Annotated in this window: 51 protein-coding genes, 1 tRNA gene and 1 rRNA gene (1 of these 53 running past the window's edge); 28 read left to right on the top strand and 25 right to left on the bottom strand. The window is 53.9% G+C overall.

Going from position 1 to position 57671, the window contains the following annotated elements:
* A protein-coding gene (gene rapZ / locus O3S68_RS13130; RefSeq protein ID WP_020455446.1) for an RNase adapter RapZ crosses the window boundary here: on the top strand, positions 1-158 show its 3' end. 697 nt of this gene lie to the left of the window's left edge; 158 of the gene's 855 nt are visible here — the last part of the coding sequence; the start codon falls outside the window, past its left edge; its stop codon occupies positions 156-158.
* Positions 155-427: a PTS phosphocarrier protein NPr gene (npr, locus tag O3S68_RS13125; RefSeq protein ID WP_007369893.1), complete on the top strand. Its 273-nt coding sequence runs from the start codon at positions 155-157 to the stop codon at positions 425-427. Before rapZ ends, npr begins: the two co-directional genes overlap by 4 nt.
* 1 nt (position 428) lies before the next feature.
* On the opposite strand, the gene mtgA is transcribed toward npr, so the two are convergent.
* From mtgA to O3S68_RS13105, 4 genes are all read right to left on the bottom strand, one after another.
* Positions 429-1160, bottom strand: coding sequence for a monofunctional biosynthetic peptidoglycan transglycosylase (gene mtgA, locus O3S68_RS13120; RefSeq protein WP_269231705.1), 732 nt, complete (start codon positions 1158-1160; stop codon positions 429-431).
* Positions 1157-1810, bottom strand: coding sequence for an isoprenoid biosynthesis glyoxalase ElbB (gene elbB / locus O3S68_RS13115; protein ID WP_269231704.1), 654 nt, complete (start codon positions 1808-1810; stop codon positions 1157-1159). The genes mtgA and elbB overlap by 4 nt, the downstream gene beginning before the upstream one ends.
* Before the next feature lie 230 nt (positions 1811-2040).
* On the bottom strand, positions 2041-4377 hold the full coding sequence (gene arcB, locus O3S68_RS13110; RefSeq protein ID WP_269231703.1) for an aerobic respiration two-component sensor histidine kinase ArcB: 2337 nt from the start codon (positions 4375-4377) through the stop codon (positions 2041-2043).
* Positions 4378-4478: 101 nt separating this feature from the next.
* A complete protein-coding gene (locus O3S68_RS13105) occupies positions 4479-5405 on the bottom strand; it encodes a TIGR01212 family radical SAM protein (RefSeq protein ID WP_269231702.1) in 927 nt (308 codons plus the stop codon).
* A 670-nt stretch (positions 5406-6075) separates the two neighbouring features.
* On the opposite strand from O3S68_RS13105, the gene gltB reads away from it, so the two are divergent.
* Entirely contained in the window at positions 6076-10536 is a 4461-nt protein-coding gene (gene gltB / locus O3S68_RS13100) for a glutamate synthase large subunit (protein ID WP_072051656.1), read from the top strand.
* Between the two features lie 9 nt (positions 10537-10545).
* Positions 10546-11964: a glutamate synthase small subunit gene (locus O3S68_RS13095; RefSeq protein WP_269231701.1), complete on the top strand. Its 1419-nt coding sequence runs from the start codon at positions 10546-10548 to the stop codon at positions 11962-11964.
* Between the two features lie 96 nt (positions 11965-12060).
* On the opposite strand, the gene sspB is transcribed toward O3S68_RS13095, so the two are convergent.
* The 5 genes from sspB to zapE all read right to left on the bottom strand — a co-directional run bounded on the left by sspB (position 12061) and on the right by zapE (position 15740).
* Positions 12061-12564, bottom strand: coding sequence for a ClpXP protease specificity-enhancing factor (gene sspB, locus O3S68_RS13090; protein ID WP_020455453.1), 504 nt, complete (start codon positions 12562-12564; stop codon positions 12061-12063).
* 4 nt (positions 12565-12568) lie between these two features.
* Positions 12569-13207, bottom strand: coding sequence for a stringent starvation protein SspA (sspA, locus tag O3S68_RS13085; RefSeq protein ID WP_017457310.1), 639 nt, complete (start codon positions 13205-13207; stop codon positions 12569-12571).
* Positions 13208-13520: 313 nt separating this feature from the next.
* The gene (rpsI, locus tag O3S68_RS13080) at positions 13521-13913 is read right to left on the bottom strand and encodes a 30S ribosomal protein S9 (RefSeq protein ID WP_000829818.1); all 393 of its coding nucleotides are present in this window, start codon (positions 13911-13913) and stop codon (positions 13521-13523) included.
* Between the two features lie 15 nt (positions 13914-13928).
* Entirely contained in the window at positions 13929-14357 is a 429-nt protein-coding gene (rplM, locus tag O3S68_RS13075; RefSeq protein ID WP_004868222.1) for a 50S ribosomal protein L13, read from the bottom strand.
* Between the two features lie 255 nt (positions 14358-14612).
* Positions 14613-15740 (bottom strand): cell division protein ZapE, encoded by a 1128-nt coding sequence (zapE, locus tag O3S68_RS13070; protein WP_269231700.1) that lies wholly within the window; start codon positions 15738-15740, stop codon positions 14613-14615.
* 189 nt (positions 15741-15929) lie between these two features.
* Between zapE and zapG the strand changes: the two genes are divergently transcribed.
* From zapG to degS, 3 genes are all read left to right on the top strand, one after another.
* On the top strand, positions 15930-16328 hold the full coding sequence (zapG, locus tag O3S68_RS13065; RefSeq protein ID WP_017457307.1) for a Z-ring associated protein ZapG: 399 nt from the start codon (positions 15930-15932) through the stop codon (positions 16326-16328).
* 169 nt (positions 16329-16497) lie between these two features.
* Positions 16498-17874, top strand: coding sequence for a serine endoprotease DegQ (degQ, locus tag O3S68_RS13060; protein ID WP_097405969.1), 1377 nt, complete (start codon positions 16498-16500; stop codon positions 17872-17874).
* 92 nt (positions 17875-17966) lie between these two features.
* Positions 17967-19034: an outer membrane-stress sensor serine endopeptidase DegS gene (degS, locus tag O3S68_RS13055; protein WP_020455456.1), complete on the top strand. Its 1068-nt coding sequence runs from the start codon at positions 17967-17969 to the stop codon at positions 19032-19034.
* A 66-nt stretch (positions 19035-19100) separates the two neighbouring features.
* On the opposite strand, the gene mdh is transcribed toward degS, so the two are convergent.
* A complete protein-coding gene (gene mdh, locus O3S68_RS13050; RefSeq protein ID WP_020455457.1) occupies positions 19101-20039 on the bottom strand; it encodes a malate dehydrogenase in 939 nt (312 codons plus the stop codon).
* Between the two features lie 409 nt (positions 20040-20448).
* Between mdh and argR the strand changes: the two genes are divergently transcribed.
* The 3 genes from argR to yhcN (O3S68_RS13035) all read left to right on the top strand — a co-directional run bounded on the left by argR (position 20449) and on the right by yhcN (O3S68_RS13035) (position 21929).
* Positions 20449-20919, top strand: coding sequence for a transcriptional regulator ArgR (argR, locus tag O3S68_RS13045; RefSeq protein WP_017457303.1), 471 nt, complete (start codon positions 20449-20451; stop codon positions 20917-20919).
* A gap of 381 nt (positions 20920-21300) precedes the next feature.
* Positions 21301-21564 carry a peroxide/acid stress response protein YhcN gene (yhcN, locus tag O3S68_RS13040; protein ID WP_017457302.1) on the top strand — a complete coding sequence of 88 codons (264 nt, stop codon included), beginning with the start codon at positions 21301-21303 and terminating at the stop codon, positions 21562-21564.
* A gap of 101 nt (positions 21565-21665) precedes the next feature.
* Positions 21666-21929, top strand: a complete 264-nt coding sequence (gene yhcN, locus O3S68_RS13035; protein WP_017457301.1) for a peroxide/acid stress response protein YhcN — start codon at positions 21666-21668, stop codon at positions 21927-21929.
* Positions 21930-21989: 60 nt separating this feature from the next.
* Here yhcN (O3S68_RS13035) and O3S68_RS13030 read toward each other — a convergent pair whose 3' ends face one another.
* The 5 genes from O3S68_RS13030 to aaeX form a co-directional block, all read right to left on the bottom strand.
* On the bottom strand, positions 21990-22259 hold the full coding sequence (locus O3S68_RS13030) for a barstar family protein (protein ID WP_017457300.1): 270 nt from the start codon (positions 22257-22259) through the stop codon (positions 21990-21992).
* Between the two features lie 44 nt (positions 22260-22303).
* Complete coding sequence (locus O3S68_RS13025; RefSeq protein WP_020455458.1) at positions 22304-23758, bottom strand: NAD-dependent succinate-semialdehyde dehydrogenase; 1455 nt, start codon at positions 23756-23758, stop codon at positions 22304-22306.
* 82 nt (positions 23759-23840) lie between these two features.
* On the bottom strand, positions 23841-25808 hold the full coding sequence (gene aaeB, locus O3S68_RS13020; RefSeq protein ID WP_020455459.1) for a p-hydroxybenzoic acid efflux pump subunit AaeB: 1968 nt from the start codon (positions 25806-25808) through the stop codon (positions 23841-23843).
* A gap of 5 nt (positions 25809-25813) precedes the next feature.
* A complete protein-coding gene (gene aaeA, locus O3S68_RS13015; protein WP_045512708.1) occupies positions 25814-26746 on the bottom strand; it encodes a p-hydroxybenzoic acid efflux pump subunit AaeA in 933 nt (310 codons plus the stop codon).
* 7 nt (positions 26747-26753) lie between these two features.
* Complete coding sequence (gene aaeX, locus O3S68_RS13010; RefSeq protein ID WP_020455461.1) at positions 26754-26957, bottom strand: p-hydroxybenzoic acid efflux pump operon protein AaeX; 204 nt, start codon at positions 26955-26957, stop codon at positions 26754-26756.
* A 178-nt stretch (positions 26958-27135) separates the two neighbouring features.
* Between aaeX and aaeR the strand changes: the two genes are divergently transcribed.
* A complete protein-coding gene (gene aaeR / locus O3S68_RS13005) occupies positions 27136-28059 on the top strand; it encodes an HTH-type transcriptional activator AaeR (protein ID WP_044489502.1) in 924 nt (307 codons plus the stop codon).
* 39 nt (positions 28060-28098) lie between these two features.
* Here the strand turns inward: aaeR and tldD are convergent, their stop codons facing one another.
* The 8 genes from tldD to csrD all read right to left on the bottom strand — a co-directional run bounded on the left by tldD (position 28099) and on the right by csrD (position 40390).
* The gene (tldD, locus tag O3S68_RS13000) at positions 28099-29544 is read right to left on the bottom strand and encodes a metalloprotease TldD (protein ID WP_044489503.1); all 1446 of its coding nucleotides are present in this window, start codon (positions 29542-29544) and stop codon (positions 28099-28101) included.
* Positions 29545-29627: 83 nt separating this feature from the next.
* Positions 29628-33437 (bottom strand): AsmA2 domain-containing protein YhdP, encoded by a 3810-nt coding sequence (gene yhdP / locus O3S68_RS12995; RefSeq protein WP_269231699.1) that lies wholly within the window; start codon positions 33435-33437, stop codon positions 29628-29630.
* Between the two features lie 55 nt (positions 33438-33492).
* On the bottom strand, positions 33493-34962 hold the full coding sequence (gene rng, locus O3S68_RS12990; RefSeq protein WP_017457292.1) for a ribonuclease G: 1470 nt from the start codon (positions 34960-34962) through the stop codon (positions 33493-33495).
* Complete coding sequence (locus O3S68_RS12985; RefSeq protein WP_020455465.1) at positions 34952-35545, bottom strand: Maf family protein; 594 nt, start codon at positions 35543-35545, stop codon at positions 34952-34954. Before O3S68_RS12985 ends, rng begins: the two co-directional genes overlap by 11 nt.
* A gap of 7 nt (positions 35546-35552) precedes the next feature.
* Positions 35553-36041, bottom strand: a complete 489-nt coding sequence (gene mreD, locus O3S68_RS12980) for a rod shape-determining protein MreD (protein ID WP_020455466.1) — start codon at positions 36039-36041, stop codon at positions 35553-35555.
* Positions 36041-37039 (bottom strand): rod shape-determining protein MreC, encoded by a 999-nt coding sequence (gene mreC / locus O3S68_RS12975; protein WP_017457289.1) that lies wholly within the window; start codon positions 37037-37039, stop codon positions 36041-36043. Before mreC ends, mreD begins: the two co-directional genes overlap by 1 nt.
* Before the next feature lie 64 nt (positions 37040-37103).
* Entirely contained in the window at positions 37104-38147 is a 1044-nt protein-coding gene (mreB, locus tag O3S68_RS12970) for a rod shape-determining protein MreB (RefSeq protein WP_006818047.1), read from the bottom strand.
* 305 nt (positions 38148-38452) lie between these two features.
* Positions 38453-40390 (bottom strand): RNase E specificity factor CsrD, encoded by a 1938-nt coding sequence (csrD, locus tag O3S68_RS12965; protein ID WP_020455468.1) that lies wholly within the window; start codon positions 40388-40390, stop codon positions 38453-38455.
* Between the two features lie 289 nt (positions 40391-40679).
* On the opposite strand from csrD, the gene msrP reads away from it, so the two are divergent.
* The 17 genes from msrP (at position 40680) to O3S68_RS12880 (ending at position 56943) form a co-directional block, all read left to right on the top strand.
* Positions 40680-41681: a protein-methionine-sulfoxide reductase catalytic subunit MsrP gene (gene msrP / locus O3S68_RS12960; protein WP_269231698.1), complete on the top strand. Its 1002-nt coding sequence runs from the start codon at positions 40680-40682 to the stop codon at positions 41679-41681.
* Positions 41682-42281, top strand: a complete 600-nt coding sequence (msrQ, locus tag O3S68_RS12955) for a protein-methionine-sulfoxide reductase heme-binding subunit MsrQ (RefSeq protein ID WP_020455470.1) — start codon at positions 41682-41684, stop codon at positions 42279-42281.
* Positions 42282-42516: 235 nt separating this feature from the next.
* Complete coding sequence (aroQ, locus tag O3S68_RS12950) at positions 42517-42969, top strand: type II 3-dehydroquinate dehydratase (RefSeq protein ID WP_020455471.1); 453 nt, start codon at positions 42517-42519, stop codon at positions 42967-42969.
* Positions 42970-42990: 21 nt separating this feature from the next.
* Positions 42991-43461 carry an acetyl-CoA carboxylase biotin carboxyl carrier protein gene (accB, locus tag O3S68_RS12945; RefSeq protein ID WP_020455472.1) on the top strand — a complete coding sequence of 157 codons (471 nt, stop codon included), beginning with the start codon at positions 42991-42993 and terminating at the stop codon, positions 43459-43461.
* Positions 43462-43472: 11 nt separating this feature from the next.
* Positions 43473-44822 (top strand): acetyl-CoA carboxylase biotin carboxylase subunit, encoded by a 1350-nt coding sequence (gene accC / locus O3S68_RS12940; RefSeq protein ID WP_017457283.1) that lies wholly within the window; start codon positions 43473-43475, stop codon positions 44820-44822.
* A 108-nt stretch (positions 44823-44930) separates the two neighbouring features.
* Entirely contained in the window at positions 44931-45173 is a 243-nt protein-coding gene (locus tag O3S68_RS12935) for a YhdT family protein (protein ID WP_017457282.1), read from the top strand.
* Positions 45163-46614, top strand: a complete 1452-nt coding sequence (panF, locus tag O3S68_RS12930) for a sodium/pantothenate symporter (RefSeq protein ID WP_269231697.1) — start codon at positions 45163-45165, stop codon at positions 46612-46614. Before O3S68_RS12935 ends, panF begins: the two co-directional genes overlap by 11 nt.
* A gap of 11 nt (positions 46615-46625) precedes the next feature.
* Entirely contained in the window at positions 46626-47507 is an 882-nt protein-coding gene (prmA, locus tag O3S68_RS12925; protein WP_020455474.1) for a 50S ribosomal protein L11 methyltransferase, read from the top strand.
* A gap of 369 nt (positions 47508-47876) precedes the next feature.
* Positions 47877-48842 carry a tRNA dihydrouridine synthase DusB gene (gene dusB, locus O3S68_RS12920; RefSeq protein ID WP_044489505.1) on the top strand — a complete coding sequence of 322 codons (966 nt, stop codon included), beginning with the start codon at positions 47877-47879 and terminating at the stop codon, positions 48840-48842.
* A 25-nt stretch (positions 48843-48867) separates the two neighbouring features.
* A complete protein-coding gene (gene fis / locus O3S68_RS12915) occupies positions 48868-49164 on the top strand; it encodes a DNA-binding transcriptional regulator Fis (RefSeq protein ID WP_000462905.1) in 297 nt (98 codons plus the stop codon).
* A gap of 162 nt (positions 49165-49326) precedes the next feature.
* Complete coding sequence (locus tag O3S68_RS12910; RefSeq protein ID WP_020455476.1) at positions 49327-49488, top strand: DUF2556 family protein; 162 nt, start codon at positions 49327-49329, stop codon at positions 49486-49488.
* Between the two features lie 165 nt (positions 49489-49653).
* Positions 49654-51732, top strand: a complete 2079-nt coding sequence (locus tag O3S68_RS12905; RefSeq protein ID WP_269231696.1) for a putative bifunctional diguanylate cyclase/phosphodiesterase — start codon at positions 49654-49656, stop codon at positions 51730-51732.
* 329 nt (positions 51733-52061) lie between these two features.
* Positions 52062-52283 (top strand): lipoprotein, encoded by a 222-nt coding sequence (locus O3S68_RS12900; RefSeq protein WP_017457276.1) that lies wholly within the window; start codon positions 52062-52064, stop codon positions 52281-52283.
* A 500-nt stretch (positions 52284-52783) separates the two neighbouring features.
* A complete protein-coding gene (locus O3S68_RS12895) occupies positions 52784-53809 on the top strand; it encodes an amino acid ABC transporter substrate-binding protein (RefSeq protein WP_020455478.1) in 1026 nt (341 codons plus the stop codon).
* Between the two features lie 72 nt (positions 53810-53881).
* Positions 53882-55063 (top strand): amino acid ABC transporter permease, encoded by a 1182-nt coding sequence (locus O3S68_RS12890; protein WP_045512732.1) that lies wholly within the window; start codon positions 53882-53884, stop codon positions 55061-55063.
* A gap of 9 nt (positions 55064-55072) precedes the next feature.
* Positions 55073-56176 (top strand): amino acid ABC transporter permease, encoded by a 1104-nt coding sequence (locus O3S68_RS12885; RefSeq protein WP_269231695.1) that lies wholly within the window; start codon positions 55073-55075, stop codon positions 56174-56176.
* Between the two features lie 8 nt (positions 56177-56184).
* A complete protein-coding gene (locus O3S68_RS12880) occupies positions 56185-56943 on the top strand; it encodes an amino acid ABC transporter ATP-binding protein (RefSeq protein WP_044489506.1) in 759 nt (252 codons plus the stop codon).
* Positions 56944-57432: 489 nt separating this feature from the next.
* Here O3S68_RS12880 and rrf read toward each other — a convergent pair.
* Positions 57433-57548: ribosomal RNA gene (gene rrf, locus O3S68_RS12875) — 5S ribosomal RNA — on the bottom strand.
* A 39-nt stretch (positions 57549-57587) separates the two neighbouring features.
* A tRNA-Thr gene (locus O3S68_RS12870) sits at positions 57588-57663 on the bottom strand.
* Between the last annotated feature and the right edge of the window lie 8 nt (positions 57664-57671).

Genomic DNA, 57671 nt, shown 5'->3' with positions numbered 1-57671 from the left:
TGGAGACCAACAACCGTAGTTATCTGACCGTGGCCATCGGTTGTACCGGTGGTAAACACCGCTCCGTCTATGTCGCCGAACAACTGGCGGATTATTTCCGCTCGCGCGGTAAGAACGTTCAATCCCGTCACCGTACGCTGGAAAAACGCAAAACATGACCGTAAAACAAACCGTTGAGATCACCAATAAGCTGGGAATGCATGCGCGCCCGGCCATGAAACTGTTTGAACTGGTACAGGGCTTCGATGCGGAAGTGCTGCTGCGCAATGATGAAGGCACCGAAGCAGAAGCCAGCAGCGTGATTGCGCTGCTGATGCTGGATTCTGCGAAAGGCCGGCAAATTGAAGTGGAGGCCAGCGGCCCGCAGGAAGAAGAAGCGCTGGCGGCGGTGATTGCGCTGTTTAACGCCGGGTTTGATGAAGATTAATTCAGTACAGCTTATTGCGCTCCAGGAACGCTTCCCCGCCTAACTGCCGCATCTGGCGTAGGATCCATGCCTGACGACTGCGTACATAGCCAGATGGCGCGGCGGCCTGAAAACGGATCGGGTTTGGCAATACGGCGGCCAGTAGCGCCGCTTCTGACATACTTAAGCGGCTCGCCGGTTTATGGAAATAGCGCTGTGATGCTTCCTCGACGCCAAATACGCCGTCCCCGAACTCAGCGATATTAAGGTAAACGGTCAGGATCCGCCGTTTGGTCCACACCGCTTCCATCCCAAGCGTCAGGCCTGCTTCCAGCCCTTTACGCACCCAGCTTTTTCCATCCCATAGCAGCAGATTTTTTACCGTCTGCTGTGAAATCGTCGAGGCACCACGAATACGGTTCTCATGGCGCTCGTTATGCGAGAGCGCTTTCTCAATGGCGCTAAAATCCAGCCCCCAGTGTTCTGGAAAACGCTGATCTTCAGCGGCCACCACCGCCAGCGCCATCCACGGCGAAATATCATCCATACCGACCCAGTCGGAATGCGCGACATAGCCAAAGTCGCCGCTAAACCACGCGCCCAGCTGGCGTTCCACCATCACGGCGGAAAAAGGTACCGGCAGGAAACTGAACAGCACAATGCCGCCACCCCAGAAGAGTGCCAGTACGCATAAAACCCGCAGAGCAATGCGCTTTAAGGTGGCTTTCAACGGGCCGCGAAACCACTTCCTCATTCGGCCAGTACCAGTACGCGCGCCACCAGCTTTTCGATACCGGAAGCGGCCTGCGCGATGTCCTCTGCCAGCATATACGCCGGCGTCGTCACCACTTTGTTCTCTTCATCCACGACAATATCGTCGACCGGGCAAGGCACATGCTCGGCCCCCATCTCTTCCAGCACTTCTGCGGTATCAATATCCGTACCGATCGTCAGACGTAGGGGAAAATCGAAGATTTTCGGCAACATTGCCGGTGCGATGCACATAAAACCGAGCGGTTTACCTGCTTCGTGCATCTCCAGCGCCAGCGTTTTAAGGCTGCTGTCAACGGTGCATTCATTGCCGAGGCTGGCAAAATTACTGAGGTTTTTCGCTGCGCCAAAACCACCCGGTACAATCAGCGCATCCAGATCATTTGCAGATGCCTGCGATAACGGCTGGACATTGCCACGGGCGATACGGGCGGATTCAATCAGTACATTACGGCGCTCAGCCAGCGTCTCACCAGTGAGATGGTTTACCACATCGCTTTGCCATTTATCGGGAGCGAAACAGACTGCCTGCGCACCATGACGGGCAATGGCTAACAGCGTAATCACCGCCTCATGAATCTCAGAACCGTCATACACACCTGCGCCGCTGAGAATCACGCCGATTTTTTTCATTTTGCTCATCCTTTATGCAACGTACTGACGATAATTAAAAATTTTGATAAGGGAGCCTTGCTTCACACATTTCACTGATTGATGTAACAAATCATTTAAGATTTGCTATCTTATGTGCGTGTGGTCGAATTTTTTCAGGCTACGCCCTTGCAAAAAATATAATTTATTACGGCGCAGCCACGATTTCCCTGGTGTTGGCGCAGTATTCGCGCACCCCGGTTAATCCGGGGTCATTTTTTTCCAGCGTCCGCCACCCAGGCTTTTAACACCGCCACATCATTGCGCCACTCCTGCTTCATCTCTTCCACCCAGTCGCCAACATTGTCCCACCAGGCAGGAAGATCGGGAGACTGAATCTGCTGGCCAAGCTGTTGCAGATGGCGCAGCCCAACAGAACCTGCGGCGCCTTTAATTTTATGGCCCTCTTCCACAATCCCTTTTTGGTCGCGCGCGGTCAGGTTTGACTCGAGCACGCTCAAATAACCCGGCATCATTTTTTCAAACACATCCAGCCCGTCGGTAATCAATTTCGGCCCGACCAGCTCGATATACTGCTCAAGCATGGCGGTATCAAGCAGCGTTTGTACTTTACTGTTGTCCATGGTTGTCACAGGTTCCTCCTCACTTTCACTCGCATCCCAGAACTTTTTAATCATGGCAGTTAATGCCGGGACTGCCAGCGGTTTGCTTAATACATCATCCATGCCCGCATCAAGGTATTCCTGTTTGTCTTTCAGCACGTTGGCGGTAAGCGCCACCAGCGGCGGTAAATCCTCACGCGCGTAACGGCGGGTCAACTCTCGCGAAATATCCAGCCCGGTCATATCCGGCAACTGAATGTCCAGCAACACCAAATCGTATTCACCCGGCGTGAACATCTCCAGCGCGGCAGTACCGGTCATGGCGACATCCACGCTGCTGCCCAGTTTTTCCAGCACCGAGCGTGCGACAATCACGTTCAGCTCGATATCTTCTACCAGCAGCACATGTAACGCCGGAAGCGGCATATCGTCATCTTCAAACGCGTCTTCAACTTCTTCCGCTACCGCCGGAGCGTGAATGGTCAAGGTAAATATCGAACCCGCCCCTGGCTCACTGCTGACGGTTATGTCGCCGCCCATGTTCTTCGCCAGACGGCGCGAAACGGCCAGACCTATACCGGTTCCCGTCGCCGGTTTACCGCCGTGGCTGTCTTTCACCTGGTAATACATGGCGAAAATTTTATCCTGCTCATCGCGGGGAATACCGATCCCGGAATCCTGCACTTCAAAGTGCAGCATATCGCCTTCGTCATAACGCACACGCACCACGACCTGCCCTTCACGGGTAAATTTAACGGCGTTGCTGATAAGGTTCCAAAGGATCTGGCGCAAACGCGTACCGTCCGTAACCACCTGATGTGGCAGCGGTAACGTTGGATCAAGAACAAAGCGCAACCCTTTCTGGTGCGCCTGCAGAGCCGAGAGGTTTTCCAGATCTGCCAGAAAGCTGGTGAAATCAAGCGGTTGGTTATCCAGCTGGACTTTACGCCGCTCCATCTTATCCATGTCGATAATATCGTTGAAAATATTGCCGAGCGTTACGGCGGAAACATGGATCGTCTTCAGGTATTTTTCCTGCTCTTGCGTTAAATCGGTATCCAGCAGAATACGGCTTAACCCAACAATGCCATTCAGCGGCGTACGCAACTCGTGGCTGATGGTGGAAATAAAGGTGGTCTTATCCCGGCTGGCGCGCTCAAGCGCGTCCTGGTAGCGTTTACGCTCAGTGATATCGCGACCAAAGCCCATCAGCCCGTGGCGTTTACCGACGCGATCGTAATAAGGGACTTTGCGGATCTCGAAACAGGCTTTGCGGCCGTCCGGGTAATCCAGCCACTGTTCGTAGGTTAAAGAGACGTTGTGACGGAAAACTTTTTCATCGGTCTCAATCACTTTTTCCGCTGCTTCCGGTGAATAGACATCCTGCGGCTTGAGGTGAATAAGCTGCTTCTCGCTCTTACCGGTCAGCAACTCCATCGCCCGGTTACAGCCGGAGAACTCTTTATCTTCGTTGCGATAGAACACCAGATCCGGCGAAGCGTCGAGGAAGGAACGCAGAAAAGAGGATTGCTGCTCAAGCTGGATTTGCGTCTGCTCGCGCTCCTGCATCTCTATTTTTAGCTGTTCAAAGGTTTCCTGGCGCTCGGCTTCCGCTTTCTCGCGGTCGCTGATCTCCTGGTTAAGCTTGGCAATATTGTCTTTCAACTGCACATTGAGTTTCAGGTCGCGCTCGCGCATCTCTTCCAGTTTTTCGACCAGCCGCGATAACCGCTGGCGCGACTCTTCGAGCTGCTCAACCACCACCGACAGGAAATAAACCGCCCATGGCGTGATCAGCAAGCCAAAAAAGATGGAGCGGATAACATCAATGCTTTCCACTTTCCCCTGCAACACCATGGTAACGGCCATCTGCACCACGATTGCCAGCACCACTAGCGCCAAAGCAAGCAGCATGGAAAAACGCACCAGACCCAGCTTCATCATCAGGTCGACGTAATATTGCGCCAGTAAACGGATTTGCTTCATAGAGATTTCCTCGAACAATTCCGCTCAATAATACTCAATTCTGAGCAAGGCGTTGAAGCTTGTGCAAAAAATGCAGGGGTGATTAGCGTTTCGTGATGAGATCAGACGGGTAATTGCCAGCAACGCCCCAGCGCAGAACCTTGCCCGCCCTGCTCTTTCAGGTAGCGATCCAGCTCGACCATTCCCGTCCAGCGGTTTTCACACCACAGCGGGGCAAGCAGCGTCGGGCGGCGTGCGCTGGCGGAGACACGGTGAAAAATCACCTCCGGCGGCGTATGGCGAATCATTTCGCCAGCGGTGACGGTGTACTCTTCCAGCCCGATTCCATTCAGGCGCCCCGCTTCCCAGGCCTTCGCCATAGTGCTGCCTTTCACGATATGTAAAGGATGTAACTTGATGCCGTCGACACCGGTCTCTACAACGCGCTGTATCGTCTCCAGGCACTCTACGTGGCGCTCGCCGGGTAATCCGACGATAAGATGAGCGCAGACTTTCAGGCCGCGCTCACGGGCTTGCTGCGTCGTGTGTTGATAACAGGCGAAGTCGTGCCCGCGATTGATACGATGCAGCGTTTTATCATGCGCGGTCTGCAAACCCAGCTCCAGCCACACTTCATAACCCTGCTCACGGTATTCACACAGCAAATCCAGCACAGCCTCCGGTACGCAATCCGGGCGTGTTCCCACACACAAGCCAACAATATTCGCCTGACTGACTGCTTGCTTGTACATCGAGCGCAGCACCTGCACTTCTGCCCAGGTACTGGTGTACGCCTGGAAATAGGCGAGATAGCGCCGGGCGCGATTCACCAACTGTGCCTGGTGAGCAAGTTGTGCGGCAATGGATTGATGCTGCTGCGCTTCGTCAGCAAAAGAGGCGACATTACAGAAAGTGCAACCGCCGCGACCAATGGTGCCATCACGGTTAGGGCAGCTAAATCCGCCATGCAATGTCAGTTTATGGACTTTTTCGCCATAGCGGCGGGCAAGATCCCCGCCAAACATATTGACTAATTTCTGTAACTGCATAATCTGAAAGGCCGCCCAAATAAAAGGGCGTAGCCTGCCACTTTTAGCTTTCGTCGGCGATGACCTGGATCAATCGCCCTGGAAGGCTTTTATTCATTGCATAATCAGTCAATATAATCGCAATTTCATGCACCCTAAAGACGATTACTTTTCCTTATGTCGCTGCGTTATTTTGCAGAAATACTATCACGCGTGAAAAACAGTGTGTTCATGCGACTCTGACGCACATAGCAGAATAAAAATCTGCCATTAAAACCCCACTCAGAATAGAACATCAGAAACAGCGCTTTTAGATAGTGAGTCAGATCACACTATGCTGCCGCCTGGTAACGCGTTCATTGAATGTAAAAATCCTTAAATAAACTTATACATCAATAACATAAACATCTTTTAGCACATTTTTGTATAAATAAGCTCGGCATTTGACCTGTGTACGGATTCCCGATAACTTGGGAATCCGCTGGAAGCTTTCTGGATGAGCAGTCTGCTCATCATATTTATGCAGTAATTGAGATTCCCTCTTAAGCAAGTCCTCAACACTTGTGTATCGATGCGAAAAGGAAATTAAAGAGGGCGACATGCGAGGCAATTGCCCCGTCGCCATGCTCTTTTTGTGCCTGTGCGTAACGTTCTGGAGGGGCTCTCGTAGAGCCTGGGGAGGTTCACTGATATGTTGTACGATAAATCTCTTGAGAGAGATAACTGTGGTTTCGGCCTGATCGCCCACATAGAAGGCGAACCTAGCCACAAGGTAGTGCGTACCGCTATTCACGCACTGGCCCGAATGCAGCACCGCGGCGCGATTCTCGCCGATGGCAAAACCGGTGACGGTTGCGGCCTGCTGCTGCAAAAACCCGATCGTTTTTTCCGCATCGTTGCGGAAGAACGCGGCTGGCGCTTAGCTAAAAACTACGCCGTTGGTATGCTGTTCCTGAATCAGGATGCCGAAAAAGCCAACGCGTCGCGCCGTATTGTAGAAGAAGAACTTCAACGCGAAACCCTGTCGATTGTCGGCTGGCGCGATGTGCCAACCAACGAAGGGGTGCTCGGTGAAATCGCCCTCTCCTCGCTGCCTCGTATTGAGCAAATTTTTGTTAACGCCCCTGCGGGCTGGCGTCCGCGCGATATGGAGCGCCGCCTGTTTATCGCCCGTCGCCGCATCGAAAAGCGCCTGCAGGAAGATAAAGAGTTCTACGTATGTAGCCTCTCGAATCTGGTGAACATCTATAAAGGTCTATGTATGCCGGCGGATCTGCCGCGCTTCTACCTGGACCTGGCGGATCTGCGTCTGGAATCGGCCATTTGCCTGTTCCACCAACGCTTCTCCACCAACACCGTACCGCGCTGGCCGCTGGCGCAGCCGTTCCGCTACCTGGCGCACAACGGTGAAATCAACACCATTACCGGTAACCGCCAGTGGGCGCGTGCGCGTACTTACAAATTCCAGACGCCGCTGATCCCGGATCTGCATGACGCCGCGCCATTCGTCAACGAAACCGGCTCCGACTCCAGTTCCATGGATAACATGCTTGAACTGCTGCTGGCGGGCGGGATGGATATTGTGCGCGCCATGCGTTTGCTGGTGCCGCCAGCATGGCAGAACAACCCGGAGATGGATCCGGATCTGCGCAGCTTCTTTGACTTTAACTCCATGCATATGGAGCCGTGGGACGGCCCGGCGGGCATCGTGATGTCCGATGGTCGTTTCGCCGCGTGTAACCTCGACCGTAACGGCCTGCGCCCGGCGCGCTACGTCATCACCAAAGACAAGCTGATCACCTGCGCCTCTGAAGTGGGGATTTGGGATTACCAGCCGGACGAAGTGGTCGAAAAAGGCCGCGTTGGCCCTGGCGAGCTGATGGTTATCGATACCCGCGGCGGACGCATTCTGCACTCCGCTGAAACCGATGACGATCTGAAAAGCCGCCACCCGTACAAAGAGTGGATGGAGAAAAACGTCCGCCGTCTGGTGCCGTTCGAAGATCTGCCGGATGAAGAAGTCGGCATGCGCGAAATGGACGATGACCTGCTGACAAGCTACCAGAAACAGTTTAATTACAGCTTCGAAGAGCTCGACTCAGTGATTCGTGTGCTGGGCGAAAACGGCCAGGAAGCGGTCGGTTCAATGGGTGATGACACGCCATTTGCCGTGCTTTCCAGCCAGCCGCGCATCATTTATGACTACTTCCGCCAGCAGTTCGCGCAGGTCACCAACCCGCCTATCGATCCGCTGCGTGAAGCGCACGTGATGTCGCTGGCGACCAGCATTGGCCGCGAGATGAACGTCTTCTGCGAAGCGGAAGGCCAGGCACACCGTTTGAGCTTTAAATCGCCGATCCTGCTGTTCTCTGATTTCAAACAGCTGACGACGATGAAAGAGGAACACTATCGCGCTGATACGCTCGATATCACCTTCGACGTCACCGAAACCACGCTGGAAGAGACCATTAAAGCGCTGTGCGATAAAGCTGAGCAGATGGTGCGTAACGGCACGGTTCTGCTGGTGCTCTCTGACCGTAATATCGCCAAAAACCGTCTGCCAGTTCCGGCACCGATGGCCGTTGGCGCGATTCAGACCCGCCTGGTGGATAAGAGCCTGCGCTGCGACGCCAACATTATTGTTGAAACCGCAAGCGCCCGTGATCCGCACCACTTCGCGGTGCTGCTGGGCTTCGGCGCGACGGCAATCTACCCGTACCTGGCATATGAGACGCTGGCGAAACTGGTGGACAGTAAAGCCATCGAAAAAGATTACCGCACGGTGATGCTGAACTACCGTAACGGCATCAACAAAGGGCTGTACAAGATCATGTCCAAAATGGGCATTTCGACTATCGCCTCTTACCGCTGTTCGAAACTGTTTGAAGCCGTCGGCCTGCACGATGATGTTTCCGGGCTGTGCTTCCAGGGCGTGGTCAGCCGTATCGGCGGAGCCGGTTTTGCTGACTTCCAGCAGGATCTGCTGAACCTTTCCAAACGCGCATGGCTGGCACGTAAGCCGCTGGAGCAAGGTGGTTTGCTGAAGTATGTTCACGGCGGCGAGTACCATGCGTACAACCCGGATGTGGTGCGCACGCTGCAACAGGCGGTACAGAGCGGCGAATACAGCGATTACCAGCAATACGCGAAGCTGGTGAATGAGCGCCCGGCGGCAACGCTGCGCGATCTGCTGGCGATTACGCCGAATGGCGAAGCGGTGAGCCTGAAAGATGTTGAACCGGCGACGGAGCTGTTTAAACGCTTCGATACCGCAGCGATGTCCATCGGCGCCCTGAGCCCGGAAGCGCACGAAGCACTGGCGGAAGCGATGAACAGCCTCGGCGGGTTCTCTAACTCCGGCGAAGGCGGCGAAGATCCGGCGCGCTACGGCACCAATAAAGTGTCACGCATCAAACAGGTGGCCTCTGGTCGTTTCGGCGTTACGCCTGCGTACCTGGTCAACGCGGATGTTATTCAGATCAAAGTGGCTCAGGGGGCAAAACCGGGCGAAGGCGGTCAGTTACCGGGTGATAAAGTCACGCCGTATATCGCTAAACTGCGCTACTCCGTGCCTGGCGTTACGCTGATCTCCCCGCCGCCGCACCACGATATTTACTCTATCGAGGATCTGGCGCAGCTGATTTTCGACCTGAAACAGGTCAACCCGAAAGCGATGATTTCCGTCAAACTGGTTTCCGAACCGGGCGTTGGCACCATCGCGACCGGCGTGGCAAAAGCCTACGCTGACCTCATCACTATCGCCGGTTATGACGGTGGTACCGGTGCAAGCCCGCTCTCTTCGGTGAAATATGCCGGTTGTCCGTGGGAGCTTGGCCTGGTAGAAACCCAGCAGGCGCTGGTGGCTAATGGCTTGCGTCATAAGATCCGTTTGCAGGTGGATGGCGGTCTGAAAACCGGCCAGGACATCATTAAAGCGGCGATTCTGGGTGCGGAAAGCTTTGGTTTCGGTACCGGTCCGATGGTGGCGCTGGGCTGTAAATATCTGCGAATTTGTCACCTGAACAACTGCGCGACCGGTGTGGCTACCCAGGATGAGAAGCTGCGTAAAAACCATTATCACGGTCTGCCGTTCAAAGTGACCAACTACTTTGAATTTATCGCCCGTGAAACCCGCGAGCTGATGGCGCAACTGGGCGTTAAACGTCTGGTGGACTTGATTGGTCGTACCGATCTGCTCAAAGAGTTGGATGGCTTCACCGCCAAACAGCAAAAACTGGATCTGTCGAAACTGCTGGAAACAGCGGAGCCGCATCCGGGCAAAGCGCTCTACTGCACCGAAAACAACCCGCCGTTTGATAATGGCGTGCTGAACGCGCAGTTGCTGCAACAGGCGAAACCGTTTGTCGATGAGAAGCAGAGCAAAACCTTCTGGTTCGATATTCGCAACACCGATCGTTCCGTCGGCGCGCTGCTGTCGGGTTATATCGCGCAAACTCATGGCGACCAGGGGCTGGCGGCAGATCCGATCAAAGCGCACTTTAGCGGTACCGCAGGCCAGAGCTTCGGCGTGTGGAACGCAGGCGGCGTGGAGCTCTATCTGACTGGCGACGCCAACGACTACGTGGGTAAAGGTATGGCTGGCGGCTTGCTGGCGGTACGTCCACCGGTTGGTTCGGCCTTCCGCAGCCATGAAGCGAGCATTATTGGTAACACCTGCCTGTATGGCGCAACCGGCGGTCGTCTGTACGCCGCAGGCCGTGCGGGTGAGCGTTTCGCGGTACGTAACTCTGGCGCTATCACCGTGGTGGAAGGTATCGGCGATAACGGCTGTGAATACATGACCGGCGGTATCGTCTGCGTATTGGGTCGAACCGGTGTTAACTTTGGTGCGGGAATGACGGGCGGCTTCGCCTATGTGCTGGATGAAGATGGTGAATTCCGTAAACGCGTGAACCCGGAGCTGGTGGAAGTGCTGAGCGTCGATGACCTCGCCATCCACGAAGAGCACCTGCGCGGTCTTATCACCGAGCATGTGCAGCATACCGGTTCGCAGCGCGGCGAAGAGATCCTGGCGAACTGGCCAGCCTTCGCCAGCAAATTCGCGCTGGTTAAGCCGAAGTCCAGCGATGTGAAAGCACTGTTGGGTCACCGTAGTCGTAGCGCAGCAGAGCTGCGTGTGCAGGCGCAGTAAGGGGTAGCAATGAGTCAGAACGTATACCAGTTTATCGACTTGCAGCGCGTTGATCCGCCGAAGAAAGCGCTGAAGATCCGTAAAATTGAATTTGTTGAAATCTATGAGCCGTTTTCAGAAGGCCAGGCCAAAGCACAGGCAGATCGCTGCCTCTCCTGCGGCAACCCTTACTGTGAGTGGAAATGTCCGGTCCATAACTACATCCCGAACTGGCTGAAGCTGGCAAATGAGGGGCGTATTTTTGAAGCGGCTGAACTGTCGCATCAGACCAACACCTTGCCGGAAGTGTGCGGCCGCGTTTGCCCGCAAGACAGGTTGTGTGAAGGTTCCTGTACGCTGAACGACGAGTTTGGCGCGGTGACCATCGGCAACATTGAACGCTATATCAATGATAAAGCGTTCGAAATGGGCTGGCGCCCGGATTTGACCGGCGTGAAACAGACCGATAAACGTGTGGCGATTATTGGTGCAGGTCCGGCAGGTCTGGCCTGTGCCGATGTACTGACCCGCAACGGCGTGAAAGCGGTGGTGTTCGATCGTCACCCGGAGATCGGCGGCCTGCTGACCTTTGGTATTCCGGCCTTTAAGCTGGAAAAAGAGGTGATGACCCGCCGTCGTGAAATTTTCACCGGTATGGGTATTGAGTTCAAACTCAATACCGAAGTGGGTCGCGACGTACAGATTGACGAGTTGCTGAAAGAGTACGATGCGGTGTTTCTTGGCGTCGGGACTTATCAGTCGATGCGCGGCGGGCTGGAAAATGAAGACGCAAACGGCGTGTTTGACGCGCTGCCGTTCCTCATCGCTAACACCAAGCAGATCATGGGCTTCGGTGAAACGGCGGAAGAACCGTATGTCAGCATGGAAGGCAAACGTGTTGTGGTGCTTGGCGGTGGTGATACCGCAATGGACTGTGTGCGTACGTCAGTGCGCCAGGGCGCGACGCACGTTATCTGTGCCTATCGCCGTGACGAAGAGAACATGCCAGGTTCGAAACGCGAAGTGAAAAACGCGCGCGAAGAGGGCGTGGAGTTCCAGTTCAACGTGCAGCCGCTGGGCATTGAAATCAATGCCAACGGTAAAGTGTGCGGCGTGAAGATGGCACGCACCGAAATGGGCGCGCCGGATGCGAAAGGCCGTCGCCGTGCTGAAATTGTTGCCGGTTCGGAACATGTGGTTCCGGCCGACGCGGTTGTCATGGCGTTTGGTTTCCGCCCGCACAGCATGGAGTGGCTGGCGAAACACAGCGTTGAGCTGGATTCGCAGGGTCGCGTGATTGCGCCAGAGGGCAGCGAAAATGCGTTCCAGACCAGCAATCCAAAAATCTTTGCTGGCGGCGACATCGTGCGTGGCTCCGATTTGGTGGTAACGGCGATTGCCGAAGGCCGTAAGGCGGCGGACGGCATCCTGAACTACCTCGAAGTGTAATATCCATGTAGCGACCAAAAAGGAGGCTTCGGCCTCCTTTTTTATGCGCATGTTAAACACAAAAAAAAGCAGAACCATCAGGTTCTGCTTTCCAGGTTACTTCACCACACGCAGCGATGGACGCCCACCGCGCGGCGGCGGATCGTCATCCGGGCTGTTATCGTGATCGTCTTCGTGATCGGGTTTATCACCGTCGATAACCGACATCACCGTCTCGCTTTCCTGCGCTGAAGTATGGTCGTCATCGTTCAGGCTGACGACCTCTTCATCGTACGCGGCTTCCGGTTCAAACATCGTACCGGCGCCGTTTTCACGGGCATAAACTGCCAGCACGGCAGCCATTGGCACTTCAACCTGACGCGGCACGCCGCCGAAGCGCGCGTTGAAACGCACTTCGTCATTCGCCAGTTCCAGGTTGCCAACCGCACGCGGCGCAATGTTCAACACGATCTGCCCGTCACGCGCATACTCCATCGGCACGCGTACGCCCGGCAACGTCACATCAACAACCAGATGCGGCGTAAGCTGGTTATCCAGCAGCCATTCGTAGAAGGCCCGCAGTAAATACGGACGGCGTGGAGACAGTTGTGACAAATCCATGCAATTAACCCCGGCCCAGGCGCATTTCGCGCTCGGCTTCTGTCAGAGAGGCAAGGAAGGAATCACGCTCGAAAACGCGTGTCATATACCCTTTCAGCTCTTTCGCACCGGCACCACTCAGTTCGATACCCAGTACCGGCAGACGCCACAGCAGCGGTGCGAGGTAGCAGTCAACCAGGCTGAACTCGTCGTTCAGGAAGTACGGTTTCTGGGTGAACAGCGGGCCAATCGCCAGCAGCTCTTCACGCAGCTGTTTACGCGCCGCGTCCGCCTGTGCGCCACTGCTGTTCTGGATGGTATTCATCAGCGAATACCAGTCTTTCTCAATACGGTGCATGTACAGACGGCTCTCGCCGCGCGCCACCGGGTAAACCGGCATTAACGGCGGGTGCGGGAAACGCTCGTCCAGATATTCCATAATGATGCGTGATTCCCACAGGGTGAGTTCACGATCTACAAGTGTCGGTACGCTTTGATTCGGGTTGAGGTCAATCAGATCCTGAGGAGGATTATCCTTTTCCACGTGCTCAATTTCGAAGCTGACACCTTTTTCGGCCAGCACGATACGGACCTGATGGCTATAGATGTCCACAGGACCAGAAAACAGCGTCATTACCGAACGTTTGTTGGCAGCGACAGCCATGAAAACCTCCAGGTATATATTCAGAATTTACTGCTACCGGACTTAATCGACCGGTCAGATGTTGAGTTAACTACCCGCGCGTACTGTCACTCTCGTTATAAGGCAAACAAAAAATGAACAATCCCAGCCATTTGGGCAGAAAATTGGATGATAGTTTACCAGATTTTGCGGGCTTTGTGGTGAGGGGATTCTGGAAATGCTGAAAAAGAAGAGATAATCAATGGATTGCTGTGGATAACACGATCTTTATCCATAAAAAAACCCGGTTCGCACCGGGTTTTTTCGCCAATCGTTCTGCCGAAGCAGAAACCAATTAACGTTTGGAGAACTGCGGACGACGACGTGCTTTGCGCAGACCGACTTTTTTACGTTCAACCTGACGCGCGTCACGAGTGACGAAGCCAGCTTTACGCAGTTCGGAACGCAGGGACTCGTCGTACTCCATCAGAGCGCGGGTGATACCGTGACGGATCGCACCAGCCTGACCGGAGATACCACCACCTTTAACGGTGATGTACAGGTCCAATTTTTCAACCATGTCGACCAGTTCCAGCGGCTGACGAACTACCATGCGGGCAGTTTCACGACCGAAGTACTGTTCCAGCGAACGCTGGTTGATTACGATTTTACCGTTGCCCGGTTTGATAAACACGCGAGCGGCGGAGCTTTTGCGGCGACCAGTGCCGTAGTATTGATTTTCAGCCATTGCCTATAATCCCGATTAGATGTCAAGAACTTGCGGTTGCTGTGCCGCGTGGTTGTGCTCGTTGCCAGCGTAAACTTTCAGTTTACGGTACATAGCACGACCCAGCGGGCCTTTTGGCAGCATGCCTTTAACCGCGATTTCAATCACACGCTCAGGACGGCGAGCAATCATCTCTTCAAAGGTCGCTTCTTTGATACCACCGATGTGGCCGGTGTGGTGGTAATACATTTTGTCTTCGCGCTTGTTGCCGGTTACAGCAACTTTTTCTGCGTTCAGAACAATGATGTAATCACCCGTATCAACGTGCGGAGTGTATTCCGCTTTATGCTTACCGCGCAGGCGACGAGCCAGTTCGGAAGCCAGACGGCCCAGAGTTTTACCGGTCGCGTCAACAACATACCAGTCGCGTTTTACGGTTTCTGGTTTAGCTGTAAAAGTTTTCATTAAAAGCTTACCCAAATAATTAGTTACACGTTGGTGAACACCCAAACGTTTAGTCAGTTGAGGTTCACACGACATTGTCCAGCAAACCTACCCCTTCGAATAGCCTATGCCGGCGCAGAGAAAGTTTCGGGAAAAAAACCTTCTTGTAACGTGGGGTCGCAGGATTATAGAGAAGTCGGGGTCAAAGATCGACCCCTTTTCGTGATTTGACGCAGGTTTTGTCGCCCTCTGGCAATAAAAGAAGGCAAGGCCGCATCAGGGCATATGTGCGCGTTTCAGATATTCTTCGCTCTGCATCTCTTGCAAGCGAGATAAACAGCGCTGGAATTCAAACTTCAGCCGCTCACCCTGATAGATGTCATGCAACGCTGCCGCGGCGCTAACCACCAGCTTCACGTGACGCTCGTAGAACTCATCCACCAGCGCGATAAACCGCCGCGCTTCGCTCTCCATCAGCGGCGTCATCACCGGCACATCAAATAACATAACCGTATGAAAGAGCCGTGAAAGCGCAATGTAGTCATGCTGGCTGCGGGCATCCACGCAGAGGGTAGAAAATGACACCGCCAGCGTCTGGTTTTCCACACCCAGCGTTGGCAATGGCCGATGATTAATCTCCAGTTCCGGCGCGTTTTGTCGTGCCGCGCCCGCCAACGCCAGCCACAATTTGTCCATCTGCTGAGCGGTACTGGCATCTAACGGCGTTAACCACAGGTGCGCCTGCGTTAGTGTACGCAGCCGGTAGTCCACACCCGCGTCGACATTCATGACGTCGCAAAACTGCTTAATAGCGTCAATCGCAGGTAAAAACCGCGCCCGCTGCAAACCGTTACGGTACAGTTCATCCGGCGGAATGTTCGATGTCGCCACCAGCGTGATACCACGTGCGAACAGCGCTTTCATCAGCCCGCCAAGCAGCATGGCGTCCGTGATATCCGAGACAAAAAACTCGTCGAAGCACAGCACATCGGTTTCGGCTTTAAAGCGGTCGGCCACGATTTCCAGCGGATCGCTTTGCCCCTGTAGCGAGGTCAGCTCTTCATGGACGCGCAGCATAAAGCGGTGAAAGTGCAGACGCTGTTTACGCTCGCCGGGCAGACTTTGATAGAACATGTCCATCAGCCAGGTTTTTCCCCGCCCGACGCCGCCCCACATATAGAGACCACGTACAGGTGCGGCTTCTTTAGGCTCACGTTTGCCGAGCAGCTTGCTAAATTTCGCCATCAAGCCACCACGTTGCGGCGCGGCGGGTTCGCTGCGGCTAATTAATGCCTGGTAAATGACATCCAGCCGTGAGACGGCTTCTTTTTGCACATCATCCGGTTGATGGCTACCCTCGTTCAGGGCATTTAAATATCGCGATGTTGGGGAAAGGCTCTGCATGGTGTTGTTGTTATTCCTGGAAAATCGATCCGCCCCCACAGGGTTGACGAAAAAAAGGCCGTTCTACACTACGCGATGCTGCGTCAGGATTCCACTTCTGCACGATTAGCGGTTATAGTGGCACAATCAGGCGCAGGCAGGAGCTTGCAGCCCACACCCTACGGAATCAAAAAACAACGGGAGAAGTTCATGACCTGGGAATATGCGCTAATTGGGTTGGTTGTCGGCATTATTATTGGTGCCGTGGGTATGCGTTTCGGAAACCGCAAATTGCGCCAACAGCAGGCCTTGCAGTATGAGCTGGAAAAAAACAAAGCGGAACTCGAAGAGTATCGCGAAGAGCTGGTAAGCCATTTTGCCCGCAGCGCTGAACTGCTGGATAACATGGCGCACGACTACCGCCAGCTTTATCAGCATATGGCGAAAAGTTCGTCCAGCCTGCTGCCGGAAATGTCTGCGGAAGAGAACCCGTTCCGCAACCGTCTGGCTGAATCTGAAGCCAGCAACGATCAGGCACCGGTGCAGATCCCGCGTGACTATTCTGAAGGTGCTTCCGGCCTGCTGCGCGGCGGCGCCAGCCGTAAGTAATCGAACACATCATAAATATTTACGGGCGCGCTCCTTGCGCCCGTCCCTTCTTGCGCATCGCAGCTATTATTTAGTCATTCACCTCATTGTTACCCGGTTGAAATTTCAATAACATCAAACTGTTTTGGGGCGTCATTCCTTCCACTTCAGGTTACGAGAGCCAGCATCAATGAAGAAACAAACCCAGCTGTTGAGTGCATTTGCGTTAAGTGTCGGGTTAACTCTCTCGGCACCCTTTCAGACCCTTGCGGCAATGCCGTCACAAGTCCCTGGGCAGGGAGCGTTACCCAGCCTCGCGCCGGTGCTAGAAAAGGTTCTGCCCGCGGTTGTTAGCGTGCAGGTAGAAGGCACGGCGGTACAAGGTCAGAAGGTCCCTGAAGAGCTGAAAAAATATTTCGGCGAAGAGATGCCGGATCAACCCCAGCAGCAGCCTCAGCCGTTTGAAGGTCTCGGCTCCGGGGTGATTATCGACGCCGCTAAAGGTTACGTGCTGACAAATAACCACGTGATTAACCAGGCACAAAAAATCAATGTGCAGTTGAATGACGGACGCGAATTCGAAGCCAAATTGATTGGCGGGGACGACCAGAGCGACATCGCGCTGCTGCAATTACAAAATGCGAGCAATCTGACGCAAATTGCCATCGCCGATTCCGATCAACTGCGCGTTGGCGACTTCGTTATTGCCGTTGGCAACCCCTTCGGCCTGGGGCAAACCGCCACGTCCGGGATTGTTTCTGCGCTCGGTCGCAGCGGCCTGAACCTTGAAGGGCTGGAAAACTTTATCCAGACCGATGCTTCCATTAACCGTGGCAACTCCGGCGGCGCGCTGCTCAACCTGAACGGCGAACTTATCGGCATTAACACGGCGATACTCGCACCGGGCGGCGGTAGCGTCGGCATCGGCTTCGCGATCCCAAGTAACATGGCGCAAACCCTCTCCCGCCAGTTGATTCAGTTTGGTGAAATCAAACGCGGTCTGCTGGGCATTAAAGGCACCGAAATGAGCGCGGATATCGCCAAAGCCTTTAACCTGAACGTGCAGCGCGGCGCATTTGTCAGTGAGGTGCTGCCGAATTCGGGTTCGGCGAAAGCAGGGATCAAATCGGGTGATGTGATTGTTAGCCTGAACGGTAAGCCCCTGAGCAGCTTCGCCGAACTGCGTTCGCGCATTGCGACCACCGAACCAGGTGCCAAAGTGAAGTTAGGCCTGTTACGCGATGGCAAACCAATGGATGTTGAAGTGACGCTTGATAAAAGCACCTCATCTTCCGCCAGCGCCGAACTGATCTCTCCATCACTGCAAGGCGCGGAGCTGAGCGATGGTCAGCTGAAAGATGGCACCAAAGGCATCACCGTTGGTAATGTGGAAAAAGGCAGCGCCGCCGCGCAGGCTGGCCTGCATAAAGATGATGTAATCATTGGCGTTAACCGCGATCGTGTTCAGTCGATTGCTGAAATGCGCAAAGTGCTGGAAGCGAAACCTTCCGTTATGGCACTGCATATCGTGCGGGGCAACGACAGTATCTATCTGCTGCTGCGCTAAGTAATTCTGCCGCCGGACATCACCGCCTGCGTGTGATGTCCGGATAACTCATGTTATGCTGCTGCCGTTCTCCTTTTAATGACTATCCCATCATGTATGTGAAGCTTTTACGTTCCGTGGCAATCGGTTTGGTCGTCGGTGGTCTGATCATCGCCGCCATGCCTTCGCTGCGTAAAAACATTCCGCTCGCGACGCCGCAAATCGACAGCGCCGATGAAACGCCTGCCAGCTATAACCCGGCAGTTCGTCGCGCAGCGCCTGCGGTCGTGAACGTCTATAACCGTAGCCTGAATAGCTCCACCCATGATCGCCTCGAAATACGTACGCTCGGTTCCGGCGTCATCATGGATCAACGCGGCTATATCATCACCAACAAACATGTGATCAACGATGCGGACCAAATCATTGTCGCGCTGCAGGATGGTCGGGTGTTTGAGGCGTTACTGGTGGGCTCGGATACGTTGACTGATCTTGCGGTATTGAAGATTAATGCGAACGGCGGCCTGCCGGTGATCCCCATCAACACAAAGCGCACACCGCATATCGGCGATGTGGTGCTGGCGATCGGCAACCCGTATAACCTTGGTCAAACGACGACCCAGGGGATCATCAGCGCCACAGGTCGTATTGGTTTGAATCCCAGCGGGCGGCAAAACTTTTTGCAGACCGATGCATCCATTAACCACGGTAACTCCGGCGGCGCGCTGGTGAATTCGCTGGGCGAACTGATGGGTATCAACACCCTGTCGTTTGATAAAAGTAATGACGGCGAAACGCCGGAAGGTATCGGATTCGCCATTCCCTTCCAGCTGGCAACCAAAATCATGGATAAGTTGATCCGTGATGGCCGCGTGATCCGTGGCTATATTGGCATTGGCGGCCGGGAGATCGCGCCGTTGCATACTCAGGGCGGCGGTATCGATCCGATCCAAGGGATTGTCGTTAACGAAGTCTCGCCGGATGGCCCGGCGGCACGCGCGGGGATTCAGGTCAATGATGTGATCACCTCGGTGAACGGAAAACCGGCTGTTTCCGCCCTCGAAACCATGGATCAAGTGGCGGAAATCCGGCCAGGGTCTGAAATTCCGGTCGAGGTCATGCGCGACGACAAGAAACTCACCTTCAAGGTCACGATTCAGGAATACCCGGCGACCAACTGAGTGCCATAAAAAAACCGGAGCAACAGGCTCCGGTTTTTTCTTCCTGCACGTGCAGGACAACAAGGCTTAACGATTGACGAAATCGACACCAAGCTGAATATCTTTTTTCAGCGTATCCAGCATGCCTTCCAGCGACTGCTGTTCAAATGCGCTGAGCTTACCGATAGCATGACGCTCCTCGATACCGTTTTTGCCCAGCAGCAGCGGCTGCGAGAAGAAACGCGCGTATTCGCCGTCACCTTCCACATAAGCGCACTCAACAACGCCTTGCTCGCCCTGCAGCGCGCGCACCAGCGACAAACCAAAACGTGCGGCGGCCTGGCCCATGGAAAGCGTTGCTGAACCGCCACCCGCTTTCGCCTCGACCACTTCTGTACCGGCGTTCTGAATGCGTTTTGTCAGATCGGCCACTTCCTGTTCGCTGAAGCTTACGCCCGGGATTTGCGACAGCAGCGGAAGGATTGTTACACCAGAGTGACCACCGATAACCGGGACTTCGATATCCGTTGGCTGTTTGCCTTTCAACTCTGCCACGAAGGTGTTGGAACGGATGATGTCCAGCGTGGTAACGCCAAACAGCTTGTTCTTATCGTAAACACCGGCTTTTTTCAGCACTTCAGCGGCAATCGCGACTGTCGTGTTTACCGGGTTAGTGATGATGCCAATACAGGCTTTCGGCGCGGTTTTCGCCACCTGAGCGACCAGGTTTTTCACGATACCGGCGTTGACGTTAAACAGGTCGGAGCGATCCATACCCGGTTTACGCGCCACACCCGCGGAAATCAGCACCACATCGGCGCCTTCCAGCGCAGGCGTCGCATCATCGCCGGAGAAGCCTTTAATGGTTACAGCGGTAGGAATATGGCTGAGGTCAACGGCAACCCCAGGGGTTACAGGTGCAATATCATACAGGGAGAGTTCTGAACCTGAAGGCAGTTGTGTTTTCAGTAGTAGGGCGAGCGCTTGACCGATACCGCCGGCCGCGCCGAGGACTGCGACTTTCATCCTAAACTCCTTATTATGGTTAGCTAAATATTTTGTTACTCCGTTGCGGCGACCTTAATCCATCCTGGTAATTATGACAGTAAACGCGCCAAAATAGTGCGGCGCAGCCCACTGTTAAGATCTTATATAAGGATGGATATGACCGTCAGATCGGCAAGCTAAGCAACTAACACTCAGAGTCTATAATATAGCTGCGATATTCACCAAAATAACATCAACTTTATAACATTTAATTTACTTTTTAATCTTATTTGCGACGTAAGACACATGTAGCTGTGCTTCATCACAGGATTTGATAAACTTCGCGCCTTCTCAGCAGTTTTCAGAAATTCCCTCGCGAGAATATTTGCATAAAAATTCATCAATATGCATAATAATGTTGTTTTCACGGCCATATTACGGGTGACTTATGCGAAGCTCGGCAAAACAAGAAGAATTAGTTAAAGCGTTTAAGGCGCTTCTTAAAGAAGAGAAATTCAGTTCTCAGGGAGAAATTGTTCAGGCTCTGCAAGAAGAGGGCTTCGACAATATCAATCAGTCTAAAGTCTCTCGCATGCTGACCAAATTCGGCGCGGTGCGCACGCGCAACGCGAAAATGGAAATGGTTTACTGCCTGCCAATCGAACTGGGCGTTCCCACGACCTCCAGCCCGCTGAAAAACCTGGTGCTGGATATCGATTACAATGATGCCGTCGTGGTGATCCACACCAGCCCCGGCGCTGCGCAGCTGATTGCGCGTCTGCTGGACTCTCTGGGTAAAGCGGAAGGCATCCTTGGTACCATCGCCGGGGATGACACTATTTTCACCACACCAGCCAAAGGCTTCACGGTGAAAGATCTCTACGAAGCGATTCTGGTACTGTTCGAACAAGAACTGTAATTAACATCTCTCCCCCGGCTTCGCTCGCGGGGGAATGTTCGGCTTTTCGCTCCACAATTCGACTTTTCACCTACCGCTAACTTAGCAGTTAGTGCGATTTATGGTTTCACCTCCCTTTCCCAGCGTATACCACCGCACAAAAAATCAAATTCAGCTATCCATATGATTTTCTTAACTATCATTAACTAAATTCTTACCTGAATGCTGTTTTTTATGCCTTTAAGCAATATAAAACCACAAATCATATTCCCATTCATCATAGTTATAATTAGCTTGGTATTAATTATTCGCGTGACTAGTGTATACTTGATTTTGTGATGAGGGTCACGAAACAAGGCCCTCCGAAAAATTTAAAGAAAAGAATACGACGAGGTAAGAGACATGAATATCAAATCAACCGTTGCAACACTGAGTATCCTTTCAGCCCTGTCATTTGGCGCTTTCGCGGCGGATTCCATCAACGCGGAACAGGCGCAATCTCGCCAGTCGCTGGGTACTGTTTCTATCGGTTCTGTCACCGCATCACCGATGGACATGAACGCGCAACTGAGCAAAAAAGCGGAAGAACAAGGTGCGTCAGCTTACCGCATTATTGAAGCACGTAGCGGCGACCAGTGGCACGCAACCGCAGAGCTGTACAAATAAGTTTTACCGATAACCCTATGTATTCGTCCCTCAACGGCACCAGGCACAAAAATAGCAGTTCAATCCTTCTCGCCGTTGAGCCTCTCTAAAGGAGACAGACAATGAAACGTAATCTCATCATCGCATCCCTTGGCCTTGCATCCCTGATCTCTTTCGGCGCGAGCGCCGCAACGCTTGTTAACAGCGATCAAGCCAGCAACCTGCAATCTATCGGCAGTGTTTCTATTTCCCAAAGAGCGGGCGTCCCGATGGATATTCGTCAGGAACTCTCTGCTAAAGCCGATCAGGCTGGCGCGAGCAGCTACCGTATTATTGAAGCACGTACGGGGGATAGCACCCACGTTACAGCTGAACTGTATAAATAAACCCTCGTCGTCTTGTCCGACGACTTGCCCCTGTCTGTCAGGGGCTTTTTTTGCCTTCGCTCACCGCACATTAAACCGCAGCTCGCCTTCCAGCTCCTCTTCCGCTTCATCAAATAGCAGGATCAATGCCCCAAAACGGCGGCGCTGTTTTTCCGGCAGATGAATAAATTCAATTTCCAGCGGCAAAGGCAGCGCGCCATCCATCACCGTGTCCCACAGGGAATCCAGATCGTGAACTTTCTCGCGCTCAATAGCGAACTGGCGGCTAAACTCGCGGTAGAAAGCACTTTGATCGTCAATATGTTTAAAATCGAAAGTGTAGATATTCATTTTCCGCCATCAGCCCAACAGGGCGGCAGACGCCGCCCGCATGATTACAATCCCCCAAGGTGCAGAGTTTTCACTTCCAGAAACTCTTCCAGCCCCAGCACAGAACCTTCCCGGCCGAGACCGGATTCTTTCACCCCGCCAAACGGCCCCAGCTCCGTTGATACCGCGCACTCGTTAATGCCGATCATGCCGCTTTCGATCGCCTGCGAAACGCGGAATACCCGCTGCAGGTTCTGCGTATAGAAATAGGCGGCCAGACCAAACGGTGTTGCGTTGGCGCGCTGCACCACCTCCTCTTCGCTGGTGAAACGGAAACAGGCAGCTACCGGACCAAACGTCTCTTCCTGCGCCAGTTTCATGCCATCGCTGCAATCACCCAGCACCGTTGGCTGCCAGAAGTTTCCGCCGAGGCTGTGCGGTTTACCGCCGGCCAATACTTTCGCCCCTTTGGCGACGGCATCGTCGACGTGCTCGCGCACTTTATCCACCGCAGCGCGTTCAATCAGCGGTCCGACAACCACCCCTTCATCCAGACCATTCCCCACTTTTAATGCATTAACTGCCTCTGTCAGTTTTTGCGTAAAGGTGTCGTAGACAGATTCATGGATATAGAAGCGGTTAACGCTGACGCACACCTGCCCCGCATTACGGAATTTATTGGCGATAGCACCCTGCACCGCAGCGTCAATGTCAGCATCCTCAAACACGATATAAGGCGCATTCCCTCCCAGCTCCATCGACACTTTTTTCATGGTTTCAGCCGCGTTGCGCACCAGCGTTTTCCCCACCGCCGTCGAGCCGGTGAACGAGATTTTGCGCACGTCTTGGCTGGCCATAATGGCATCGCTGATTTCAGACGTGTTCCCGGCAACGGCATTCAGCACGCCATCCGGCACACCGGCTTTTTTCGCCAGCGCCAGCAATGCAAAAGCGCTAAGCGGCGTGTTATTTGCCGGTTTGATAACGCCGGTACAGCCTGCCGCCAGCGCGGGCCCCAGTTTGCGGGTCAACATCGCCATCGGGAAATTCCACGGTGTAATCGCGGCCACCACGCCAATCGGTTCTCGCGTCGCCAGAATGCGTGAGCCTGGTTTAATGGGCGGGATAATTTCACCGTTTGCGCGTTTCGCCTGCTCAGCAAACCACTGAATAAAGCTGGCGGCATAATCGACTTCACCTTCCGCTTCTTTCAATGGTTTGCCCTGCTCAGTGGTCATCAATCTGCCCAGCCAGCTTTTGTTTTCAATGATCAATTCATACCAGCGGTACAAAATGGTCGAACGCTCTTTCGCGGTTTTCGCCCGCCATGCGGGAAAAGCGCGCGTTGCGGCGGCAATGGCTTCTTCTGTCTCTTTCTTACCTGCTTTGGCAACTTTCGCGATAGTTTCACCCGTAGCCGGATTCAGAACGTCAAAGGTGGTGTCCAGCGTTTTCCAGACCCCATCAACCAGATAGCCGGTCTGAAAAAGCGCGTTGTCCTGCAGTGACTGCGTTGTCATTTGTCCTCCCGATCTGCGGTTTATAAAAACTTCTGGAAAGTATAGCTATAAAAAAACCGACGCTTTTGGCGTCGGTTTGGCATTAACTGCTGGTCAGTGCATGTTGATATTTGTGCAACATACCTGTTAGCCGGTGTACCGGCTCGGTAACCTGCGGCGGTGCGTTCCAGTGATGTAGCTTGTGTTGGTAGATATCCAGTTCTTCCAGCAACTGGGTGAAGTAACGGCGACGTTTCGTGTCGTTACCTGCGGATATCACTTGTGACGCCGTACGCCGTAACTGGCGATGAAAAGCCGAAAGATCATCATTAATCGGCACCGGCGCATCCCGCAGGCGCTGATGCGCAATAATCAACGTCAGCGCGAGGCGAAACTTCGCGATATCACCAGGAAATTTATTCAGCAGCAAGAAAAGCTGTTGATACAGCGCGGGCAGATGGTTCTCTTTGCGCCGCGCAGTATTGGTGGTCATTGCCGAGACAGCAGCGGAAACAAACTGGTTCAACAGCATGCGCCCGGTGCGCGCCTGGGAGTTATCGCGCACCAGCAAAAGCACGACCATCGCCAGAACCACGCCAACCAGCTGACCCAGCGCGTTATCAAGAAACTGGCTGAATTTAAAGGTCATCGGATTATCGAGCACCAGAATATTAATGGTGCCCGCCAGCGTCGCCATTGAACCCAGCCGCCTTTTTTGCACTTCAATACCAATAAAGAATGCCAGTACCGCCAGGCTAATACACAGCAGCAGCATGCTTTGTTGCGTCGATGGCAGGATAACCAGGTAATAAAACGAACCAATCGGCAGCGCCCATAACATGCCGTAAATGAAGTCTTTCGCCACCATTTTCGGGTTGGGCAGACGCATCGCCAGCGACGTGACCACCGCGATCATCACCATCGAACCGCTGCCGGATGTCCAGCCGGTCCACAGCCAGAACAAGGTACCCAGCATGCAAGAAAGCGTGGTGCGCCAGAAGTTCACCATCGCATGGTGGCGTTCGGCTGATTCTGCTTTCACCACCACTTCGCCCTGCAGAACCTCTTCTTCAACAGCGCTGATTTTCGCGTTGCCAATCACACCGCGTTTTAGCAGCAGATAGCGGGTCGCTGCACCAACCCAGCTATAAATAGTAACTGGCGTTTCCCGCTCACCGGTCCAGGCAATGACCCGGCGCATTCTTTTTAACTGCTTGTGCATCTCCTGCACGTTATCGACCGGCTCGGCAAACAGCTCGCGAAACGTGTCGGTGATAAGCTCCGGGCGGGTGTTCTGAATCAGATAGGTTTCACACGCCTGGGTGATGAGCGTCAGTGACAGGGTATTGATCACTTTCAGGCGGCGGTTAGCGCGTCCCCAACGGGAAGACTCAATATTCAGATTGCTGCGCATCCCTTCAAGTGCCGTGGTACGGCGCACCAGCGCAGCCCATGCTTTGTCCACCTCTTCGCTGTCACCATGTTTGATACACAACTGCATCAGTTGATAGTGCGCCAGCAGGAGGCTATCCAGCTCGCGGTCAATTTCCTGTTTGACGGAGCGCGGGGAAAAGAGCAGATCGGCAACAATCGCGCAGAGAATGCCCACCACGATTTCACTGCACCGCTCAACGGCAAATTGCGGTGCCAGCAGTGGTTCCGTCTGAATGGTGACGACAATAATTAACGCGGTATAACCCGCCAGCCCCCAGGCGTAAGAGTTTTCAACGCGCACCAGCGACGAGACCCAGGTACAAAACCCGGCCCAGACACAGCACACCATTAACATCAGAAGCGGGGTGCGGATCAGCATGATGATGATGGCCAGCCCGGCGATACAGCCGATAAAGGTGCCGACAATACGCAACATCCCCCGGTAGCGAATCGCCCCGGAATAGGGCTCGCCACCGGCGGCAAAAGCGGGTCCCGCCGCGACAATCGCCGCGGTTAACACCGCCCAGCGCGGGGTTTCAAGCTGAAAGTGAAAGCCAACAAACAGTGCCAGCACCACGGCAAAGGCCAGCTTGAAAGCAAAACGCAAATGCTGGCTGGCAATGGATAACAGCCCCATAGCGATTACCCCAGCTCACGCAGGCGATGCGCCATTTTGCGAAAGAACGAATCCTGGCTTTCATCACGATCGGATTTACCCGTCACCACCACCGTCGCGGTGGTGCCCGCCGGCCACAGGTTGCCTTGTTGTTTGTCGAGACGAATGCGCACCGGCACACGCTGCGCCAGCCGCACCCATTCAAGGTTAGAATCGACGGTCGCCATGCCTTTGCTGTCATTGCTGCTGCTGGCGTTCGTGACGCCTGCGGCGATGCTATCCACCGTCCCTTTCAATACCAGGTTGCTGCCAAGCGGGGTGATCTCCGCGCGATAACCCGGGCGCACGCCTTCCAGCTTGGTCTCTTCCATGTACGCCAGAACGTAGAACGTGTGTTGTTTTACCAGCGCCACCGCGGTGGAACCCCGGGTAATAAATTCACCGGCATACACATTCAGGTTCGTGACCCAACCATCGGCCGGTGCTCGAATGATCGTACGCTCCAGATCCAGCTTCGCCAGATCGCGTGCCGCCTGGGCTTTGGCCAGCTGATGCAGCACGGTTTGCAGGGTGTTATTGGCCTGGTCGATCTCTTCGCGCGACATGGCCTGTACGCCTAACTGATTACGCCGCCCGGCTTCGCGGCGTTTCTCCGCCACCAGCGCTTCGTAGTAAGCGACATCGGCTTCATCTTCCGCCAGCGCTTTTTGGTAACGCGGTTGATCGATGGTGAACAGCACCTGGCCCTCTTTCACCAGTTGGTTGTCATGCACATTGACGGCGGTGACAAGCCCAGTGACATCCGGCGCGATAGCGACGACGTCGGCACTAAAGCGCGCGTCGCGCGTCCAGGGCGATTCGGTGTAATAAACCCAGGCGCGGAAAATCGCGATGAACGCCAGGATCACCAGCACCATAGTGATAGCGGTGCGAGAGATATTTCTTGTTAGTGTTTTCACTTCTACCTCAAACAAACAGGCGCGACAGCAGGTAAAAAAGGCAGCAATACAGCGCAGTGTTAAACAACGCCGGGTGCCAGACAAAGTCATAGATCCCGGTGGGGACCAGCATCCGGCGCACCAGCCAGAAGATCGCCAGTGATAAAATTAATTCGACAAAAATCGGTGGGAACGACAAACCGAACACCACGATGACGGGAAACAGACTCATGTTGACCTTGATTAGACAGCGTGCAGGTGACAATTCGTTCTAACGTCACCGCAGGAGTAAGGGCAAGGAGAGCCAGGCGAGAGTGACGTGAATATTCTTAATAGATAGTATATTAACGTAACTGTTATGCTGTTATCTATATTATGTGATCTAAATCACTTTTAACTCAGAGTGAATAATGGAACGACTAAAACGCATGTCGGTGTTTGCCAAAGTGGTGGAATTAGGTTCGTTTACCGCCGCTGCCCGACAGCTACAAATGAGTGTTTCCTCCATCAGCCAGACCGTCGCCAAACTTGAAGATGAGTTGCAGGTAAAGCTGCTAAACCGCAGCACGCGCAGTCTGGGCCTCACCGAAGCGGGGAAGATTTACTATCAGGGTTGCCGCCGGATGCTGCATGAAGTGCAGGATGTTCACGAGCAGCTTTACGCCTTTAACAACACCCCCATCGGTACGCTGCGTATCGGCAGTTCTTCAACCATGGCGCAAAATGTGCTGGCAAAAATGACCGCCGACATGCTCAAAGAGCATCCGGGTTTGTCGGTAAATCTCGTCACGGGGATCCCGGCGCCGGATCTTATCGCTGACGGTCTGGATCTGGTGATCCGCGTCGGCGCATTGCAGGATTCCAGCCTCTTCTCCCGCCGCCTTGGGGCGATGCCAATGGTGGTTTGCGCGGCAAAAAGTTACCTCGCCCAGTACGGCATTCCTGAAAAGCCAGCGGATATGGTTAACCACTCATGGCTGGAATACAGCGTGCGTCCGGATAACGAATTTGAGCTGGTGGCACCAGAAGGGATCGCCACGCGATTAATCCCACAAGGGCGTTTTGTCACTAACGATCCGATGACGCTCACGCGCTGGCTGACGGCAGGCGCCGGGATCGCATTCGTGCCGTTAATGTGGGTGATCGACGAGATCAACAGCGGTCAACTTGAGATCCTGCTGCCGCGCTACCAGTCGGATCCGCGCCCGGTTTACGCGCTCTATACCGAAAAAGATAAGCTGCCGCTAAAAGTGCAGGTGTGTATTAACTATCTGACGGATTATTTTATTGAAGTGGCGAAGGTGTATCAGGGAATGCAGGGACGCAGCGTGTGAGAGAGTCACCCTCTTCGTGCGAAGAGGGTGAGAAGAGCGTTAAGCCGTACCGCCGACGGTCAGGTTATCGACTTTCAGCGTCGGTTGGCCCACCCCCACTGGCAGGCTCTGCCCCTCTTTGCCGCAGACGCCAACGCCATTATCCAGCTTCAGATCGTTACCCACCATGGAGATCTGCTGCATCGCTTCGATACCGGAGCCAATCAGCGTTGCGCCTTTCACCGCTTTGGTGACCTTACCTTTTTCAATCAGGTACGCCTCAGAAGTGGAGAAGACGAATTTACCGGAAGTGATATCAACCTGGCCGCCACCAAAATTCGGGGCGTAGATGCCGTAGTCGACAGATTCGATAATCTCCTGCGGCGTTGATTTGCCCGCCAGCATATAGGTGTTGGTCATACGCGGCATCGGCAGATGCGCGTAAGATTCACGACGCCCGTTACCGGTCGGCTTGACGCCCATCAGACGCGCGTTGAGTTTGTCCTGCATATAGCCTTTCAACACGCCGTTTTCGATAAGCACGTTATACTGGCCCGGCGTTCCTTCATCATCAATCGCCACAGAACCGCGACGATCGGCGATGGTGCCGTCGTCCACAACGGTACAGAGTTCTGAGGCCACCAGCTGCCCCATCTGGCCGCTAAATACCGATGTTCCACGGCGGTTGAAGTCGCCTTCCAGCCCGTGTCCAACCGCTTCGTGCAGCAATACGCCCGGCCAGCCCGCGCCCAGCACCACCGGCAGCGTGCCCGCAGGCGCGGCAACGGCAGAAAGATTTACCAGCGCCATACGTACGGCTTCTTTTGCCCACGCATCCGCACGAACGTCGCCATCCACATCCTGCAAGAACCAGTCATAACCAAAACGACCGCCGCCGCCGCTGGAGCCGCGCTCGCGTTTGCCGTCGTCTTCAACCTGTACGCTCACGGAAAGCCGCACCAGCGGGCGAACGTCCGCCGCCAGCGTACCATCGGTCGCCGCCACCAGAATGAGTTCGTAAACGCCAGTCAGGCTGGCGGTCACTTCCTGCACGCGTTTATCCGCCGCGCGCGCTGTTTTATCCACGCGACGCAGAATATCGAGCTTCTCTTCCCGGCTCATGCTTTGCAGCGGATCGATGCTGGTATAAAGGCTTTGATGCTCAACCGCGCCCAGCGTTTTCACTTTGCCATCGCCCTCTTCCCGCACGATGGTACGCGCAGCCTGCGCGCTCTGTTCCAGCGCCAGCAGGCTGATTTGGTCCGCATACGCAAAACCGGTTTTCTCACCGCTGACGGCGCGCACGCCCACGCCCTGGTCGATATTGTAAGAACCATCTTTAATGATGCTGTCTTCTAAAACCCAGGATTCGTGATAGCTCGACTGGAAATAGAGATCGCCGTAATCAAGACGACGCGCGGTCAGTTGACCGAGGATAGCAAACAGATCCTGATGGCTCAGGCCGTTCGCTGCCAGAAGTTGTTCACTTACCAGATTAAGACTCATCATTTTTTCTCGTCGTTGCCGCCACAGCGGACAATAAAAAGTGCGATATAAGGAGCTTGAGGCAATTCGCCGATGCCGTCAAATCATTGCTTTTTGTCCGTACGCGGCTGGCGCAGGACTTCGTTGATTTGCGGCTGATCGACCGGGCCGGTAATGCGGTAGCGCAGAATCGAGACTTTGTTCCACAGAGGCCCCAGCACTTTGCTGGCGGCAAACACCGCCGCACCGACAATCGGGTTAACGGCAAAGGCCGCCGCCACACCGACAGTCGCGGAAATTTCTGGCGCAACCACCGCTTCCATATCCAGCTCGCGGCGCACCAAATTCACCGAGCCTTTCATGGCGATATCCGCTTCCAGACCGTCCACCAGCGTATCGTCGGTATGCAGCACACCATCCTTGATCCACGCCGTGCTGCGAATGGAATCAAACCAGAACCCCTCACTGCTGAAGGTATCGCTGAAATCAAAACGCAATTTACGCCACAGCGAGTCGACGCTGAACAGGCGCAGCAACTGCCCGGCATGGCCGGTGCTGATATCGGTAATTTTGCCTTTGCCAAGACGCGTACGCAGGATGCCATTGAGCGACTCCTCCTGCGGTTGCCACGGAGTGCTGCGCCAGTGCAGGTCATAATTAATATCAAACGACGAATCACGCACCGGTGTCGGTATGCCAAAGAAGCCCATCGCAGAATCAATTTTCTCGCCGCGCAGCACGCCTTTCAGTGAAGTACGCTCCGCGCCTTCACGGTTGACCCATTCACCGTCGGCGGTGAGCCGCGCAGTGCCGCTGTCCACCAGGCCGTTCGCCAGCGTCAGCGTATCGCCCTGAATGGCGAAATCGCCATCGATGCGACCATATTTTTGCCCCCACAGCCAGCACTCTGCGCAACGCAGTTGCAAATCCGGCCAGCCGGTAAAATCGATCCGAGTCTGACCGCGCAACAGCGTTGAAGGGGAAGAGATGTCATCATCATTCGGTGCCGTGTTCGACGGGTTGTAGTAGAGGTAGCGGATCGCGGCCTGCCACGGCGCATTATCATGGATCGTCAATGTACCGCTGATTTCACGCCCCTGCGCTTCAATGGTCGAACCCGAATCTTGCGGCTGCGAAACAATGCTGAGGTTATTCCACTGCTGCCCGCCCAGCGTCAGGGCTGGCGTACGCAGCGTAATGCTCTGCGGGAAGGTGGTTGCACTGCTGACATTATTTGCCACGCCCTGCCTGAACAGACCCAGCCACTGCGCGCCGTTCATTGCTGGCAAGTTGAGTTCAAGCCCGGCCTGATCCGGCAGCGGTGGCAACGTACGGCTGTCCGAGGTCCAGATCCCGCGATCGAGCGTCAGCTTATTATTCAGCAACCAGCGGCTGTTAAAATGGTTGTTACCACCGGCATTACCGGTTAAATCGAAACTGTGCAGGTTCCCTTCTACCTTCACCTTCAGCGGCAACGCTTTGCCTGCGGGTTTATCCAGCGGCGGCGGTAACGTGCTGGCAAGGCTGCCCAGATCGCCGTCAATATTGACCTTGTAAGTAGTGCCGCCACGGTGCGGCAACTCTACGCCGACATCGCCTTTCCATGCGATGCTGCCGCGCAGCGCATCATTAAGTTGTGGGGGTAAAACGCCGGTTTTTGCCGGTTGCCAGTTTCCGTTGAGATTCACCGCCACCTGATAGGCTTTATCCCCTTCGGTGGTGGAGAAATCGAGGTTCACCGGTTGGTTAAACCAGGTTGCCTGTAGTGGTTCGCTTTTCAGCGTACCGTTCTCGAAACTGAATTTGCCGCTGAGGTTCTTCAGTGTGCTGTTAAGCGGCTTGATAAACAGGCTGTTGTTGTTCAGCGCCACGTCACCTTTGGCGACGGTCTGCTCCCCGTCCAGCGGGATATCAAGATGTAAGCGAGCGCTTACATCACCATCGATTTGCAGCTCATCCAGCGCACTACCCAGCGTATCGTGCAGCGGCGTCTCTTTGAAATAGGGCCCAACGGCTTTGCCCGGCCCGTTAATGTCGGCATCAATTAACAGCTTCTCTTTGACGTAATCCGGAATGTTGGCAGTCAGGTTGCTGGCCGTTACACCACCCAGCGCCACTTGACTACTTTTCATCCACAAGCCGTCGTTGAGGAAGTCGAGATCGATATCGAGGTTTTGCAGCGCCGGCCAGTCAGGCTGGAAAGCAAAAGTCGCGTTGCGCAGCGGCACCGCAACTTCAAACTGGCCTTCATTGTGCTTAAACGGGAAGAGCTTAGGATTACCGCCAAACAGCAGCGTGGCATCTTGCGTCTGCCCGCCTTTGATCGACGAGCTCAGATACGCTACCAGCTCTTTACCCATCAAATTTTCCGGGAAGTAGCGCCAGGCTTGCCCGGCATCTGTCACATTGATGCCGGCCAGGATACCTAACCAGGGCTCATCACCTTGCAACTGGAGATAGCGGAAATCACCGCGTGCGCGCAGAGCATTAGCCTGAACGTCGATATTGCGCCCATCCAACTGGAAGCCGTGTTCGTTATTCTGCCAGTTCAGCGTGGCAACGCCTTTTTCAATCTCCAGCGGTTCGGGGAATACCGTCTTATACGGCATCTTCGCCTGCGCGATATCAGCGGTTAAGCGCCCGTTTTCCAGGCTGCCGGCAAGCGTTCCACTGAGATGTTCAACACCAGGCAGCAGTTCCCACTGTTGCCAGGCAATATCCTGCCACTGCGCGTGGAAGCGCGTTTTTTCTGTCGCCTGCAAAGGGATATCCAGCGCCAGCTGCTCCAGCTTGCCGCGAGGCTGCATGGTATGCCAGATGTCATACAGTTCCGGTGAGATTTTCTGCGCAATCGGCAGCAGCCCCTCTAAGCCACTGAGCTCAAGGTTACTGGCACGTACGCGCAATTCATCGCTGCGCACGCTGCTGGCACCGCCCACTTCCTGTGCCGGAACCCAGGCAAAACTCAGCGCGCCCTGCGGCCAGGGGTGATCATCAATTGCGATACGCGTTACTGGTACATCAAACTGCCAGCCCTGCTGCTGACGAGAGACATGGGCGGTAAGATTATCCACCGTCATGCGGTGCTGCGTATTATTGCCCTGCCAGCTGGCACCGCCTTTTTTCAGCCATACGTCGCCGCTTTCCACCACGCCTTTGCTTAATGTCATCCAGCCTTCAAGGCTGAAGCGCGCGGTATCCAGCGCGACCTTATCCTGCATCCATTTGGCGAGCCAGGGTTTGACATCAATGTCGTCCGCCTGCAACCACACGCGGCCATTATTCAACAGCCCGTTGTCGTCGCGTAGATCCATGCGTACCTGCATAATGCCGTGCTGACCGGTGAGGCTCGACAGGCTGACTTGCCCTTCCGCACGGTGACGATCGTTGCCGTTAAGCCAGGTAAGTTGCGGGATCGCCAGCTCAGCGCGCTGCCCGGAGAGCGTTAAGAAACTGATGCGGCTGTCGCGCAGATCAAAGTGATCGAACTGGCGTAAAAACAGATCGCTGATGCGATCCGTGGTGATAGGTTCGCCGGTGTCATTGCGCTGTAGCGGGGTATTACTATGCGCGACCAGCTGATAAAAGGTGAGATTGCGAAACTGCCAGCGCATGTGCAGCAGGCTTTGCCAGACATCCAGCGCCAGCGTCACACGTTTGACCGACAGCTCGCCGCCATCGGGCAGCGTCGCGTTAATATCGCGCACATCCAGTTCAGGACCGAAATTTTCCCAGCGCGCCTGTATCTGGCTGGCCGAGACAGGAACGCCGGTTTGTGCGGTGATACGCGCCAGAATGGGCTCGCGCCAGCTATCCAGATGGGGCAGGACAAGGCGCAGCCCACTTACCAGCAGCGCCGCGATAACAATCAGCGTCGCGCCTGTAAGCAGCAATATCCCCGGCAGTCGCCTCACGCCTCTCTCCTTGTCAACCAAACCCAGACCCGCTCATGTCGCAGCACGCTGCAAATTACATCATTACTACGTCAAACTGCTCCTGATTATAGAGCGGCTCGATTTGCACTTTTACCTGCTTGCCAACGAAGATTTCCACCTCCGCCAGCGCGTGCGATTCTTCACCTTTCAGCGCTTCCGCCACCGCCGGGGAAGCGTAAACCAGGAAACGATCGGAATCATAAGCATGATGCACGCGAACGATCTCGCGCATGATTTCATAGCACACGGTTTCCACCGTTTTAACGGTGCCGCGTCCATGACAAGTGGGGCATTCATTGCAGAGGACATGTTCCACACTTTCGCGAGTGCGTTTGCGCGTCATCTCGACCAGACCAAGCTGGGAGAAACCATTAATGCTGGTTTTAACCCGATCTTTGCTCAGCGCCTGCTCCAGCGAGTGCAACACGCGACGGCGATGATCGTCATTATTCATATCGATAAAATCGATGATGATAATGCCGCCCAGATTGCGTAAGCGCAGCTGGCGGGCAATGGCCTGCGTGGCTTCAATGTTGGTGTTGAAGATGGTGTCGTCGAGATTGCGATGGCCGACAAACGCACCAGTGTTGATATCAACGGTGGTCATCGCTTCGGTTTGATCGATGATCAGATAGCCGCCCGATTTCAGTTCCACTTTGCGCTCCAGCGCGCGCTGAATTTCATTCTCCACATCGTAAAGATCGAAAATCGGCTGACGGCCGCTGTAGTGTTCGAGCTTGCTGGTCATCTCAGGAATGTATTCCGCCGTGAACTCCAGCAGCGCTTCAAACGTCAGACGCGAATCCACACGGATACGATCCAGATGAGCGTCGGCGAAATCGCGCAGCACGCGCTGCGCCAGCGCCAATTCTCCGTACAGTTTGCAGCGGCTTTGTTGGCGCTTTTTACGCTCCATCACCTTCGTCCAGACGCGCTTGAGGTACGCCGCATCGGAGGCGAGATCTTCTTCACACACGCCTTCAGCCGCAGTACGGATAATAAAACCGCCCTGCTCATCGCAATACGCCGCAACGACCTGCTTAAGGCGTTCACGCTCGGCTTCACTCTCAATACGCTGGGAAACGCCGACATGCGAAGCGCCCGGCATAAAGACCAGGTAACGGGATGGCAGTGTGATATCCGTGGTCAGGCGCGCACCTTTAGTACCCAGCGGATCTTTTACCACCTGCACCATTAAATCCTGCCCCTGGCGGACCAGTTCGGAGATGTCGCGCACGGTGAAGTTTTTCTGCTCTTCCCCGGCAACGCATTCGGTGTGCGGCATAATGTCGGAGGCGTGCAGGAACGCCGCCTTTTCCAGACCAATATCTACAAAAGCCGCCTGCATGCCCGGCAGAACCCGGCTGACCCGACCTTTGTAGATATTGCCTACTATCCCGCGCCGTGCTTCGCGCTCGATGTGAATTTCCTGCAGGATGCCGCCGTCAATATAAGCGACACGTGTTTCCGATGGAGTAACGTTGACCAACAATTCAGCCGTCATGATTATCTTTTCCCTCGCGCAGTGCGTTAAAATTGCTCAGCAATTCCCAGGTTTCCACCAGCGGTAAACCCACAACGGCATGATAACTACCGTTTATTTTTCTCACGAAACAGCCACCCAGCCCCTGAATGCCATAAGCACCGGCTTTATCCAGCGGTTCCCCGCTGGCGACGTAATCGGCGATATCCTTTTCCGATAACACTCTGAAAGTCACTTCTGTTTCCACCAGACAATCGAGCACATGCTGGCTATCTGCCAACGCAACCGCCGTCATCACCTGATGTGTTTGCCCGGAAAGCTGGCGCAACATACTGGCAGCATGCGAGGAGTCCTTTGGTTTTTCAAGCACTTCACCATTAAATATGACGATTGTGTCCGCGCCCAGCACTGGCAGATCGCTTGTGGCCATCGCCACACCGGCCTGCGCTTTTTCGCGCGCGAGGCGTAACACATACTGGCGGGCGCTCTCCTGCGCCTGACGCTGTTCCTCAATACCCGGAACAATACGCGTGAAAGTGACGCCCAGTTGGGTGAGCAACTCCTGGCGACGAGGAGAACCGGAAGCAAGCCAGATATCAGTCATAAACGCCTTATTGCACCGCAAACTGCTGGCGGATCTTACGCATTAACAGGAAGAGCCACGGCCAGAGCACGCCATTGACCAGGCTGCTCCAGAAAATTTCTGGTTTAAACGAAACATTAATAACCAGAAACTCCGCCCAGAAGACAATAACTTCTGTCGCCAGCGACAACAGCATCACCACCAGCGCCTGTTGCCAGAGCGCCAGATTACGGAACAACTGGAATTTCAGTGCGACCAGATAGGCGACAATGCTTAACGAAAGCGCGCGTACACCGAGGGTGGATCCGCTAATCAGATCCAGTATGGCACCCATCGCGAAACCCGTGCCAACATTTACGCGGTGCGGCAGCGCGAGGATCCAGTAAAGCAAAATGAGCAATACCCAGTTTGGCCGGTAGACAATGATGTCATCCGGCCAGGGCATGATTTGAAGCAACAGTGCAATTAAAAACGAGAGCCAGATAACCCAGCGCCCCTGGCTACGGTAACTTGCCACTATTGCCCTCCCGGAGAGACTTGCGGCGGCGGCTGCGTAATGCCAGTCGCCGGAGCGGGCATTGGCGCAGGCGGACCCATCGCATCAGGAGAAGGAAGTACCTGCGGCATCATCTGCAGCAGACGTTCGTTCGCCACACGATGCACATCTTCCGGTGTTCTTGGGTTAGTACCGTTACGATCCGCGCCCCACAGCAACAACAGATAACGCAAACGTTGCAGGCCTGCGGTTGGACGCGCCTGAATCACGGTATAAGCACGCTGGGTATCCAGCTTAACCGACGAGACCACCGCAACCGGATACCCTTCCGGGAAACGCCCGCCCAGACCTGATGTCACCAGCACATCGCCAACACGAATATCCGTATTCGCCGGTAAATGTTCGAGTTGCAGATCGTCTGTGCAGCCGTTACCGGCGGCAATCACGCGGATATCGTTGCGCAGCACCTGAATCGGCAGCGCATGAGTGGCATCGCAAATCAACAGGACGCGGCTGGTCAGTTTCGCTACCGCCACCACCTGCCCGACAACGCCTTTATCGCTGATCACCGGCTGGCCTTCGTACACCCCGTTCGCACTGCCTTTGTCGATAACCACCTGGTCGCTGTAAGGATCGTTAACCGTCGAGATCACCTGGGTCACCATTTTCTGCTCATCCTGACGCAGCGGAGAGCCCAGCAGTTCACGCAGGCGCGCGTTCTCCTGCTTGTACTGCCCTAACATCAGCAGTTCACTGTTTTTTAGCAGCAGTTCCTGACGTAATGCCCGGTTTTCAAGCTCAAGCTGGTCGCGCGAGGCCAACGTCTGGGAAACGTTATCTAATAATTCGCGGGGACCATTGGAAATAAAATAGAAAGGACTGACGGCAGTATCCATGTACGTTCTGATTTGACTGAACGTACCGAGGCGGCTGTCGGCAATAATGACTCCGAGCGCCACCACAACCGCCAGGAAAAGGCGAATCTGCAGTGACGGGCCACGGCTAAAAATTGGCTTCATAGGCTTTGCGTATTCTCAGGCCAGACAGATGCGAAGCGACTATCCGCTTCGCATCTGACGCGGACTATTCTTCGCTGAACAAGTCGCCGCCGTGCATGTCGATCATTTCCAGCGCCTTGCCGCCGCCGCGCGCTACGCAAGTCAGTGGATCTTCTGCAACTACAACTGGAATACCCGTTTCTTCCATCAACAGGCGGTCAAGGTTGCGCAGCAGCGCGCCACCACCGGTCAATACCATACCGCGCTCAGAGATATCAGAAGCCAGTTCCGGCGGGCACTGTTCCAGCGCAACCATCACTGCGCTCACGATGCCGGTCAGCGGTTCCTGCAGCGCTTCCAGAATTTCGTTGGAATTCAGCGTGAAGCCACGCGGAACACCTTCAGCCAGGTTACGGCCACGCACTTCGATTTCACGCACTTCATCGCCCGGGTAAGCAGAGCCAATTTCGTGTTTGATACGTTCTGCGGTCGCTTCACCAATCAGGGAGCCGTAGTTACGACGAACGTAATTAATGATCGCCTCATCGAAGCGGTCACCACCAATACGAACAGAAGAGGAGTAAACCACGCCGTTCAGGGAGATAACGGCAACTTCAGTGGTACCACCACCGATATCCACCACCATTGAACCGGTCGCTTCAGAAACCGGTAAGCCAGCCCCAATTGCAGCCGCCATCGGTTCTTCAATCAGGAACACTTCACGAGCACCAGCGCCCTGCGCGGATTCACGAATTGCGCGGCGTTCAACCTGAGTGGCGCCAACCGGCACACAAACCAGAACGCGCGGGCTCGGACGCATAAAGCTGTTGCTGTGCACTTGTTTGATAAAGTGCTGAAGCATTTTTTCGGTCACGAAGAAGTCGGCGATGACGCCGTCTTTCATCGGACGGATGGCTGCGATATTGCCCGGCGTACGACCAAGCATCTGTTTCGCTTCATGACCGACTGCGGCCACACTTTTCGGTGAACCGGCACGATCCTGGCGAATGGCCACCACGGAAGGCTCATTCAGTACGATGCCTTGTCCTTTTACATAAATCAGGGTATTCGCGGTACCCAGGTCAATGGACAGGTCATTGGAAAACATGCCACGAAATTTTTTCAACATACTAAGGGATAATCCTGAAAGCTGGGGCGGAAACAAAATCCGCTTACTTTACCAACCACACGTAGCAGCGACAAGGCATAAGAATCATCTGCTACGGTGAAAATTAGTGCAGTTTGTTTCCTTTGTTGCAAAACGACATGATTCTGCCCGGAAGTAAAAAAAGCCCATCTTCCAGTCTGTTGCGTTTGCAGTTTTTCATAAGGACAAACCGGCTTTGTTCACTGCGATAATCCGGCGGGCAGGCACGCACACCCCCAAACATGGCAGCGCGCATTATTCTACGTGAAAACGACTTAAACAGCAGTTCAAACCGAGTATCTTTGCGAATATTTTTTCACATTGGTATCGAGCGGTTGGGAAGCCGCGATAAAATCGCCCTGCCCACCCGCAACACCCCGTTCCACCAGCGTCTGCCATTCGCCACGAGAGCGAACACCGGTCGCGAAAACTCGCGTTCGCGTGCCTTTGCACGCTTCCACGAGGCTCTGCACCAGAAGCTGGTTTTCGGTGCGCTTTTCAATGTTCCTGACCAGCCCCGGATGCAGCTTTAATAACTCAACATCCAACGCTTTAATCCAACTGGTGCTCACCAACGTCAGACCCGCCTGATTTACCACCACGCGGGCGCCTAATGCGTTGATTAAACGCACCACCGACTGTAACCGGCTGATATGTTGACAAACATCCGCCTCAGCAAGTTCAAAAATAATCCGTTTACGTTGAGATTTTTCGCACTGCATTAATATATCGCGTAGCCAGCGTTGAAAACGGGGACGGATCAATGATTCCACTGTTATTTGCATGGCGAGGTTTTCTTCCGGCCAAAAACCCATAAAAGGAATCAGCCGCGTCACCTGCAGGCGGTCATACTCTTCAGCCAGGCCAAACTGCTGCACCATGGGCATATACTCTTCGGCAATCACTTCTTGTTCGCCGTCGAAAATGCGGCACATCAGCTCGCGGTGATGAACCTGGCCATCACGGTTGATCGCCGGTTTCTGATACACGCGCGGCCCGCCGCGGCTCAGCATCTGCTCAATCAGCGTCCGCCAGCGCACATTTCCACGCCCTTGCTCCGGCAAGGTGTCGTCGTACACTGACCAACTGTTTCCGCCCTGCAACACCGCGTTGCGCGCTGCGGCTTCGGCATGCTCCATGACTTGCACACCGGCTTGCCCGCTACGCCAGGCACAAATACCAATGTGCATAATGTCTTCGCGGGTCAGCGCTTTATTTGGGGGTAACCCGTCCACTGCTTTCAGGATCTGCCCGGCGATGCTCTCCGCTTCCTTTAATGTGCGATGCGGCAGCAGTACGGCGAAGTCGCTGCGATGGTAGCGAGCCAGTAACGCGCCGGGATAACGCATAATAAAAGTAGAAAGCAGATTAATGAGGGTAAAGAGATACTCTTCGGTGGTGGTTCCGCCGCTATCGCGCAGCAGATCAAAGTCCGGCAAACGGATCATCATCACCACGCCGTGCGAACCCACCTTTTCCTGATCTTCCAGCAGCGTGGCGAGCTGGTTATCAAAAAACAGACGGTTATTGAGGCCCGTTCGCTTGTCCTGCGCCGCATAGGAGCGGATAAGCGTATCCATGCGGCTACGTTGATCGCTGGCAAACTGGATATCGGTCAGCAACACATCCAGCGCGCTGCTGGTGCGTGATGGCCACTCATAAATGCTGCCGCGAACCTGCGGCCCGCGCTCGCCGTTGAGGATCCGCGTCGCGCGTGTCTCCAGCAGTTCCTGCCCGGAAAGCTGTCGCCGCAACCAGCGAACGGAGAGAAAGAGGATCACAATCATAAAACCGATCGCCACCGTCAGCGGCGCGGTGGTTAACAACGAACGAAAGTAGTTCGCCATGGGATCTTGGTAAACCAGCGTAAAGGTGAAACCGGGATTTTTCAGGGAGGGAATATGCAGCTCCCGATATTGATAGTTGCTGCCCGCCGGACGATAACTTCCGTTATGCGAATAACTGAGCACCGTGCGCTGGCCTTGCTTAATCTGAATCTCAATAATGTCTACCGGCACCATTAATTCATCAAGCTGCGGCAACAGCCGGGAAACCGGCGTTGAGATCAAGCGCGTATCAATAATTGCCGCCACTGCTTCCACACGATTGGCAACCTTATTTTGAATCGCGTTATAGAAGCTCAGTGAACATCCAATCAGGGTGACGAAAAACGCCAGCCCTGTCAGTAGCGTCACAAAAGCTGAAAATTTCGTCGTTAATCGCATCCTTGTGTTAACTCCGCTTGTATAAAGAACGAAACGATACCGCTCAGGGTTACGTCATTGAAGTAAGTGCTAACTTTGGTGTCTACCCGCGTCCCGGGATAGCGTGGAGGCGGCAGGGAAAACTGGCACCGCGTTTCATATCTGCGAGTATAGCCCTCAGAAATTTTTTGCCAACAATCAATAAGCCTGAAAAATGTCTTAACCTGACTATTTACAATGTTTGGTAACACACTCATGCTCGCGCTCACGCTTCGCTTACACCATGCTTGACGAGAGACTAACGGAGGATGTGATGAAGAAAAAACTAACTGAAGCCGATGTCACTGCGGAATCCGTTTTTATGTTACAGCGCCGCCAGGTGCTGAAAATGCTGGGAATTAGCGCCTCGGCATTGACCCTGGCACCCGGCGCGCGGGCCGATCTGTTGGACTGGTTTAAAGGCCATGACCGGCCAAAAGCGCCATCAGGAAAACCGCTCGATTTTACGCAACCTGCGCAGTGGAAAGCCTCTCTCCCGCTGACACCGGAAGAGAAAGTCACCGGCTATAACAACTTCTATGAATTTGGCCTCGATAAAGCCGATCCTGCCGCCAACGCCGGGGGAATGAAAACCGATCCCTGGACACTGACCATTGATGGTGAAGTGGCGAAACCGTTAACCCTCGACCACGCGGCGCTGACCTCGCGTTTCCCGCTGGAAGAGCGAATCTACCGGATGCGCTGCGTAGAGGCCTGGTCGATGGTGGTGCCGTGGATCGGCTTCCCGCTGCATAAACTGCTGGCGTTAGTTGAACCCACCAGCAACGCAAAATATGTCGCGTTCCAGACACTTTACGCACCGGATCAGATGCCGGGGCAAAAAGACCGATTTATCGGCGGTGGCCTTAAATACCCGTATGTTGAAGCGCTACGTATAGATGAAGCGATGCATCCGCTCACGCTGCTTGCTGTCGGGGTGTATGGCAAAGCGCTGCCGCCGCAAAACGGCGCGCCGATCCGCCTGACTGTGCCGTGGAAATATGGTTTTAAAGGCATCAAATCGATAGTCAGTATCAAGCTCACCAGTAAACGACCGCCGACCACCTGGAACCTTGCCGCGCCCGATGAATATGGTTTCTACGCCAACGTGAACCCGCATGTGGATCACCCACGCTGGTCACAAGCAACGGAACGTTTTATTGGATCCGGCGGCGCGCTGGATGTAAAACGTCAGCCAACGCTGCTGTTTAATGGCTACGCTGAAGAAGTGGCTTCGCTTTATCACGGGTTAGATCTGCGGGAGAATTTCTGAGTGCGCTTAACGGCAAAACAGGTGACATGGTTAAAAGTCGCATTGCATCTGGCGGGTCTGCTGCCTCTACTTTGGCTTTTCTGGGCGGCGAATCAGGGCTATTTCAGCGCCGATCCGGCGAAAGACATCCAGCATTTTACGGGCAGAATGGCGCTTAAATTCCTGCTCGCCAGTTTGCTGGTAGCACCGCTCGCACGCTACGCGAAACAACCTTTATTGATCAGAACCCGGCGTTTGCTGGGGCTGTGGTGCTTTGCCTGGGCGACGCTGCACCTGACCAGCTACACCTTGCTGGAACTGGGTATTAATAATCTTTCATTATTAGGACAAGAGTTGGTAACGCGCCCTTATTTAACGCTGGGTGCCGTAAGTTGGCTGATTTTGCTGGCATTGGCGTTGACCTCAACGCAATGGGCGCAGCGCAAGCTGGGAAAACGCTGGCAACAACTACACAATTTCGTCTATCTGGTGGCGATCCTCGCACCGATTCACTACCTTTGGTCGGTGAAAATCTTGTCACCGCAGCCGATCCTTTACGCTGCCGCCGCGATTGGGCTGTTAGCGTGGCGCTATAAGAAGTTTCGCCAATGGTGGCGTTAACACGCTCATTGTGTGCAGTTCTCCGCAGATCTACTATCATTCACCGCCAGATTCCGGGCGGTGGTTGATAATCTTCCCTGATAAGACCAGTATTTAGCTGCCAATTGCTACGAAATCGTTATAATGTGCGACTTTGGTTTTCCTGACAGGGGTTTTTAGCCTCTGAAAAGGTGACAATCGCGAATCGAAGGTATATTTTGTTTTTTACCCGAGAATCGCAGGAGATAGCGGCACAATGGCTGGCAAGTTCCACATATTAGTTTTGAACGGACCGAACCTGAACATGCTTGGCACCCGCGAGCCGGATAAGTACGGCACGCTTACGCTCAGCGAGATTGTTAACGGTTTGAGCACCGAAGCGGCAGCGCTTGATGTGGAACTGGCGCATTTTCAGTCAAACGCGGAGTACGCAATCATCGACCGTATTCATCAGGCTAAAGACATTATGGACTTCATCCTGATCAATCCGGCCGCGTTTACGCACACCAGTGTTGCTATCCGCGACGCATTGTTGGCAGTCGACATCCCGTTTATCGAGATCCACCTGACCAACGTGCATGCGCGGGAGCCATTCCGCCACCACTCGTATCTGTCAGATATCGCCGAAGGCGTTATTTGCGGGCTGGGTGCGGAAGGTTATTCATACGCTTTACAGACGGCGGTAAAACGCCTGTCACAATCACACTAAACAAGAGTACGGAACCCACTCATGGATATTCGTAAGATTAAGAAACTGATCGAGCTGGTTGAAGAATCAGGCATCTCCGAACTGGAAATTTCTGAAGGCGAAGAGTCTGTGCGCATCAGCCGCAGCGCGCCGAATGCTGGCTTCCCGGTGATGCAGCAGGCTTATGCTGCGCCGATGATGCAACAGCAACCAGCCCTGTCTAACGCTGTCGCAACTGCCGCAGCGCCGGAAGCCCCTGCAGCCGCAGCGGAAATCAGTGGTCACATCGTACGTTCCCCGATGGTCGGAACCTTCTATCGCACCCCGAGCCCGGACGCGAAAGCGTTTATCGAAATCGGCCAGAAAGTCAACGTGGGCGATACCCTGTGCATCGTTGAAGCCATGAAAATGATGAACCAGATCGAAGCCGATAAATCAGGCGTGGTGAAAGCCATTCTGGTTGAAAGTGGCCAACCGGTTGAATTTGACGAGCCGCTGGTCGTCATCGAGTAAACGAGGCGCACATGCTGGATAAAATTGTTATCGCCAACCGCGGCGAGATTGCACTGCGTATTCTTCGTGCCTGTAAAGAACTGGGCATCAAGACTGTCGCCGTGCACTCCACTGCGGATCGCGATTTAAAACACGTACTGCTGGCAGATGAGACCGTATGTATCGGTCCTGCGCCATCAGTAAAAAGCTATCTGAATATCCCGGCAATTATCTCCGCTGCCGAAATTACCGGCGCGGTGGCGATTCACCCGGGTTATGGCTTCCTCTCTGAGAACGCCAACTTCGCTGAGCAGGTTGAGCGCTCCGGCTTTATCTTCATCGGCCCGAAAGCAGACACCATCCGCCTGATGGGCGACAAAGTGTCGGCAATCACCGCCATGAAGAAAGCTGGCGTACCGACCGTACCGGGTTCAGACGGCCCGCTGGGCGACGATATGGATGCAAACCGCGCCCATGCTAAGCGCATCGGTTACCCGGTTATCATCAAAGCCTCCGGCGGCGGCGGCGGTCGCGGTATGCGCGTTGTGCGCAAAGACGCCGACCTGGCGCAGTCCATCAGCATGACGCGTGCGGAAGCGAAAGCCGCTTTCAACAACGACATGGTGTACATGGAAAAATACCTGGAAAATCCTCGCCACGTCGAGATCCAGGTGCTGGCCGATGGTCAGGGTAACGCTATCTATCTGGCAGAGCGCGACTGCTCCATGCAGCGCCGCCACCAGAAAGTGGTCGAAGAAGCACCAGCACCGGGCATCACCCCGGAACTGCGTCGCTATATCGGCGAGCGCTGTGCGAAAGCCTGTGTCGATATCGGCTATCGCGGAGCGGGTACGTTTGAGTTTCTGTTCGAAAACGGCGAGTTCTACTTCATCGAGATGAACACCCGTATTCAGGTTGAGCACCCGGTTACCGAAATGATTACCGGCGTTGACCTGATCAAAGAGCAGTTGCGTATCGCAGCCGGGCAGCCGCTGTCCATTAAGCAAGAAGAAGTGGTGGTGAAAGGCCATGCGGTGGAATGTCGTATTAACGCCGAAGATCCGAACACCTTCCTGCCTAGCCCGGGCAAAATCACTCGCTTCCATGCCCCTGGTGGGTTTGGTGTGCGCTGGGAATCGCATATTTACGCCGGTTACACCGTACCGCCGTATTACGATTCAATGATTGGCAAGCTGATCTGCTACGGCGAGAGCCGCGATGTGGCGATTGCGCGCATGAAGAATGCGTTGCAGGAGCTGATTATCGACGGGATCAAAACCAACGTTGATCTGCAGATGCGTATTATGAGCGACGAGAACTTCCAGCATGGTGGCACCAACATCCACTATCTGGAGAAAAAACTCGGTTTGCAGGAAAAATAATCTGCAATCAGCGCAAAAGGCCGGATCTTCCGGCCTTTTTTGTTTTTCTCTCACCAGAACTTGCCCATAGGGTACAATCCCCGCTTTCTTCATTTACAAGGGACAAAAATGGACAACCGTTTTGTTCAGGCTCACAAAGAAGCCCGCTGGGCGCTGTGGCTGACCCTTCTTTATCTTGCCGCCTGGTTAGTGTGCGCTTACCTACCGGGTACAGAGCAGGGCTTCACCGGGCTGCCGCGTTGGTTTGAACTGGCCTGCCTGCTTACGCCGCTGGTATTTGTTTTACTTTGCTGGGCGATGGTGCGTTTTATCTTCCGCGATATCTCTCTGGAGGATAACGATGCAAACTGAAATTATCGCCGTACTGATAATCTATCTGATCGTTGTCTTCGGCCTCTCTTTCTATGCGATGCGCCAGCGTAGCAGCGGTACTTTCCTGAGCGAGTACTTCCTCGGTAGCCGTTCCATGGGCGGATTTGTGCTGGCGATGACGCTGACTGCAACCTATGTTAGCGCCAGTTCGTTTATTGGCGGGCCGGGCGCCGCGTATAAATTTGGCCTTGGCTGGGTGCTGCTGGCGATGATCCAGGTTCCCACCATTTGGCTGTCGCTGGGCATTCTCGGCAAAAAATTCGCAATTCTGGCACGTCGCTATAATGCGATTACGCTCAACGACATGCTGATGGCGCGCTACCAGAGCCGCGCGGTCGTGTGGATCGCCAGCGTCAGCCTGCTGGTGGCCTTTGTCGGCGCGATTGCCGTGCAGTTTATCGGCGGCGCGCGTCTGCTGGAGACAGCGGCCGGCATCAAATACGAATCGGGCCTGCTGATCTTCGGCATTACTATCGCGTTGTATACGGCGTTTGGCGGTTTTCGCGCCAGTGTGTTAAACGACACCATGCAAGGTCTGGTGATGCTGATTGGTACGCTGGTGTTACTGGTCGGCGTGATCCATGCGGCGGGCGGATTACATAACGCCGTTGCTACCTTGCAGCATATCGATCCGAAACTGGTTAGCCCGCAGGGCGCGCACGACATTCTTTCCCCGGCGTTTATGACCTCGTTTTGGGTGCTGGTGTGTTTTGGCGTTATCGGTCTGCCGCATACCGCTGTGCGCTGTATTTCGTATAAAGACAGCAAGTCGGTGCACCGTGGGATCATTATCGGCACCATTGTCATCGCGCTGTTGATGCTGGGAATGCATCTGGCGGGAGCGCTGGGTCGTGCTGTGCTACCGAATCTGTCGGTGCCGGATCAGGTTATTCCCACATTGATGGTCGAAGTGTTGCCACCGTGGGCCGCAGGGTTGTTCCTTGCCGCACCGATGGCCGCGATCATGTCCAATGTCAACGCGCATCTGTTGCAGGCTTCCGCGACAATCATCAAAGATCTGTGGTTAAGCGCGCAGCCGACTAAAATTCGTCATGAGCCACGCTTAAAACGCATTTCCACCGTGACAACGCTGGTACTCGGCATTTTGATGATGCTGGCGGCATGGCGCCCGCCAGAGATGATCATCTGGCTGAATCTGCTGGCGTTTGGCGGGCTTGAAGCGGTATTCCTGTGGCCGCTGGTGCTGGGTCTTTACTGGGATCGCGCGAATGCCACCGGCGCGCTCAGCGCCATGATTGTTGGCGGTGCGCTGTATGCCGTGCTCGCCACCTTTAATATTCAGTACCTGGGCTTCCATCCGATTGTGCCCTCGCTGCTGTTAAGTTTGCTGGCCTTCATTGTCGGGAACCGTTTCGGTCAACCCGCGCCGCAGGCCCCACCTATTTCTGTTAATGAATAAAGAGTTATGCCATGCCTTGGATCCAACTGAAACTGAACACCACCGGCGCGAATGCGGAAGATCTGAGCGATGCTCTGATGGAAGCAGGCGCGGTGTCCATTACCTTCCAGGACACGCACGACACGCCCGTATTTGAACCGCTGCCGGGTGAAACCCGTCTGTGGGGCGATACCGACGTTATCGGCCTGTTCGATGCGGAAACCGAGATGGCGGACGTCGTTGCCCAACTCGCTCTACACCCGCTGCTCGGCGAAGGTTTCGCCCATAAAATTGAGCAACTGGAAGATAAAGACTGGGAGCGCGAATGGATGGACAACTTCCACCCGATGCGCTTTGGCGAACGCCTGTGGATCTGCCCGAGCTGGCGCGAGGTGCCGGATGCCAATGCGGTGAATGTGATGCTCGATCCGGGTCTGGCATTCGGAACCGGCACGCACCCAACCACCTCGTTGTGTCTGCAATGGCTCGATGGCCTGGATCTTGTCGGCAAAACTGTGATCGATTTTGGCTGCGGTTCCGGGATCCTTGCGATCGCCGCCCTGAAACTGGGTGCGGCTAAAGCGATCGGTATTGATATCGATCCGCAAGCGATCCAGGCAAGCCGTGATAACGCCGAGCGCAACGGCGTTTCCGAGCGTCTCGAGTTGTACCTGCCGAAAGACCAGCCAGACGCGATGAAAGCCGATGTGGTGGTTGCCAATATTCTGGCTGGCCCGTTGCGTGAACTGGCGCCGCTAATCAGCGTATTGCCCGTCGAGGGCGGCTTGCTGGGGCTCTCTGGTATCCTTGCCAGCCAGGCAGATAGCGTGTGCGAAGCCTATGCCGAACTCTTTACCCTGGATCCGGTGGTCGAGAAAGAAGAGTGGTGCCGTATCACGGGACAGAAAAGGTAAAACTGAACGCGGCCTGCGGGCCACGTTTCGCGGAGCCAGCGCGCTGAACTGTCGAAAAAACCAGCCAAAATGCCGATCAAAAAATTGCGAGCAGCTTCGCAAAAATCGTCATTTTTGTCTGAAAAAACAGCAGTTCAGCCGCTTATCACCCGCGAAAAAACGATAACTTGTGCGAATTTATGCGTTATGTGAAATTTTTATCTTTTACATAACCCTATGAAAAACATGATTTAATACGTTTATTGCCCCGGTGGACTGGCTATTCCTTGATCTACAACAGAGGATTGCTCAAAGTTTGGCCTTTCATCTCGTGCAAAAAATGCGTAATATACGCCGCCTTGCAGTCACAGTATGGTCATTTCTTAACTCATGCGCATCGGACACCACCAGCTCAGAAATCGCCTGATCGCAGCGCCCATGGCTGGCATTACTGACAGACCATTCCGGACGTTGTGCTACGAGATGGGAGCCGGTTTAACCGTATCCGAGATGATGTCTTCTAACCCACAAGTGTGGGAAAGCGACAAGTCCCGACTGCGGATGGTGCACATTGATGAACCCGGTATTCGCACCGTGCAAATTGCTGGCAGCGACCCGGATGAAATGGCGGAAGCCGCACGTATTAACGTGGAAAGCGGCGCCCAGATTATTGATATCAATATGGGTTGCCCGGCTAAAAAAGTGAATCGCAAGCTTGCAGGTTCCGCCCTGCTGCAATACCCGGATCTGGTGAAGTCGATCCTGACCTCGGTAGTTAATGCAGTGGATGTTCCTGTCACTCTGAAGATTCGCACGGGTTGGGCTCCAGAACACCGTAACTGCGTAGAAATTGCCCAACTGGCTGAAGAGTGTGGTATTCAGGCTCTGACCATTCATGGACGCACCCGCGCCTGTTTGTTCAACGGAGACGCTGAGTACGACAGTATTCGGGCAGTTAAGCAGAAAGTTTCCATTCCGGTTATCGCGAATGGCGACATTACTGACCCGCTTAAAGCCAGAGCTGTGCTCGACTATACAGGGGCGGATGCCCTGATGATAGGCCGCGCAGCTCAGGGAAGACCCTGGATCTTCCGGGAAATCCAGCATTATCTGGACACTGGGGAGCTGCTGGCCCCGCTGCCTTTGGCAGAGGTTAAGCGCTTGCTTTGCGCGCACGTTCGGGAACTGCATGACTTTTACGGTCAGGCGAAAGGTTACCGAATCGCACGCAAACACGTCTCCTGGTATCTCCAGGAGCACGCTCCGAATGACCAGTTTCGGCGCACATTCAACGCCATTGAGAATGCCAGCGAACAGCTGGAGGCGTTGGAGGCATACTTCGAAAATTTTGCGTAAACAGAAATAAAGAGCTGACAGAACTATGTTCGAACAACGCGTAAATTCTGACGTACTGACCGTTTCTACCGTTAACTCTCAGGATCAGGTAACCCAAAAACCGCTCCGTGACTCGGTAAAACAGGCACTGAAGAACTATTTTGCTCAACTGAATGGTCAGGATGTTAATGACCTGTATGAGCTGGTACTGGCTGAAGTAGAACAGCCACTGTTGGACATGGTGATGCAATACACCCGTGGTAATCAGACCCGCGCGGCGCTGATGATGGGCATCAACCGCGGTACGCTGCGTAAAAAACTGAAAAAATACGGCATGAACTGATTTTTAATCAGTGAGTTGTATTGATAAAAAGGCGCTAACCGGCATGGGAAAGCGCCTTTTTTATTGCCTGAAATAGCGCTAAAAACCCCGCTTTCCCTGTCATTCCGGGGTTACGGATTCGTGTATATTTCAACAAATGGTTGCAAGAAAGGGAGATACGGAATGATTCGCAAGTATTGGTGGCTGGTGGCTTTCGCCCTGTCGATTCTCATGCTGGATAGCTTAATCATGTACTGGGTTGAGTATATGACCACCGAGATCGATAAGTGCCGCAATATGAACTCCGTAAATCCGCTCAAACTGGTTAACTGCAATAATCTGTAAGTGATTGCTTGTAGCGAAAATTCGCGAAAATGTAGCCATCACCCTGATTAACGCAGGGATTTAAATCATTTTGAGCCATCTCCATACGATGCTAATGTCTCAGCCCTTTTCGCCAGTCCGATCGTAGTAATGCGTAACGCCCTTAGTGAATGAGTTGATGACACCATGCTGGATAGCCAATACGACTATATCCTTGTTGTTGTTTCTTTTATCGTAGCCATTTTAGCCTCTTATACCGCCCTGAATATGGCCGGCCGAGTTTCCACCAGCAGCAAGGGATCGTCATGGGTCTGGCTCAGCGGTGGCGGCGTAGCGATGGGGATAGGCATCTGGGCGATGCATTTTATCGGCATGCTGGCGATGAACATGTCGATGAACATGCGCTACGAACCGTTTCTCACGGCCCTCTCCATGGTTATCGCGATCGGCTCTTCGTTGTTCGCGCTGTGGCTGGTGAGCGCCCCGCATCTGCATCTGCGTCGCCTGATCCCGGGCGCAATTGTCATGGGCCTGGGTATTGCAGCGATGCACTATACCGGCATGGCGGCGCTTCAGGTCTCCCCGGCCATTATCTGGAATCTGAACTGGGTCGCCTTATCGTTAGCGATCGCGCTGGTCGCCTCTTTCGCCGCTCTGTGGCTCACATTTCATCTACGTCATGAAGCGGCCCAGGTTGCGCTGATGCGTTTTGGTGCGGCAATTTTAATGGGCGTCGCCATTGCTGGTATGCATTACACCGGCATGATGGCGGCTCAAATCCCTCACCAACATGCCATGGGGCATAACGGTTTTAACAATAACTGGTTAGCCGTACTGGTCGGCATGATGGCCTTCTCGGTGCTGGGCATTACGCTACTGGTGTCGATGTTTGATGCGCGTCTGCAGGCGAAAACCTCGCTACTGGCAACTTCACTGGCGGCCGCAAACCGCGAACTGGCGCGGCTGGCGTTGCACGATACCTTAACGCGTCTGCCTAACCGCGTGTTGCTGGAAGATCGCCTTGAACAGGCCATCAACAAAGCCAAACGCGAAGGCTCTTTCTTCGCGCTGATGTTTATGGATCTCGACGGTTTCAAAACCGTCAACGACGCCTGGGGCCACGATGTCGGCGATAAATTGCTGGTCGCGGTGACCGATCGCCTGACGCAAAAATTAAAAGGGCAATACACGCTGGCGCGCATTGGTGGTGACGAGTTTGTTCTGCTGGCAGAAGTCAGCGCGCCAGATGAAGCAGCAACGCTTGCCAGTTCGTTGGTACGCGTGATCGATAAGCCCTTCACTATCGATCCCTATGACGTGATGGTGACGCTGAGCGTCGGTATTGCGCTTTATCCGCATGACGGCAAGAACGAACGGGAACTGATGTTCAACGCTGATGCGGCGATGTATCACACCAAGCATATGGGCCGTAACGGTTACCACTTCTTTCAGCCCTCGATGAACACGCTGGCGCAAACACAGCTGCAGTTACTCAATGATTTGTGGATGGCACTGGAGCGCCAGGAGTTCCGGCTGGTTTATCAGCCCAAATTTAAAGCCCCCGCGGGGCCGGTTATCGGCTTTGAGGCGCTGTTGCGCTGGCATCACCCTTACCAGGGCGTGCTCACTCCGGATGTTTTTTTGCCGCTGGCGGAGAAAACCGGTCTGATTGTGCCGCTTGGTAACTGGGTAGTGGACGAAGCCTGCCGTCAGCTTGGCGAATGGCGTAAAATGGGGCACCTTGACTGGTCTGTGGCGGTCAACCTTTCCACCCTGCAATTTGAACAGAGTTCTCTGGTGGCAACGGTTATGGAGGCGCTGAAAAAGCATGATGTGCCGCCGCAAAAATTAATCCTGGAAGTGACCGAAACCACGGCAATGAGCAATCCGGATGAGAGTGTGCGCGTGTTGACGGAGCTGACAGATGCGGGCGTTCAAGCCTCAATCGATGATTTTGGTACAGGCTACTCCAGCCTGCTGTATCTGAAACGTCTTCCGGCCTGCGAATTAAAAATCGATCGTGCGTTTGTTCGTGAGTTAAGCCGGGAAGGCGAAGATGCCACCATCGTCTCCGCCATCGTAGCGTTAGCCAGGACGCTGAATTTAAAAGTTGTAGCGGAAGGTGTGGAAACAGAAGAACAACAAAAATTTCTTACTGAGCTGGGCTGTAATACGTTGCAGGGGTATTTATTAGGTAAACCGGTGAGCGCGGAGTCTATTACTTCTTACGGAAATAAACTTCCCCCGCCCGAGCCCCTCTCCTGAAGATGGATTGATTTAAATAAAGCGCCTGCAGGCGCTTTTGTTTTACCAAAGCCGTAAACTAGATTATTCTTATAAAAATAATGCTATGCACCATCTCTATTTAATCAAGCGCTTACGCATTGCAATAGAATTTTTTATTTCACCCTTCATCTTTTCTGCACTATTTAACCTGCGACGTGGTTTTGTCTTCATGATTTTTACAAAGAACATAATTTGAGATTATTGCACCCGGGAATTTGCGCAGGCGAATGGTAAAATATGCCTTATCGATTCTGGACAGGTATCGTAATTATTGATATCGGGGATCGTGATTATTTCGAGGTAATATTATGAAAAAATTCATTTCCGTGGCATTACTGGCGACATTCCTGGCAGGCTGTGCCCACGATTCTCCTTGTGTTCCAGTGTACGATGATCAAGGTCGTCTGGTACATACCAATACCTGTATGAAAGGCACAACTCAGGATAACTGGGAAACTGCCGGCGCAATTGCTGGTGGCGCAGCGGCGATTGCCGGTCTGACGCTCGGTATCGTAGCGCTGACGAAATAGTTTAAAAGGCCAAAAGTTATAAAAAGCGCGGTTTGCCGCGCTTTTGCTTTATTAAGGTGCAGTTAATTTTGCATAAGTAAATTTTCAGCCCCATAAGCAAGCAGTAATAAAAAAATAAGCACAGTTTTCCTTTTATCTGCCCCTACTGTTTTTCACTTTTTCCTCTTTTTCTCTATTTTTGCGTGACCCATTTCACAAAGCGATGCTAATCAAGATATTGCTTATATTCACGCAGGAAACTTGTCTGTTAATTCCCTCTTAACGGCGCTCTCTTTTTGCTCTGTTTTGTGGCGTAGGTTGTATTTTTGCACCACAAGGGGGCAATGGTTTTATTTTTTCCTGTCTACACTCTCAATATTGCGCCTGTGCTAGCCAAATAACGCCACGCGCAAAACTGGCACTACCTTTGCTTTAAAGAGTATGGCCATCGCCACAGACAGGTTCAGGCGTTTCCCGAACGCCTTATATAACGATAAATTTTTCGCCACACAGGATGCATTATGAAAAAGATGATGATCGCCAGCCTGGCCGCTGCCGGTGTACTGTTTGCTGTCGCAAATCAGGCACATGCAGGCGCAACGCTGGATGCCGTTAAAAAGAAAGGTTTCGTACAATGCGGTATCAGCGACGGTCTGCCTGGCTTTTCCTACGCGGATGCGAGCGGTAAATTCACCGGTATCGACGTGGACGTTTGCCGCGGCGTTGCCGCCGCCGTATTCGGTGACGACACGAAAGTAAAATATACCCCGCTGACGGCCAAAGAGCGTTTTACCGCTCTGCAATCTGGCGAAGTGGATATGCTCTCCCGTAATACTACCTGGACCTCTTCCCGCGATGGCGGCATGGGCCTGTCATTCACTGGCGTAACCTATTACGACGGTATCGGCTTCCTGACCCACAACAAAGCAGGCCTGAAAAGCGCTAAAGAGCTGGATGGCGCAACCGTTTGTATTCAGGCGGGCACCGATACTGAGCTGAACGTGGCGGATTATTTTAAATCCAACAAAATGAAATATACGCCGGTGACCTTCGACCGTTCCGATGAATCCGCGAAAGCGCTGGAATCAGGCCGTTGCGATACACTCGCTTCCGACCAGTCTCAGCTGTATGCATTGCGTATCAAACTGAGCAACCCGGCAGAGTGGATCGTATTGCCGGAAGTGATCTCGAAAGAGCCGCTGGGGCCGGTGGTTCGCCGTGGTGATGATGACTGGTTCTCGATTGTTCGCTGGACGCTGTTCGCCATGCTGAACGCAGAAGAGATGGGTGTTAACTCGAAAAACGTCGATGAGAAAGCCGCTAACCCAGCAACGCCGGATATGGCACACCTGTTAGGTAAAGAAGGTGACTTCGGTAAAGACCTGAAGCTGGATAACAAGTGGGCTTACAACATCATTAAGAAAGTCGGTAACTATTCAGAAATCTTTGAACGTAACGTCGGTTCTGAAAGCCCGCTGAAAATCAAACGCGGCCAGAACAACCTCTGGAACAACGGCGGTATTCAGTACGCTCCGCCAGTGCGCTAATACGTAAGTGCTGTAACGGGCGCTACGCTTGCGTGGCGCCCAGCCCAGAGTCATGGTTACTGAGGTTTTCCTATGTCCCATCGCCGCCCAACCGTGAAAGGCGCTATCTCCCTTTCTAACCCTGCGGTTCGCGCCTGGCTGTTTCAAATCCTTGCGATTATCGCCGTGGTCGTTGTCGCCATTTATTTAATACACAACACCGTTACTAATCTGAATAACCGCGGCATTACCTCCGGCTTTGCCTTTCTGGATCGCGCCGCCGGTTTTGGTATTGTTCAACATCTTATTGATTATGAACAAGGTGACACCTACGGACGTGTATTTCTTGTAGGCTTACTTAACACGCTGCTGGTTTCCGCGCTGTGCATTGTGTTCGCTTCGTTTCTCGGTTTTTTCCTCGGCCTCGCTCGTCTGTCTGAAAACTGGCTACTGCGGAAGCTATCGACCATCTATATCGAAACGTTCCGTAATATCCCGCCGCTGTTGCAGATCTTTTTCTGGTACTTCGCGGTGCTGCGTAACCTACCCGGCCCGCGCCAGGCGGTCAACGCAATGGAGCTGGTGTTTCTGAGCAACCGGGGCTTGTATATACCCTCCCCGCAAATGGGCGAGGGCATGCTGGCGTTCGCGGGCGCGATAATCCTGGCGGTGGCTATCTCCGTCGGTCTGTTTCGCTTTAATAAAATGCATCAAATCAAAACCGGGCAGCTACGCCGTACATGGCCTGCCGCGCTGGGGTTGATTATCCTGCTGCCGCTGGTAGCGCACTGGGTGTTTGGTGCAGCGCTGCACTGGGATGTTCCGCATCTGCGCGGCTTCAACTTCCAGGGCGGTATGGTGCTGATCCCGGAACTCGCCGCGCTTACCATTGCGCTGTCGGTCTACACTTCCGCGTTTATCGCTGAGATCATTCGTTCAGGTATTCAGTCAGTGCCCTATGGGCAGCACGAAGCGGCACGTTCTCTCGGCTTGCCTAATCCGGTAACGCTGCGACAGGTGATTATTCCGCAGGCGCTGCGCGTGATTATCCCTCCGCTGACCAGCCAGTATCTGAATATCGCCAAAAACTCCTCGCTGGCAGCGGCAATTGGTTATCCGGATATGGTGTCGCTGTTTGCCGGAACGGTGCTGAATCAGACCGGCCAGGCGATTGAAACTATCGCTATTACCATGTCGGTTTACTTGCTCATCAGCCTGTCGATTTCGTTACTGATGAACATCTATAACCGCCGCATTGCCCTGATTGAGCGCTAAGGAACCTTGATGACAAAAGCAATTCTGTCTCCCTCCACGCGCCAGACACCTGCAGGAAGCAATGGCGCGATAGTGTGGGTACGAAAAAATCTGTTCTCCAGTTGGTCAAACTCGCTGCTGACGCTGCTGTGTCTGTGGTTAATGTGGGAGTTGATTCCCCCTTTGCTGGACTGGGCGCTGTTTCAGGCGAACTGGTTTGGTTCGACACGTGCCGATTGTACGAAAGCAGGCGCGTGCTGGGTGTTTATCCACGAGCGTTTTGGCCAGTTTATGTATGGCCTCTACCCGCATGATCAACGCTGGCGTATTAATGTAGCGCTGCTCGTTGGCCTGCTCTCTATCGCACCGATGTTCTGGAAGGCGCTGCCGCGTCGCGGGCGTTATATCGCTTGCTGGGCGGTAATTTATCCGCTTGTCGTGTGGTGGTTGTTGTTTGGCGGATTTCTGGGGCTGGAACGGGTTGAAACCCGCCAGTGGGGCGGTCTGACCCTGACATTGATCATCGCCTCTGTTGGTATTGCTGGCGCACTACCACTGGGGATTTTGCTGGCGTTGGGTCGCCGTTCGAAAATGCCGGTGGTTCGCGTGTTATCGGTCATTTTCATTGAGTTCTGGCGCGGCGTTCCCTTAATTACCGTGCTGTTTATGTCCTCGGTGATGCTGCCGCTGTTTATGTCGGAAGGCACCAGTATCGATAAACTGATCCGTGCGCTGGTCGGTGTGATCCTGTTTCAGTCCGCTTATGTGGCGGAGGTGGTGCGTGGCGGCTTGCAGGCGCTGCCGAAGGGGCAATATGAAGCGGCGGAATCTCTGGCACTGGGGTACTGGAAAACGCAAGGGCTGGTGATCTTACCGCAGGCGCTGAAGCTGGTGATCCCGGGGCTTGTGAACACCATCATTGCTCTGTTCAAAGATACGAGTCTGGTGATCATCATCGGCTTGTTTGATCTGTTCAGCAGCGTACAGCAAGCCACGGTTGATCCTGCATGGCTTGGGATGTCCACCGAAGGCTATGTTTTTGCTGCCTTAGTTTATTGGTTTTTTTGTTTTAGCATGTCGCGCTACAGCCAACATCTGGAGAAGCGCTTTAACACCGGGCGTACACCGCACTGAGGATCCCCATGAGTAATACAACTATGCAATCTGGCGACGCGATGATTACGCTCGAAAATGTGAATAAGTGGTACGGGCAGTTCCATGTACTGAAAGATATTAATCTCAATGTTAAACAGGGCGAGCGCATTGTGCTTTGCGGCCCGTCCGGTTCTGGAAAGTCGACAACGATCCGCTGTATTAACCATCTGGAAGAGCATCAACAAGGGCGTATTGTCGTTGATGGCATTGAGTTAAATGAAGATATCCGCAATATCGAAAAGATCCGCCAGGAAGTGGGAATGGTGTTCCAGCACTTTAATTTATTCCCGCATCTGACCGTCTTGCAAAACTGTACGCTGGCACCGATTTGGGTACGTAAGATGCCCAAGAAGGAGGCTGAAGCGCTGGCAATGCATTATCTTGAACGTGTGCGCATTGCCGAGCATGCGCATAAGTTTCCGGGGCAGATTTCCGGTGGTCAACAGCAACGTGTGGCGATCGCCCGTTCATTATGTATGAAGCCTAAAATCATGCTGTTCGATGAGCCAACTTCAGCGCTGGATCCGGAGATGGTAAAAGAGGTGCTGGATACCATGATTGGACTGGCGCAGTCCGGCATGACGATGTTGTGTGTCACCCACGAGATGGGTTTTGCGCGTACCGTTGCCGATCGCGTGATCTTTATGGATCGGGGTGAAATCGTTGAACAAGCACCGCCGGAAGAGTTCTTCGCGAATCCGAAATCAGAACGTACCCGCGCGTTTTTGTCGCAGGTTATTCATTGACCTCTCCCCGATTGTTACAGGCCACTCATGCGGGTGGCCTTTTTTATTGCCGACGCAAAAGCATGTCGTGCAAATATGTTTAGCAAAAAGTTGAGGACCGGCTTTATTTTTTGGCTACCTATCTCACTGAGTTGGTCGAGCGCACTTCTTACGAATTCCGGGACACGCTAATCAATACCGCCTTACATATAGGTGGTGCTTTGCATGGTATGTACTTGCTTGTTTGCCCGACGTTCCTGACTCTCGCAGGGGAGACCACACTATTATTGGTGCTACGCGTTGCACTTCTGATTGAGGGTGTCTGATGTCTGGCTGTTGAAGGGAAACGGCTTGCTCGCTACCTCTTTAGATCTGCGGCGCTTAAGTCTATTCATGCTCAAAGTGCTACTGACCTGGTGGAAATGGTTTGAATGCGGCCATCATGTGCAAGGTTGTAAGCAGAAAAGCAAAAGGCCCAGTCTTTCGACTGGGCCTTTTGCTTTATTTGATGCCTGGCAGTTCCCTACTCTCGCATGGGGAGACCCCACACTACCATCGGCGCTACGGCGTTTCACTTCTGAGTTCGGCATGGGGTCAGGTGGGACCACCGCGCTAGTGCCGCCAGGCAAATTCTTTTCTAAGTGCCAAACTTTAACCGTTATAACTGGTGCTGATACCCAGAGTCGAACTGGGGACCTCACCCTTACCAAGGGTGCGCTCTACCAACTGAGCCATATCAGCACACTAAA

The sequence above is a fragment of the Kosakonia sp. SOY2 genome (assembly GCF_027109175.1).
Taxonomy (GTDB): domain Bacteria; phylum Pseudomonadota; class Gammaproteobacteria; order Enterobacterales; family Enterobacteriaceae; genus Kosakonia.
This window is presented reverse-complemented; position numbering and strand designations above follow the sequence as displayed.

Excerpts from the sequence above, each read along its gene's own strand:
- npr (WP_007369893.1), top strand. The coding sequence starts at position 155 with ATGACCGTAAAACAAACCGTTGAGATCACCAATAAGCTGGGAATGCAT.
- mtgA (WP_269231705.1), bottom strand. The coding sequence starts at position 1,160 with ATGAGGAAGTGGTTTCGCGGCCCGTTGAAAGCCACCTTAAAGCGCATT.
- elbB (WP_269231704.1), bottom strand. The coding sequence starts at position 1,810 with ATGAAAAAAATCGGCGTGATTCTCAGCGGCGCAGGTGTGTATGACGGT.
- arcB (WP_269231703.1), bottom strand. The coding sequence starts at position 4,377 with ATGAAGCAAATCCGTTTACTGGCGCAATATTACGTCGACCTGATGATG.
- O3S68_RS13105 (WP_269231702.1), bottom strand. The coding sequence starts at position 5,405 with ATGCAGTTACAGAAATTAGTCAATATGTTTGGCGGGGATCTTGCCCGC.
- gltB (WP_072051656.1), top strand. The coding sequence starts at position 6,076 with ATGTTGTACGATAAATCTCTTGAGAGAGATAACTGTGGTTTCGGCCTG.
- O3S68_RS13095 (WP_269231701.1), top strand. The coding sequence starts at position 10,546 with ATGAGTCAGAACGTATACCAGTTTATCGACTTGCAGCGCGTTGATCCG.
- sspB (WP_020455453.1), bottom strand. The coding sequence starts at position 12,564 with ATGGATTTGTCACAACTGTCTCCACGCCGTCCGTATTTACTGCGGGCC.
- sspA (WP_017457310.1), bottom strand. The coding sequence starts at position 13,207 with ATGGCTGTCGCTGCCAACAAACGTTCGGTAATGACGCTGTTTTCTGGT.
- rpsI (WP_000829818.1), bottom strand. The coding sequence starts at position 13,913 with ATGGCTGAAAATCAATACTACGGCACTGGTCGCCGCAAAAGCTCCGCC.
- rplM (WP_004868222.1), bottom strand. The coding sequence starts at position 14,357 with ATGAAAACTTTTACAGCTAAACCAGAAACCGTAAAACGCGACTGGTAT.
- zapE (WP_269231700.1), bottom strand. The coding sequence starts at position 15,740 with ATGCAGAGCCTTTCCCCAACATCGCGATATTTAAATGCCCTGAACGAG.
- zapG (WP_017457307.1), top strand. The coding sequence starts at position 15,930 with ATGACCTGGGAATATGCGCTAATTGGGTTGGTTGTCGGCATTATTATT.
- degQ (WP_097405969.1), top strand. The coding sequence starts at position 16,498 with ATGAAGAAACAAACCCAGCTGTTGAGTGCATTTGCGTTAAGTGTCGGG.
- degS (WP_020455456.1), top strand. The coding sequence starts at position 17,967 with ATGTATGTGAAGCTTTTACGTTCCGTGGCAATCGGTTTGGTCGTCGGT.
- mdh (WP_020455457.1), bottom strand. The coding sequence starts at position 20,039 with ATGAAAGTCGCAGTCCTCGGCGCGGCCGGCGGTATCGGTCAAGCGCTC.
- argR (WP_017457303.1), top strand. The coding sequence starts at position 20,449 with ATGCGAAGCTCGGCAAAACAAGAAGAATTAGTTAAAGCGTTTAAGGCG.
- yhcN (WP_017457302.1), top strand. The coding sequence starts at position 21,301 with ATGAATATCAAATCAACCGTTGCAACACTGAGTATCCTTTCAGCCCTG.
- yhcN (WP_017457301.1), top strand. The coding sequence starts at position 21,666 with ATGAAACGTAATCTCATCATCGCATCCCTTGGCCTTGCATCCCTGATC.
- O3S68_RS13030 (WP_017457300.1), bottom strand. The coding sequence starts at position 22,259 with ATGAATATCTACACTTTCGATTTTAAACATATTGACGATCAAAGTGCT.
- O3S68_RS13025 (WP_020455458.1), bottom strand. The coding sequence starts at position 23,758 with ATGACAACGCAGTCACTGCAGGACAACGCGCTTTTTCAGACCGGCTAT.
- aaeB (WP_020455459.1), bottom strand. The coding sequence starts at position 25,808 with ATGGGGCTGTTATCCATTGCCAGCCAGCATTTGCGTTTTGCTTTCAAG.
- aaeX (WP_020455461.1), bottom strand. The coding sequence starts at position 26,957 with ATGAGTCTGTTTCCCGTCATCGTGGTGTTCGGTTTGTCGTTCCCACCG.
- aaeR (WP_044489502.1), top strand. The coding sequence starts at position 27,136 with ATGGAACGACTAAAACGCATGTCGGTGTTTGCCAAAGTGGTGGAATTA.
- tldD (WP_044489503.1), bottom strand. The coding sequence starts at position 29,544 with ATGAGTCTTAATCTGGTAAGTGAACAACTTCTGGCAGCGAACGGCCTG.
- rng (WP_017457292.1), bottom strand. The coding sequence starts at position 34,962 with ATGACGGCTGAATTGTTGGTCAACGTTACTCCATCGGAAACACGTGTC.
- O3S68_RS12985 (WP_020455465.1), bottom strand. The coding sequence starts at position 35,545 with ATGACTGATATCTGGCTTGCTTCCGGTTCTCCTCGTCGCCAGGAGTTG.
- mreC (WP_017457289.1), bottom strand. The coding sequence starts at position 37,039 with ATGAAGCCAATTTTTAGCCGTGGCCCGTCACTGCAGATTCGCCTTTTC.
- mreB (WP_006818047.1), bottom strand. The coding sequence starts at position 38,147 with ATGTTGAAAAAATTTCGTGGCATGTTTTCCAATGACCTGTCCATTGAC.
- csrD (WP_020455468.1), bottom strand. The coding sequence starts at position 40,390 with ATGCGATTAACGACGAAATTTTCAGCTTTTGTGACGCTACTGACAGGG.
- aroQ (WP_020455471.1), top strand. The coding sequence starts at position 42,517 with ATGGCTGGCAAGTTCCACATATTAGTTTTGAACGGACCGAACCTGAAC.
- accB (WP_020455472.1), top strand. The coding sequence starts at position 42,991 with ATGGATATTCGTAAGATTAAGAAACTGATCGAGCTGGTTGAAGAATCA.
- accC (WP_017457283.1), top strand. The coding sequence starts at position 43,473 with ATGCTGGATAAAATTGTTATCGCCAACCGCGGCGAGATTGCACTGCGT.
- O3S68_RS12935 (WP_017457282.1), top strand. The coding sequence starts at position 44,931 with ATGGACAACCGTTTTGTTCAGGCTCACAAAGAAGCCCGCTGGGCGCTG.
- panF (WP_269231697.1), top strand. The coding sequence starts at position 45,163 with ATGCAAACTGAAATTATCGCCGTACTGATAATCTATCTGATCGTTGTC.
- prmA (WP_020455474.1), top strand. The coding sequence starts at position 46,626 with ATGCCTTGGATCCAACTGAAACTGAACACCACCGGCGCGAATGCGGAA.
- dusB (WP_044489505.1), top strand. The coding sequence starts at position 47,877 with ATGCGCATCGGACACCACCAGCTCAGAAATCGCCTGATCGCAGCGCCC.
- fis (WP_000462905.1), top strand. The coding sequence starts at position 48,868 with ATGTTCGAACAACGCGTAAATTCTGACGTACTGACCGTTTCTACCGTT.
- O3S68_RS12910 (WP_020455476.1), top strand. The coding sequence starts at position 49,327 with ATGATTCGCAAGTATTGGTGGCTGGTGGCTTTCGCCCTGTCGATTCTC.
- O3S68_RS12905 (WP_269231696.1), top strand. The coding sequence starts at position 49,654 with ATGCTGGATAGCCAATACGACTATATCCTTGTTGTTGTTTCTTTTATC.
- O3S68_RS12900 (WP_017457276.1), top strand. The coding sequence starts at position 52,062 with ATGAAAAAATTCATTTCCGTGGCATTACTGGCGACATTCCTGGCAGGC.
- O3S68_RS12895 (WP_020455478.1), top strand. The coding sequence starts at position 52,784 with ATGAAAAAGATGATGATCGCCAGCCTGGCCGCTGCCGGTGTACTGTTT.
- O3S68_RS12890 (WP_045512732.1), top strand. The coding sequence starts at position 53,882 with ATGTCCCATCGCCGCCCAACCGTGAAAGGCGCTATCTCCCTTTCTAAC.
- O3S68_RS12885 (WP_269231695.1), top strand. The coding sequence starts at position 55,073 with ATGACAAAAGCAATTCTGTCTCCCTCCACGCGCCAGACACCTGCAGGA.
- O3S68_RS12880 (WP_044489506.1), top strand. The coding sequence starts at position 56,185 with ATGAGTAATACAACTATGCAATCTGGCGACGCGATGATTACGCTCGAA.